A 56,142-nucleotide genomic window follows, 5' to 3' on the forward strand; every position below is an offset into this window, starting at 1 on the left:
GTGACCGCGAGGGCGTAATCCTCATCGCCGCCACCAACCGCCCGGACATCCTGGATCCGGCGCTGCTGCGCCCGGGCCGCTTCGACCGCCAGATTCCGGTCACCAACCCGGACTTGGCCGGCCGCGAGCAGATCCTGCGCGTGCATGCAAAGAATAAGCCGCTGGCAGAGGAGGTTGACGTAGCGCAGCTGGCCAAGCGCACCGCCGGTATGTCCGGCGCGGACCTGGCCAATGTGCTCAACGAGGCCGCTTTGCTGACCGCCCGCATCGGCGGCAACGTCATCACCTATGACGCCTTGGAAGAGGCCACCGACCGCGTCGTGGGCGGCCCGCGCCGCCAGGGCAAGATCATCTCCGAGCACGAGAAGAAGGTCACCGCTTACCACGAGGGCGGACACACGCTTTCTGCGTGGGCACTCAAGGATATTGAGCGCGTGTACAAGGTCACCATCCTGGCCCGCGGCCGCACCGGCGGCCACGCCATGACCTCCCAGGAAGACGACAAGGGCATGTACACCCGCGACGAGCTCTTCTCCCGTTTGGTCTTTGCCATGGGTGGCCGCGCGGCCGAGGAGCTGGTCTTCGGTGCGCCGACCACCGGTGCGTCTTCCGATATTGAAAACGCCACCAAGATCGCTCGTTCCATGCTCACCGAGTACGGCTTCTCGCCGGACCTGGGCACCGTGAAGTACGGCAAGGAACAGGGCGATCCCTTCAGCCAGATGGGTGGCGGCGGCTCCATCGATTACTCCGATGAAGTTGCCTCCAAGATTGATGAGCAGATGCGCTACCTGCTCGAGCGCGCGCACGAGCAGGCCTATGACATCTTGCGCAATAACCGTTACTACCTGGATAAGCTGGCCGAGGCCCTGCTGGAGAAGGAAACCCTGCGCCGCCCTGACCTGGAGCGCATTTTCGACGGCATCGAGCCGCGCGAGGCCTTCGACGTCTTCCCAGGCGAGGACGACCGCTTCCCGCGCCAGATTGGCTACGCCCCAGTGAAGACCCCGGTTGAGCTGGCGAAAGAGCGCGGCGAGGAGCTGCCTAAGCGCATGACGCTTCTCGATGCCTCCCGGGCCGCCCGCGAGCGCCGCCTTGCCGGCGAAGAGCCGAAGGGCGAGGTGGGCTTCAACTTTGGTCAGCACGCCGGCGATTACGTCGATCCGGACACCGCCCGCGAGTTGGGCAGCGGCCCCGCTAAGGAATCCGCGAACTCTACGCCGACCCAGCAGTCCCGCGACGGCCAGTCTGCTGAGTCTTCCGAGCCTGCGGCCCGTCCGGCCGCACGCCCCGCTACCGGTGGTGGAAAGCACCACAAGCCGGATGCCGGCGCGGATGCTGAGGCTGAGACCAGCCAGTGGTTTACCCCCGGCTGGGACGAGAAGGATCGCCGCAAGAACCCCTATGCGCGCGAGGACGACAAGCAAGAAGATAACTAATGCCTGAAAATCACATTCCCGCTCGCGCCGCCTTTGACCAAGACCGAGCGGAGGCAGCGGTGCGTGAGCTGCTCCTTGCGGTTGGGGAGGACCCTGACCGCGAGGGCTTGCGCGAAACCCCTGCCCGCGTGGCCCGCGCTTACCGCGAGGTCTTTGCCGGACTGCACGAGGACCCGACCGAGGTCCTGCACAAGACCTTCGCTGAGGACCACCAAGAATTGGTTCTGGTGCGCGATATCCCCATTTATTCCACCTGCGAGCACCACCTAGTGCCGTTTTACGGCGTGGCGCATATCGGCTACATCCCGGGCAAAGACGGCCACGTCACCGGTTTGAGCAAGCTTGCTCGCCTGGCGGATATGTACGCTAAGCGCCCCCAAGTCCAAGAGCGCCTTACCCAGCAGGTAGCGGACGCCTTGGTGGAGGTCCTCGGTGCGCAGTCCGTCATCGTGGTCATTGAGTGCGAGCACTTGTGCATGGCCATGCGCGGCATTCGCAAGCCGGGGGCGACGACGACTACCTCCGCGGTGCGCGGCGGCTTCAAAAATAATGCCGCCTCCCGCGCCGAGGTGCTCAGCCTGATTCGCAGCTAAACCCCCGGTTCACCACGAAAGCGAGAAGGAGCACGCCATGCAGCAGGCAACCTCGGTCTCAGATCTGACCATCGCCAACCGCACGCTGGTGATGGGCATCGTCAACGTCACGGAGGATTCCTTCTCCGATGGCGGTAAGTGGTTGGACGTCGATGCCGCCATCAACCACGCCCGCGAACTCGTGGCGCAGGGCGCGGACATGATTGACGTCGGCGGTGAGTCCACCCGGCCGGGCGCGGTGCGGGTAGAAGCGGACGTCGAAAAGCGCCGCGTGGTTCCCGTCATTAAGGCGCTGAGCGAGCTGGGCATCCGCACCTCCGTGGATACGATGCGCGCCTCGGTGGCCCGTGCGGCCGCAGCGGCCGGCGTGGACATGATTAATGACGTCTCCGGTGGCCTAGCTGATCCGGAGATGTATCGCGCGATGGCCGAGGCCGGTGTGCCCGTCTGTTTGATGCACTGGCGCACGCTGCAGGAAGGCGCCTTTGGATCCGCAGCCGGTAGCGCCGACCACGGCGGCGATGTGGTGCGCGATGTGCATGAGACCCTCGAGCGCCTGGCAAATAACGCGCTGGAGGCCGGCGTGCGCCGCGATAATATCGTGCTCGATCCGGGCTTAGGCTTCGCCAAAACCCCGCAGGATAATTGGGCGCTGCTCAAGGCCCTGCCGGAGTTCCTCGACGCCGAATTCCCCATGCTGGTGGGCGCTTCCCGCAAGCGCTTCCTCGCCGCCATCCGGGAGGACCGTGGCGTGGAGTCCAGCCCACTGCTGGCCGATCCCGCGACTGCGGCCGTGACCGCCATTTCCGCCCAGATGGGCGCGTGGGGTGTGCGCGTGCACGAGGTCGCCGTCTCGCGCGACGCCGTCGATGTGGCAGCTGCTTGGAACGCCGGCACCGGCTACGCGGGCGGCGCCAGGGCGACCGGCAGCTATAGCAATGGCGCCGATGGTAATGGCACCATGAAATCCACCGCCCTACCGCGCAACCCAAAGGAGTAAAACATGGCAGACCGCATCGAGCTCACCGGCCTAGAATGCTTTGGCTACCACGGCGTTTTTGAGGAAGAAAAGCGCACCGGCCAGCCCTTCATCGTGGATATCACCTGCTGGTCCGAGTTCGCCGAGGCCGCCGCCACCGATGATCTGACCAAGACCATCAATTACGCCGAGCTTGCCGACGTCGCCGCCAAAATCATCGAAGGCCCCGCTCGCGACCTCATCGAGACCGTCGCCAGCGAGGTGGCCGATACCATCATGGAGACCTTCGAGGGCCTGCATGCCGTGGAGGTCACCCTGCACAAGCCGAAGGCGCCGATTCCGCGCACTTTTGCCGACGTCGCCGTGGTCGCCCGCCGCTCCCGCAAGCACGCGAGGACCCTCTAATGCGTGCGGTGCTGTCTATCGGCTCCAATATGGATGACCGCGTGGAGCTTTTGCGCACGGTATTCGACGAGTTCGCCGGCGAGATCGTCGCCGCCTCGCCCGTCTATGCCACCCCTCCGTGGGGCGTGACGGACCAAGACGAATTCCTCAACGCGGTGCTCATCGTGGATGTCGAGGAGACTCCGAAGGAACTGCTGCGCCGCGGGCAGAAACTCGAAGAGGCTGCCGAACGCGTCCGCGTGCGCCACTGGGGTCCGCGCACGCTGGATGTAGACATCATTGATATCGAGGGCTATACCTCCGATGACCCAGAGCTTTTCGTCCCGCATCCTTATGCCCACGAGCGCGCCTTCGTGCTGATTCCGTGGTTGGCGGCCGATGCTGGTGCTAGGTTGAGTGGGGAGGGCGTCGCCAAGCGGGTAGCAGCACTCGACCCGAAAGAGCGCGCCGAGATTCGCCGGCTGGGCATGATGGAGGAGCTATGACACGGACCTCGCTGGGTGCCCTCATCGGCACCGGGGTCTTTTTCGCCGCCGCGGCGGCCATCCTCACCACGCGCTTTTATGGTTCCATGCTGCAAATCCCGGTAACGGTGTCGGCCACGCTGTGGCTTATGGCCGTCATCTGTGTGGCGCTGACCTGGAAGGTGGACCAAGCCACCGAGGACGAGCATGGCATTGGCCTGGATAATTCGCAGCTCAACCCCATGACCATCACTCAGTTCATGCTGGTAGGCAAGGCCTCGGCATGGACGGGTTCCATCGTGGGTGGCATTTATGCCGGCATTGCCGTCTACGTCATTCCCAACACCGGAACGCTCACCGCGGCCTCCGATGACCTCGTGGGTGTCATTGCCTCCGCGCTTGGTGGCCTCGCGATGGCCGCCGCTGGCCTGCGGCTGGAGCGACACTGCGAGACCCCGCCCCCACCAGATGGGGTTCAAACGGTACATTAGTGAGCATGACTGAGCCGCGCTCTTCTTCTAGCAATACTTCCGCCAAGACGACCAAGCCGGACTTGGGCCAGATCGGCCTTATCGTCCTCGTGGTGCTGGCCGTGGTGGCCAGCATCGTCATGCTGATTTCCGGCTCTGCCGCCGCGCTCAAGATCGCCCTCATTGCAGCACTGTGGGCCGCCGTGCTTGGCTTCTTCCTGGTCATGCGCTACCGCCGCCAGGCCGAGGAATCCGTGACCAAGCTGGAGCTGCAGGAGCGCGCTCACCGCGCCGAGCTTAAGCAGGTCCGCGCAGCCGATGGCCAGCCGCTGCCAGACCAGGAGCTGCTGGATGAGATCCGCACCGAGCTGGCTGCCATCCGCAAGCAGATTGAGGATCTTTCCGGCCAGGACTTCACCTATGAACCGGCCGCCCTGCACGCCGAGGCGCGCCGCATCATGCAGCTCGAGGCCCAGACCGCGGCCGCTGCTCGCCCTGGCTCTGAGGAAGGCAATGTGGACTTCACCCAGTCCTCCTCCGGCGCCCCGTCCGCCGATGCCATCGCCGGCCGATTGGGCAATCAGCCGTCCGCGGCGCACACCGAGGCCAACCCGCTCAATGACATCATCAGCGAAAAGACCCGTGCGCAGCGCACCTCCGGTAAGACTTCTGGTGCCTCCACCTTCAATACTGGTGGCTTCCAGGCCGTGCGCTGGGATACCGGCGGCGATGATTCCCTGAAGAATGCCCGCACGTCCGCGGCCAGCGAGCACCACGGCAGCCACCGCAAGCCAGAGGCTGCCACCAAGGCCAATGATGAGACCCAGGACATTCCGCAGCAGGCGGCGCCGCAGCGCGACGAGCGCGCGGAGTATCCAGGCTCGGGTCAACATGTGGCTCCGGAATCGGCCGAACCAGTACGCCAGAAGGCAGCCCGCCCGCATCACCGTGCGGCTGAACCTCAGCCAGAGGAGCAGACACGCGGACGCCGTCGCAGCGACGATAAGCGCGAAGGCGCGGTATCCGTGGCCGAGCTGCTGGCCCAGGCGAAGAAGAAGGATAAATAAATGCGCCCGCCACGCATGCGGGTAGCCCTCTTCGGCCGGAGCCTGGCCGGCTTTACCTTGGCCAATGCCATGGAACGCGCCGGCCATGAGGTGCAGATGCTCTCGGACCCGGCCGAACTTGCCTCTTTTGAGGCCCTCATCATCGCCGTGGGCGATGCCCGCTTAGAAGCTACCGTGGAACTTCTTGAACCCCACGTCCACCACGGGCTTATCGTGTTCCACACCTGCCTCTCGCGCGGTGTCCAAGTGCTAGATCCGCTAGAAACCCGCGGGTGTGTTGTTGCGGCACTCGCCCCATTTGCACATATGCGCTGGGCCGTGACCACCCTAGACGAGCTGGGCGAGACTGTAGTGGAGCTCAATATCACCGAGTTCCGCGGCGAAGCCGTCGCGCTTTCCGATGCCGAACGTCCTTCCTTTGCCGCCCGTGCCTACTACGCCGAGATGCTGCGTCGCTTGCACATCTCTGCGGCGGTCGATGCTCGTTTCTTCCCCTCTGCAGAGGAAAAGCCCATGGTGGGTGAGGACATGGACACCGAAGAAATCATCGCCGCCTACCGCGGTGCCACCGACCCCGGCCTGCGCCGCAGCTACGTGGAGGTTGCCCGCCGCCTAGGTGAGGTAGACGGCCGCGAGGAGCTGGAAATGTGGGCCCTACAAGAGGAGAGCCGATGAGCCTAGAGCTGGGAAATGCCACCGTCATCAGTGAGATTGAGCGCATCCGCATGGTTGGCAGCGCCTTTCATAAGACTGGCCGTCCGGTGGCCTTCGTACCGCTGACCAACGGCGTGCACGCCGGCCATATCGCGCTGGTGCGCGCGGCCAAGCACATTCGCGGCGCGGTTACCGTCGTGGCCCTGCAGTCCCCGCACGAGGAGGATCTTGAGCTCCTGCGTGCCGAGGGCGTGGACATCGTGTGGGATTACTCGCCAGAGACCTTATGGCCGCATGGCCGCCGCATCGCCGTAGCTCCGGCCGACGCCGCGAGCGCCCTCGAGCCGGACCTCAGCGAAGATCTCTCGCTGTACCTTGCGCTCATTCTGGCGCTTTCGCCTACCGACGTCCTCCTCGGCGAAAAGGACTACGAGCTCCTCCTCGCCATCCACCACGCGGTTCAGGACTTCCACCTGGGTGTCCGCGTGCAGGGCGTGCCCGCCGTACGCATGCCCGATGGCGTGGTGATGAGCCTGCGCAATACTAATGTCCCGGCCGGATCCCGTGACCAAGCTGCGGCCCTTTCCGCCGCGCTGACCGCCGGCGCACATGCCGCCGAAGCCGGTGCGGAGAAGGTCCGCGAGGTTGCCACGGAAGTCCTGCGCGCAGCAGGCGTTGAACCCGATTACCTTGAGGTGCGCGGTCGCGACCTCGGCATGCCTCCCGAGGAGGGGGATGCCCGCTTGCTCGTTGCCGCGACAATCGGCGGCGTCCGCCTCATCGATAATGTGGGCCTGCCGCTGGGCATCGGCTTTAATAATATTGAAGAGCACGAAGCCAAGGCCGAGCTCGAGCGCGAGCAACAACGCGCGCAGGGTACCGCTTCCCAGCAGCCATCGGAGGACTAATGACCGATATCCAGATCCGCGACCTTGACCCGCGCGATGAGCCCAAGGCTATTTCTTTTGCCATCGAGGGCATGCACCTGCACTGGTTTGTCAAAAGCCGCCGCTTCGAGCGCGCCTATGGCCGCTACTTTTGGGACTTAGAGCGCGCCAAGGCCACCGATATCTTGGCTGCTTACGATGGCGACCGCTTCCTCGGCGTGCTGTTGGCCTCCATGAAGGGCAAGCCCGCGCTGCCGTATCCGTGGTGGCGCAAGGCGTTTGTCCGCGCGGTGGAAATCTTTAATAACCTGCGCCCGGGCGGCCACCGCGATGATTACGACGCCGCCAATCAGGACATGCTGCTCAAATACTTGGGCAAGCACCCCATTGATGGCGAAATCGGCTTCCTCGTCGCGGATCCCAATTCCGGCGTGAGCGGCGTGGGCACGGCGCTGCTCGAGGCCTTCGAAGCCCGGCACGAGGGAAAGAATCTCTACTTGTTTACCGATGACGGCTGCACCTACCAGTTCTATGACAGCCGCGGTTTCACTCAGGTGGGCGAGCGCACCATCACGGTCAACGAGGACCGCGACTTGGTGTGCATGCTCTATGTGCGCCGCCTTGGCACGCCGCAGTCTTAGCGTGCCGCAGGCTTAACGCGCCAACGCTCCCATCGGATCCCAGGCCGGCAGGGTGGTCACGGATTCGGACTGCAACGCCGCTTGGTATTGTTCCGGCAGGCGGGAGGGGTGCACGGCGATTTCGAAGACGAACTCGTCGAACCAGTCATCGGCCATGGTCCAAAAGCCCTTATCGGCCTTCTTCGGGCCCCAGGAATTCTCCACACGCCAGCGATTGACGGTGCCGTCGTCTGCGATATCGGCGCCGGTAAAGACCATCGCGTGGGTCATGAGGGACTCGTGCAAGCGCAAACGCTGCGCCTTGTCCAGATCCATCTCCACGCCGTAGAAGGCCTCATAATCGTGCAGGTGCTTGGCCCACACGCCGTGCTCATCATCGGATTGCTGGTCGGTATCGCAGCCGAACCAGACCGGCTGGCCGTCCTCGATGGAGGCACGCGCGGCATCGCGCAGCACCTCCACAGGCGCGTTCAAATAGGTCACGCGCTTTCCAGCCACGTTGCCCAGATACTCCACGGTGTAGAGCTCGCCGTAGGCATTGCGCGGGTCGTTGACCACGCACACGTACTCGCCTAGGTCCGCCGGCAGGAATTCCTGGGCAAACTCCTGTGGGGTATAGGTGCCCGCGCGGTGGAACTCATCGTCCTTATCGCGGTACTGCCACACAAACTCCTCGGGCGGCAGGCCAAGGTTGGCGGTGAGGATACGGTAGACGTCGGCAAGCGCCTGCTCATGCGCGCCCTCTTCGCCGCGGCGGATGCGGTGGGCGGCGCGGCGCAGCACGGTTTGCAGATTGTGGTTAAGCATCGCCGTGGCCTCGGAAGACGCGGTCTCCGGCATGGCGTATTGCGGCACCACGCCGTACTTTTCCACTAGGGCGACGAACATGGACCATTGGCCGCCGTCATCGATGGGATCATCCATGAGCTTGGTCACCGTGCGGTCCGTAATCTCGCGGTCCTTGAGCTCAGCCATGGCGGTGAGGAACCAATTGGCCTTTTCCAGCTTGTCAAAGAAGTAAATATAGGTCTGGGAGAGCTCAAAGTCCTTGAGCTTGGCCTTGTCCATGAGCCCGCCGCGCAGGGAATTGAGGCCGGCAAAAATCCAGCAGCGGCCCGATGCCTTCTGGTCGGCCACGCCCCAGGAATCTAGCTTATGGCTGGTTACCGGGGTAAGGGTGCGCAATTGCTCACGGTCGAGGCTGAGCTTGTCGACGCCCTCCTGGGCCACCCCATTGCGTACCAGGCGCAGCGTGGCATCGCTGGTGAGCTCGGCATTGGCGGCATGAACCTCGTTCGGGTTAATCTCTGTCATTTCTCGATTCTCCTTAGTTCATCCGGTCCCAGAGGGGAAGCTCAATCGGTTCGGTGGCAAGAGCCTGGGCCAGCTCGTCGCTCAGGTGCTCCTTGCGGACGGCGATGTGGAAGACGTTCTGGTCAAACCAGGCATCGGCCATCGTGGCAAAGCCCTTTCCGGGCACATCCTCGCCGTCGTCCTTGCGCGGCGGCTTAGAACCCCAGGAATTTTCCACGCGCCAGGCGCGGTCACCATCGACGCCGGTGAGCACCATCGCGTGGGTGGGCGCGGTCTCGCCGGAGGTAAAACGCTCCTCCTTGCTCATGGAGGAATCGATGCCGTAGAGGCCATCGGTATTCACCAATCCCTCGTCCCATACGCCGTTGAGGAAGGAGAACTGGCGGTTGACATCGCAGCTAAACCACACCGGCTCGCCGGCAGCCAGGCTGCGCTTGGCAGTTTCCTTCAGCTCGGCCGCGCTGACGTTGAGGTACTCCTGCGGTGCGCCGCCCAGCACATTGGTCTCCTCGGCGCTACTAAAGAGGCGATGCTTGGGGTTGGTGGAGCGGGGGTCATCGGCCAACACCACGTACTCGTCTAGGTGCGGTAGGTACTTATCCGCAAACTCTCGCGGGGTGGAGTGCAGGCGCACGAATTGCTCGTCCTTGGTGCGATACGCCCAGGTAAATTCCTGCGGCGGGGTGCCCAGGTGGATGGCCAGGATACGGTGGATATCCTTGCGCGCCTGGGCGAGGATTTCTTCGCGCGGTCCGTCCTGTGCGGCGGCGCGGCGCACCACCGTGGCGAGATCGCGGTTCATCTCCGCGGTATTGCCAGACGAGCGCACCTCTGGCATGACCTCGGCAGGAACGGCGCCGTACTTGGCTACGAGGTTGCTAAAGAAGCACCACCAGCCGCCATCGGCCCCCGCGTGGTCGAGCACCGCGGCGACGGTGCGCTCGTCCCAGCCGGCGTCCTTCTTATCCAGCAGCTGGTTGAGCACCAGGTTGGCGCGCTCCAGCTTGTCAAAGTACTGCAGGTAGGTGAAGGAGAACTCGAAGTCATCTACATTGAGCTCCTTGGCCGCGCGGTGACGGAAGACGTTCAGCGCCGCAAACATCCAGCAACGGCCCGAGCGCTTTTGGTCCGATACGCCCAAGCTATCCAGCTTGACCTCGGTGGTGGGGTAGAGGGAGGTAATGCGGTCGCGGTCTAGGGCCGCCTTGGCCGCCCCGACGTTGGTGATGGCGTTGCGCGCGATGCGCAGCCGGGAATCGGCCGCGGCCTCCTCGCGCAAGTGGGATAGGTATTCGTTGGTGAGCAAAGTCATAGTTTCGGTTTTAGCAGACCCGAGCCCACAGCGGCGCGGGCGGGTGGAGCTAGAGATAGGCCGCCAGCTTGCCGACGGCCTCTGGAGTCCCCACTTCCTCCGGCAACCACGGAACCTCGCGCACCGGGGTATCGGGCAGCTGGGCGCGTAGGAGTGCGAGTGCCTCATCCTCGGCGGCGCGCCGGGCGGCTAAGAACTCGCCTTGGTCGGCCGGGGTGCGCCGGTTAACCAGCATGGATCCCACCCGCACACCGTTGCTCGTGAGGTCCGCATGAAACTCGGCAGATTCCAGCACGGGCAGGCGCTCGGCGGTGAGCACGATATGGAACACGGTGCGCGGGGAGGCAAGCGCGGTGCGCAGCTGGGCAAAGCGCTCGCGGCGCTGGAAAAGCGTGGCGCGAATTTCCTGATTGCGCCGGTCCACCGGGTCATTATCCGCGCCGCTTCCTTGCGACATTCCGCGCACCAGCGAGCCGAATTTATCGGATTTCTCGCGCCGGGAGAGTAACCCATCGGTATAAGCGGCCATGATCTCCGGCAGGGCCATCAGCCGCGAAGTGTGCCCAGAGGGAGCGGTATCGAAGACGAGGTAATCAAAGTCGGATTCCTCCACTACGAGCGCCGCTATGCGCTCCAATAGCGCCGCCTCCTGCGTGCCGGGAGATTGCCGGGCTAGGTCGAGGTGCTTTTTCACCTCACCGTGCAGGTGTTCGGGCATAAAGCGGCGCATCGAGTTCCCTACCTGCGCTAGGTGTTGCTCGGTCGCGCGCGCCGGGTCGATCTCGATGGCGGACAGGGTAGGGGTGAGGCCTGAGGGGGCGTCGCCAAGCGAGGCGCCAAAAATATGCCCCAGGTTATGCGCCGGGTCCGTGGACACCAGGCAGACGCGGTGATTGCGGGACAGGCGCAGCGCGGTAGCGGTGGCCAGGGTGGTTTTGCCCACCCCGCCCTTGCCGCCAAAGAACATGATGGGTGCGGTTTCTAACAACATTGAATATTCTCCAGCGGGGATTTATCCATTCCCATGCGGGTATGCCAGGCGTGGAAATCCTCATAGACCAACGGCAAAAGCTCCAGGGTGTAGTAGCTGGCGGGGTTGGGGATGCCGAGCGCCTCCGAGGCAACCAGCATCAAGAAGAGATCGTCTTCCTGCTGCTGGGCCTTGGCAAAGCTGGCGCGATACGGGGCCTGGTAGTACTCATTGAGCCCGGCCGCAAGTGCCTTAAGCTTGTCGAGCATGCTCGGGCAGTGGGGCGTCAAGGTCATCATCGGACCACTCCAGCGGGGTCTCCTTGCGGGCGCGGGAAATGGCGCCAACGGCTTCCACAATGACCCAGATGGCGGCAACTACGATGATGACGTCCATGCAAAATAGCAGCCAGTTCTGGCTGGTAAATAGGGACTTCAGCTGGAGCAGTGCGGCCCACAGTGACATGGCGGTAACGAAGATGAGCGGGATGACCACCGGCCACGTTCGGCGGCGCAGGTGGGTAAGGATGACCACCACGATGGCCAAGGAAAGGCCCGCCATGAGCTGGTTGGTGGTGCCGAATAGTGGCCAGATGGTCATGCCGCCGGAGCCATCCGCGCCGGCAGAGAAGGTCAGGCCGAAGGCCAAGCCCACCGCGATGACGGTGGCGGCCAGGGCCTTGATACGCACACCCATGATCTCGCCAATTTCTTGCACCACTAGGCGCTGCAGGCGCACGCCCGAGTCCATGGTGGTGGCGGCGAAGAGGACGGCCATGGTGGCCAAGATGGTGCCGGAGAGGGACGTGGGAATCCCCATGCCCTCATTCATGAGTGCGCCGCCGCCTTGCACGAAGGCCTCCACGCCGCCGGCATTCCACTCGGAGTAGATTTCTTCCCACTGCTGCAGGGACTTAAAGCCCGCGGTGGTGGCGATGATGGTGCCCAGCGCGAGCAAGCCCTCGCCCACGGCGCCGAAGTACCCCACAAAGCGCACGTCAGTTTCCTTATCCACCTGCTTGGACGAGGTGCCGGAGGCCACGACACCGTGGAAGCCGGAGATAGCGCCGCAGGCGATGGTGACAAAGAGTAGCGGGAAGATGCCCGGGGTACCGTCCGGCACGTTGTCGCGCAGCGCCGGTGCGGCAAGCGAAGGGCGGGTAATAAGGAAGGAGCCGTACAAGATGGCCAGGCCCACAAAGAGCTGGAGGCCGTTGACGTAGTCGCGCGGCTGCAGCAACACCCATACCGGCAGCATCGAAGCGATGAAGGCGTAGATGAATAACAAGATGATCCACACGCCGTTGGCGGGAATGCCCAGGACCGTATCTGGTAGGACCACAGGCACGCGGTCACCGATGATCATCAACGCGTAGAGCGCGACAACGCCCACGATGGAGACCAGCGGCAGGTTCCAATTCAGGCGGTAGATGGCCTGGCCGATAAGCAACGCGACGACGATGGCGCCCCACGTGGGGATAACGGCCGTAGGCGTGGAGACCAGCAGGTTCGAAATGACCACGGCGAAGGCCGCATTCACCATCAACAGCAGCAGGAAGATGACGATGAGGAAGAGGTTGCGCCCGCGCTTGCCAATGTAGCGCCCGGACAAAGTGCCGATGGACTGGCCCTTGTGGCGCTGCGACGCCCACAGCGCACCCAAATCGTGTATGCCGGCAAAGAAGACGGTGCCGAGGGTGACCCAGAGAAACGCCGGAACCCAGCCCCAGATGACGGCTACGGCCGGACCAATGATGGGCGCGGCGCCCGCCACGGACGTGAAGTGGTGGCCCCACAGGACGTATTTATTGGTGGGCACAAAGTCCACGCCGTCTTCCATGGTGTGGGCCGGGGTGGAGTAGTTCGGGGATAGCCGGAAAATGCTCTTTCCTAGGACCTTGGAATAGAGCAGATAGCCGGCGCCCATCATCGCAATGCCGATGATGGCGAGGACAAGAGAGTTCATGGTGTGCGTCTCCTCATGGGCGGTCAGGTGGCGTGTCTCACACGTGCGGTTAGTATGCCATAACTCACATAGGTATTAGCCCGTGGGGGAGACCGGCGGGTGGATTTATATTTGGAAGGCGCAGGCGGCGCAGTACCTCATGCTGCCGGCAGGAAAACAACAGCGCGGCCCCAGTTCCAGTGGAGGAACGAGGGCCGCGCGGTGGGTGCTTAAACCAGGTGGTGCTTACTTCTTATCGACGCCGATGTTGCCGTCCTTCTTCCACACCACAACCACTGCAGGGCGAGGGGTGGACTTGCCGCCCTCTGGCCAGTGGGAGGTCTGCTTTTCGAAGGTGGCGTCATCGGTCTCGCCTGGGTGCTGGACGTTGACCATCACCCGCTCATCGGTGACGATGGGGCCGCAGGTCTCGGCGCCCGCCGGAACCGTCAGGAAGCACTTGAGCTCACCTCGGGTATCGCCCTCAGTGGTCACGGCGTAGAGGCCATCGTTGGACTCAAGGGCGTTGCCGTCGGTGGAGATCCACAGGTTGCCGTGGCTATCGAAGGCCAGGTTATCCGGGCAGGAAATTGGGGAGACCTTCTCCTTATCAAAGCCACCAAAGTAGGTATTTGCTTCCTTCGGGTCACCACAGACTAGGAAGAGGTTCCAGGTGAACTTCTCGCCAGCGTGGTCATCTTCAATCTCCATGACCAGGCCGTTCTTGTTCTCCTTGATAGGAGCCCACTCCATCGGCTCTTCCTTGTTCTTCTTGGCATTCTCGCCGGTAGCGCCGCGGTACTTATTGTTGGTCAGGGCCACGTAGACCTTCTCGGAGTCCGGGTGAACCTGCATATCCTCCGGGCGGTCCATCTTGGTGGCGCCCACCTTATCGGCAGCCTCACGGGTGTAGACGGCAACCTCTTCGGCAGACATGCCATCAACGTGAGACTCGAACTTGTTGTTCTCCGTATCGGAGGTCAGCAGCTTGATCCATTCGCCCTTGCCATCAAAGGCGCCATCCTCTGGCAGCACGCCGGAGCCGTCAATCTCGTCCTCTGGGGAGTTGCCCTCTACCTTGGCCACGTACAGGGTGCCGTGGTCCAGGATGGTGAGGTTGTGCTCGATGTCGCCTTCTTTGTACTTCTTGGTGGAGATGAACTTGTAGATGTACTCGAAGCGGGAGTCATCGCCGGAGTAGCACACGACGGTGCCGTCGGATGCGATGTGGATGTTGCCGGCCTCGTGCTTGAAGCGTCCCAGCGCGGTGTGCTTGATCGGGGTGGACTTCGGGTCCAGTGGGTTGATCTCTACGATCCAGCCAAAGCGGTTTGGCTCGTTCGGCTCCTTGGAGACGTCGAAGCGCTTATCAAAGCGCTCCCACTTGCGCTGGGATTCGCCATCTTCCATGCCGAAGCGCTCGAGGGATTCCTGCGCCTTCTTGTCATCCAGGTTGGCGTGAGCGAAGTACTGGTCAAAGTTCTCCTCGCCGGAGAGCATGGTGTTCCACGGGGTGATGCCGCCGGAGCAGTTATTCAGGGTGCCCTTGACCTTCTTGCCGGTCTTATCGGCGGAGGTCTTGACGTAGTCGGAGCCGGCAGCTGGGCCCACCAGGGTGAATTCGGTGGTGGCGGTGATGCGGCGGTTGAGCGGGCCGAACTCGCGCTTGAGTTCACCGGTATCGCCTACCTTGGACACCTCCACGATGGAGTGGCCGTGGCCAGCCCAGCCGATCTTGGCCTGCTCCTCGGTGGGGTTATCCGCATCGTAGTTGGGGAACATCTGCGGCTCGGTGGTGTACTCGTGGGAGCAGACGTAGATAAGGCGGTTGTCATCGTTCGGGTGCTCGATAAGGCCCGCAAAGTCATTGTTGAAGCCGAACTGCTTTTCTGCTGCCTCGGCGGTCTGGTTCTTGTCATCGAATTCCGGCGCGTCCTCAAACAGCGGGTCGCCCCAGGCAATGAGGACGGACTGCTCGTAGCCATCCGGGATGACCACTTCGTCCTTCTCGTTTGGCTGTACTGGGTCGAACTTCATGCCCTCTGCGGAGGTGAGCTCAACGTTCGCCTCAGAGGTTTTGCCGCCCTTGCCCTCGGAGGAAGAAGCCTCATTAGACGCATCATCCGGGTTGGAGCAGGCCGCCAAAGCAGCGCCGCCGCCAACGGTTACGACGGACAGGCTACCCGCACGCAGCGCGGTACGGCGGGAGAATTGGTCAGCAAAGTACGGGTTATTGGACTTGTTCTCGCACTCGCCAAAGCAAGCATTACCGCACTTGTAGGTGCAGGTCAGGCTGGAACGAGAGGAGGCAAAGAGACTAGAGAGAAGGTTGCGGCCTTTAAGCGCCATTATTACTGCTCCAAATGGGTTGAAAATATTGTTTAGACACGGGGACAGCCATATATATAAGGGGATCTCAGTAACTGTGCGTTGGCGCGGAGGTGACGGTTAAGTGAATTATGCGTAAATCTTTTCCGGGGTGAGGGTGGCGTGGGCTAAATCGCGTGCTGCGGTGGGGATCGACTACCCTAGGCTAACGTGAGCGAGCAGAAGAATAATGAAGTAAACGATGTCCCTGAGCAGCTGCGCATCCGCCGCGAGAAGCGCGATCGCCTGCTGGAATCCGGCGTAGAGGCCTACCCGGTCACCGTTGAGCGCACCATCTCTTTGAAGGATTTGCGCCACGATTTCCGCGTAGTGGCCGAGGGTGAAGAGCCGGGCACGGAAGAAGGCGTGACCTACCTGGCCCCAGGCGAGGAAACCGAGGTAACCCACGCCATTGCCGGCCGCCTTATCTTTATGCGCAATACCGGCAAGCTGTGCTTTGCCACCCTGCAGGATGGCGATGGCACCCAGGTGCAGGCCATGCTTTCCCTAGCGGAGGTGGGCAAGGAGCGCCTCGACGCGTGGAAGTCCGATGTTGACTTGGGCGATTTCATCTCCGTGCGCGGCCGCGTAATTTCCTCCCGCCGCGGCGAGCTGTCCATCATGGTCTCCGAGTGGACCATGGCCGCTAAGTCCCTGCGCCCGTTGCCGGTGTCCTTTGCCGATATGGCAGAAGATACCCGTGTGCGCCAGCGCTATAATGACCTCATTATCCGCGAAGAGGCCCGCAAGAACGCCATGATCCGCGTGAAGGTCATGCGCGCGCTGCGTAACTACCTGGAAAGCCAGGATTTCGTTGAAATCGAGACCCCGATGCTGCAGACCCTGCACGGTGGCGCGGCCGCTCGCCCGTTTATCACCCACTCCAATGCGCTGGATATTGACCTCTACCTGCGCATTGCGCCGGAGCTGTACTTGAAGCGTGCCGTCGTCGGTGGTATTGACCGCGTCTTCGAAATCAACCGTAACTTCCGCAATGAGGGCGTGGACCGCTCCCACTCGCCGGAGTTCGCCATGCTCGAGACCTACGCTGCATGGGGCGACTACGACGATTGCGCCCGCATGACGCGCGAGTCCATCCAGGCCGTAGCGCGCGACGTCTTTGGATCGACCACCGTCACCTTGGCAGATGGCACCGAGTTCGATTTCGGCGGCGAAGAGTGGCCCGAAATCGAGATGTACCCCTCCCTCAATGAGGCCCTACAGCGCAAGTTCCCAGGCCAGCCGGAGGTCACCATCGATACCGACGTCGAAACGCTCAAGGGCATTGCCGACGTCATCGGCCTTGACGTCCCCAAGGACGGCGGCTGGGGCCACGGCAAGTTGGTGGAGGAAATCTGGGAGGTCCTGTGTGAGGACCAGCTGGAAGGTCCCATCTTTGTCAAGAACTTCCCGGTTGAGACCTCCCCGCTGACCCGTCAGCACCGTTCCAAGCCGGGCGTGACCGAGAAGTGGGATCTCTACGTCCGCGGCTTCGAGCTGGCAACCGGCTACTCCGAGCTGGTGGACCCGGTTATCCAGCGCGAGCGTTTTGAGGATCAGGCCCGCCTGGCCGCCGGTGGCGATGACGAGGCCATGGTGCTGGACGAGGACTTCCTTGCTGCAATGGAGCAGGGCATGCCTCCTACGGCCGGCACCGGCATGGGCATGGACCGCCTGTTGATGGCCCTGACCGGCTTGGGGATCCGCGAAACTGTGCTTTTCCCGCTGGTTAAGCCGGAACAGAAGTAGCCGCCCAGCGGCCAATCGCTAGCCGTCAGCCCACGTGGCTGGCGGCTTTTGCCGTGCCTGGGCTAGTGCGAAAGTGGCCCTGCGGATTTATCGCCGCGCAGGCGCTTAATAATGTTTTCGGCCGAAATCAGACACATCGGCACGCCCACGCCCGGCACGGTGGTGGCTCCTGCGTAATAGAGTCCATCGACCTTGCGCGAGGCATTACGCCCGCGCAAAAACGCCGATTGCCGCAGCGTGTGCGCGGGCCCAATAGAACCGGCCGACCAAGCATGGTAGCGCTCGGCAAAATCGGCAGGGCCGAGCGTGCGCTTGACGACGACCCTGTCTACCAAATCCGGCACCCCAGCCGTGGCTGCAATGTGGTTAAGGGCGGCGTCGGCAATCGCGGCAACGCGCTCGGATTCCTCTGCGTGGTAGGCATTGCCGAACCCGGGCGCCTCCGCGGCCGGCACCGGCACCAGAATGAAGAGGTTTTCGTGGCCTGCGGGCGCTACGTTCGGGTCGGTGGCTGAGGTCTTGGACACGTAGATGGACTCCGAGGCCCCCAACGGCCGGGAAGGCTCCGGACCGGAATAGACGGCGCGGAAATCCGGATCCCAATCCTGGCTAAAAAGCAGCGTATGGTGTGCTAGTTCTGGCAGCTCGCCCTTCACCCCGGCCAAAACAAGCACGGTGCCCAGGCCCGGATTGCGCCGACCCCAATAGCGCTCTGGGTAGGTGCGCAGCTGTGGAGGCAATAACTGGGTCTCGGTATGGTGCACGTCCGCCGCCGAGACCACGATATCGGCGTGGATGGCGCCCTTATTCGTGCGCACGCCCGTGACCTGCCGGTTGGCAACCTTAATGGAGGTCACCTCCTCGCCCAAGCGGAAGGTGGCGCCAAACTTCCGTGCCTGCCGGTAGATGGCCTGGACCACGGCCGCGAAGCCACCCTGCGGGTAGCGCACGCCCTCCACCAGGTCGGTGTGGCTCATTAAGGAATACAGTGCCGGTGCGGCGGCCGGCTCGGAGGACAAAAAGACCGCCGGGTAACTTAAGATTTGGCGCAGGCGGGCATCAGAAAACGTTCGGCCCACGTACTGCTTTAGGTTTACCGTCAGCAGAGCCATGAGGCGCGAAATCCGGGTGCGGATATCGCGGTGCACCAGGTTCAGCGGCGCGGAGAAGGTGGTGTAAAGGAAGTGCTTAAGCGCCATCTCATAGGTATCGCTGGCCTGCGCCAAGTACGCGCGGACTTTCTCCCCCGCGCCGGGCTCGAGTGACTCGAAAAGCGCGGTGACTTCCTCGATGCCGGAGCGCACATCCACCGGCGCATCGCCATGAAAGACGCGGTAGGCGGGGGAGAGGTCGACCAAGTCCAGCTCCGCCTCGGTGGAGGTGCCGCACAGCGCAAAGAAGTGATCGAATGCCTCGGGCATGAGGTACCAGGACGGTCCGGTATCCCAGCGGAAGCCGGCCTCCGCAAAGCTGCCGGCGCGCCCTCCTACCTCATCCAGCGAGTCCACGACGGTGACCTCGTAGCCCTCGCGGCCGAGCAAAGCGGCGGTGGCGAGTCCGGCGATGCCGGCTCCAATGACGACGGCGTGCATGATGTTCTCCTTAGTTTTCGCCCGTAGCCGAGGTCTGGCTGCTGCAACCGCGACGGCGCACCGCGCGGGCCGCGAGCCAAGCCTTGGTGTGGTTCGGCACGGATACCCGTGTAGTGGCAAGCGCCGTAGCCGGAGTGGCGGCAAGGCGATTGGTGAGCTCAGTAAAGATATCCGCCGCCGCGCTCACCCCCACCCGTGCAGAGGCCGGCAGCAAGTTGATGGTGAGCGCAGCGGTGGCGAGCTCCCGGCGGATCTCTGCGATAAGCGCGGACTTGGTGGCCTCATCAATTCGTCCCGATGGGGCCTGCTGAAAATAGGTGCGACCTAAAGTTGAGCTGTCTTCGCCTAGGTCACGAAGGAAATTAATCTTCTGAAAGGCTGACCCTAGAGCGCGGGCACCGCGCTCCATCGCGGCGCGGTCGGCGGGGGAGACGTCCTCTTCGGCCAAGAAAATTTGCAGGCACAATAACCCAATGACTTCCGCTGAGCCGTAGATATAGTCTTGCAGTTCCGATGGGGAGTACTCGCGCTGGGTGAGATCCGCACGCATGGAGCTAAAGAAGGCAGCAAGGTACTCGCGGTGGAAGCCGCAGCGGCGAGCCGTGATGGCATAAGCGTGCACTATCGGGTCCGTGTGCAGTCGCTGTCGCGGTGCGGCCAAGATGGTCTGCTCGTAGGCATCCAGCGCGGCGGCGGGGTCAGTGTGGGCTTGGGTTGCGGTGCCGTCGACAAGCTCGTCTGCAATGCGCACCACCGCGTACAGGTGGCGGATATCGGCGCGCACCCGCCCGCGCAAAAGCCGCGTGGCCAGGGAGAAACTGGTGGAGTACTGCCCCATAACCTGCGCGGCCGCGCGGGAGGCCGCTTGGTCATAGCGAGTCAACATATCTGTCAACGTAGCACGTGCTGAGCGGAGGGCTTCTAGGGACGCTGGCTTCTTAGCACTCGAACTCTTGACTGTTCGAGTATCCAGGAGGCCGCTTCCGGGGAGATCCAGGAACAAACTTTGTGAAGTGCTGTTGATATGTTGTCCAATTCCTTCTCTTCCATGCCGCGGCAGTCCCTAATGATGGGTTCATGGTGGGCTGCCCTGTTTCGAAAGGTGTAAATGATTTGTACTTGAGCCTCGAAATCCTTTCGGGAAACCCGTGAGGAAAAGGTGGAGTGAAGGCATGGCCATATCGTCGTCTGATAAGTCGTGGTCAACAGGTATCGCCAGAAATCAAAATTTAATTCTGCGATTACCTTTCCTGTGTTCCGATTCTTATTGAAATTGGTGCGTCTCTGGGCTTTTGTTATTGCATTCTTGGATTGGGAAGTGAAAGGAATTTTTGGGGAGTCAAACCACTCGGGGCTGTACTTGGCCGAGAGTGCTGTGTCTATGTGGTTCCTCAGAAGTACCTCAGCGTGCTGAATATCTTCTAGGAATGCCTTCGAGACGCGGGTGTTCCATAGATAAAGAGCCGCCGGGTCAGGATGATCGAGAAACCTTTTCATTCTGGGAGCTGAAAACCATTCAATTAGCTGGCGTTGGGTAGCTGATTGAGGCGTCATGGCTCCCATGGTAGTGTCGCATTTGAAAGCCCCAGAGCGATCCCTGCAGGCCATCTGCACATCACTGGGGTTATTGTTTTAGCGGTTCGTGGCCCGTGGCTGCCCCTCGGCAAAGCCGGCGGCGGACTGCACGCCCACGGTGGCGCGTTCGCGGAAGGCGGCTAGGGAATCGGCACCGGCGTAGGTACACGAGGAACGCACGCCAGAGACAATCCGGTCCACCAGGTGCTCCACGCCGCCGTGCTCGGGGTCGAGGTAGATGCGAGAGGTAGAAATGCCCTCTTCGAACATCTCGCGGCGGGCGCGCTCAAAGGCCTCGGTATCGGAATTGCGGCCGCGCACCGCCCGGCGCGACGCCATACCGAAGGATTCTTTATAAAAGGCGCCGTCGGCATCCTTGTGCAGGTCACCTGGGGATTCAAAGGTGCCGGCGAACCAGGAGCCGATCATGACATTGGAGGCACCCGCGGCAAGTGCGAGGGCGACATCGCGCGGGTCGCGCACGCCGCCGTCGGCCCAAACATGGGCGCCAACCTCGCGGGCGGCTGCAGCACACTCTAGGACGGCCGAGAACTGCGGGCGGCCCACGCCAGTCTGCATGCGGGTGGTGCACATCGCGCCCGGACCCACACCGACCTTGATAATGTCCGCGCCGGCCGCGGCCAGCTCGCGCACACCCTCGCCCGTGACGATATTGCCGGCGGCAATGGGAAGTCCCAGATCCAGCGCCTTAACCTTGCTCAGCGCGGTGAGCATGCTTTCCTGATGTCCGTGTGCAGTATCGATGACGAGGACATCAGCACCGGCCTCCGCTAGGGCACGGGCGCGACCTTCCACGTCACCGTTGATGCCCACCGCAGCACCGATGTGTAAGCGGCCTTGCTTGTCGACGCCCGGCCTATACATCTTTGCCCTTACCGCACCCTTCCTCGTGAGGATTCCAGCCAAGGTGCCATCCGGGTTGACCACCGGGGCTAGCTTGCGGGAGGTCTTGCGCAGCTTGGTAAAGGCCTCCTGTGGGTCAATACCCACCGGCAGCGTGACCAAGTCGGTGGTCATCAATTGGCCAACGGCGGTGAAGTTATCCTGTCCGCGCAGGTCCTTCGGCGTGATGATGCCGATGGGCATGTCCCCCTCGACCACGATGGCGGCACCATGGGCGCGCTTGTGCAAAAGGTTGCTGGTATAGCCCACGGTGTGGTGCGGCTTGACGGTAATTGGGGTGTCATAGACCAAGTCCGCCGCCTTCACAGAGGCGATGGTTTCTGCGGCCGCGTCTAAGGAGAGGTCCTGTGGCAGGATGGTTAGCCCGCCGCGCCGGGCGATGGTCTCGGCCATGCGGCGCCCGGCCACGGCGGTCATATTGGCCACGATGAGCGGGATGGTATTTCCGGTGCCGTCCTCAGTGGTGAGGTCTACCGACTGGCGCGAGCCCACCTCGGAGTGGCTCGGGACCATAAATACGTCGGAGTAGGTCAATTCGTACGGCGGATGGGCATCGTTGAGAAAACGCACTGGGGTGTACCTCGCTTTAGGCTCGGGTGGCGCGGTCTCACCGCGCGGATGAAGACACTAAAATTATACTCCTCGACTTTCCCCGCACCCGCGGCCTCAGTATCCTGTCTGGGTGTCTCAGAAACCAGATCCCCACATTTCCGCAGAGGTAAAAATCAACCTCACCATCCTCGTCCTCGGCGCGATGGTGATGATCCTGAACGAGACCGCCCTGTCGGTGGCGCTGCCCACCATCATGGCGGACTTTGGCATCCCCGCGACCTCCGCCCAGTGGCTGCTTACCGGTTTCCTCCTCACCATGGGCGTGGTTATCCCAACCACCGGCTTTCTGATGGATAAGTTCACCACCCGGCAGATCTTCTTGGCCTCGTCGGGCGTTTTTCTTGCCGGTACGGTGTTGGCGGCGCTCGCCCCGGCCTTCGGCGTGCTGCTGGTGGGCCGCGTATTCCAGGCGGCCGGCACCGCCTTGATGATCCCCACCCTGATGACGGTGGCGATGACCCTCGTCCCGCCGCAGCGCCGCGGCAGTGTCATGGGCATTATCTCCGTGGTCATTTCCGTGGCCCCAGCACTCGGACCCACGGTAGGTGGCTTCGTGTTGGGCATGTCTAGCTGGCACGTCATCTTCTGGACCATGGTGCCGCTGCTTGGCCTCATCTGCGCCGCCGGCTATTTCCGACTGGTCAACGTGGGAGATAAGCGCGATACCCCGCTGGACTTCCCGTCTGTCGTCCTGTCCGTCATCGCCTTTGGCGGATTGGTCTACGCCGTATCGTCCCTGGAAAACATGCTGGAGGGCGATGGCCTCGTAGACATCGTCGTTCTCATCGTCGGCCTCGTGGCCCTGGCGCTTTTCACCCGCCGCCAGCTGCGCCTGGCCAAGGACAATCGCGCTCTTTTGGACATGCGCCCGTTTAAGGTTCCCAACTTCACCGTGGCGGTACTAGGCATGCTGCTCATGTTTGGGCTATTGCTCGGCGTGGTCAATATCCTGCCCATCTACCTGCAGACCTCCCTGGCGGTAAGCTCGCTGGTCACCGGGCTCGTCGTCATGCCTGGCGGCTTGCTCCAAGGCGGCATCTCGCCGATGGTCGGCCGCCTCTATGACATCCACGGGCCCCGCCCACTCATGATCCCCGGCGCCCTGCTCCTAGCCGCGGGCACGTGGCTGATGACCCTGCTCAACGAGGACAGTGCGGTATGGATGGTCATTGGCATGCATATCCTTTTTGCCCTGGGCATTGCGCTTATGATGACGCCGCTGATGACGACGTCCCTGGCCTCCCTGCCAGACGAGCTCTACTCGCACGGCTCCGCCATCCTCAATACCCTGCAGCAGCTGGCGGGCGCGGCTGGCACTGCCTTCCTGATGACCTTCCTGACCCGTGGCACCAAGTCCGGTGCGGCCCAAGGTATGAACGAGGCCGCCGCCACGGCTCACGGCGCGCACTGGGCCTTCCTTTTTGCCGGCGTGCTTTCGCTGGTGGTCGTTGTGCTGGCCCCGTTCCTCAAGCGCGTACCCTCCGGGGAATAGGCACGAGGACAAAATAAAGGCCCGCACCAGCGGGCCTTAAACTTTAGGGCGCGAGCTAAGAGGCGCACAGCGGCAGGTTCAGCCGCTCCTCTTCAGCCTTATCGCCCCACACCAGGAATGCGGACTGGGTGCCTTCCACGGCCATTACGTAGGTCGGAACATCCGCGGTGGTCTCAAAGCTTTGGATGGTGCATTGGTCATTGGAAAGCTCGACCGGTTCGGCGTCGGGAAGCATGGCATCGCGCTCCTCCACGCTGGGGTAGTAGGTCACGATGTAGTTGAACCCATCGCCCACGCAGGAAATCTTGGCCTCCTGGCCAGGCTCCGGCTCGCGCGAGGAGCACTTAGCCCCATCGAAGCCGTCCTGGCCGCTGCGGGAGCCCACCAAGTCCGGATACGCATCCGCGAGGTTCTGCTCCTTATCATTCCAGCTGGGGTAGGACAGGAAGAACCACAGCGCGGCCGCAGCAGCAATCGCGGCCACCGCCAGCACCGTGATGAGCGCAATGAGCCCGCCCTTGCCCTTCTTTTTCGGGGCGGGTGCCAGCGGTTGCTGCGGCTGCGCCATGGGCTGGCCCATCGGTTGCGGCTGTTGCGGCGGGGCAAACTGCTGCTGCGGGCGCGGCTCAGGCTCCTGCACGCGCGGAATCTGCGCGGTATCGAAATCGCGCTGCGGGCGCAGGTGCTCCACCACATCCTTGGCGCTCTCTGCCGTGCCAGTGGGCTTATACTCCGGGCACTTGCGGGCCACAAGCTCTTCAAACGCCGCTACCGCATCGCCGTGCTCTTCGCCGGACGGACCGGCCGCAGCCAGCACCGAAACCTGGCGTTGCTTATCGACGCCCACCCGGGCCTCTCTTAGCCCATGCACCGCAAAGTCTGCCCGGCCGCGGGAAATTAGGAAGTCCACCGCACCCGCCAGCGGACCAAAGACGTCGGCGGCCTCTTCGCGGCTGAGATTATTGGGCAGCTCAGAAAGCTGGGTTCCGGAAGTCCCTTCGCGCACGATGAATTCCTGCCCGTCCGCGGTGGTGCCCGTGCCCACCAGCGGCGCGATGGCTGGGTGGCGCAACCCATGCAGTGCCGTGGACTTGTCCACCACTCCGGTAATTTCCGGCGCGAAGATTTCCACGCTCAGCTGCTGGTGCGTGCTTCCATCTTCGACCACAAAGAGGGTAGACGATGGCGCCTCATCCAACACGGCCAATTCGTGCAGGTTGTGCTGGGTGGCAAAGAACTCAGGAAGCTGGGGCACGGTCGCGACGTCCTTAAATAGTGGGGAGGGGCAGGGAACAAAAACGATTCTAGATTACATGCCCATGCCCCTGTTCGCTACCGGCGTACACCCGTGTGAGCTGCGAATATGGTGGATTCTGGCGGTATTGCGGGCATCTGGGAACAAAACCGGAAATTATCGGCGGACTGCCGCGTTAGAGTGGGTATCACATTAGAAGCGAAAGTATAGGGGAATCATGTTCGAGAGGTTTACCGATCGTGCTCGCCGCGTCATCGTTTTGGCGCAGGAAGAGGCACGCATGCTTAACCACAATTACATCGGCACCGAGCACATCCTGCTCGGCCTTATCCATGAGGGCGAAGGCGTGGCCGCCAAGGCGCTGGAATCCATGGGTATCTCCCTGGAGGATGTCCGCCGCGAGGTCGAGGAAATCATTGGCCAGGGTAGCCAGCCACACACCGGCCACATCCCCTTTACCCCACGCGCCAAGAAGGTCTTGGAGCTTTCCCTGCGCGAAGGCCTGCAGATGGGACACAAGTACATCGGTACTGAGTTCTTGCTATTGGGTCTCATTCGCGAGGGCGACGGCGTTGCCGCCCAGGTGCTGACCAAGCTCGGCGCCGACCTGCCGCGCGTGCGCCAGCAGGTTATCCAGCTGCTGTCCGGTTATGAGGGCGGCCAGCAGGAGGGCGGTTCCTCCAACGGCCAGGGCTCCGGTCCGGTCGGCGCAGGCGCAGGTGCCGGCGCGGGCGGCCGTGGTGGCTCCGGCGGTTCCGGCGAGCGTTCCAATTCCCTGGTGCTCGACCAGTTCGGCCGCAACCTCACCCAGGCCGCGAAGGACGGTAAGCTCGATCCGGTCGTTGGCCGTGAGTCCGAGGTAGAGCGCATCATGCAGGTGCTGTCTCGCCGTACGAAGAATAACCCGGTCCTTATCGGTGAGCCGGGTGTTGGTAAGACCGCCGTCGTTGAGGGCCTGGCGCTCGACATCGTCAACGGCAAGGTTCCGGAGACCCTCAAGGATAAGCAGCTTTACTCGCTCGACTTGGGCTCCCTGGTTGCCGGCTCCCGTTACCGCGGTGACTTTGAGGAACGCCTGAAGAAGGTGCTCAAGGAGATTAACCAGCGCGGCGACATCATCTTGTTCATCGATGAGATCCACACCCTGGTTGGTGCTGGTGCTGCTGAAGGCGCCATCGATGCTGCCTCGCTGCTCAAGCCGAAGCTGGCTCGTGGCGAGCTGCAGACCATCGGTGCTACGACCCTTGAGGAATACCGCAAGCACATCGAAAAGGATGCCGCGCTGGAGCGCCGCTTCCAGCCGGTCAAGGTGGATGAGCCTTCCCTGGATGACACCTTCTTGATCCTGAAGGGCCTGCGCGATAAGTACGAGGCGCACCACCGCGTGTCCTACACCGATGAGGCGTTGCATGCTGCAGCTTCCCTCTCAGATCGCTACATCAATGATCGTTTCTTGCCGGATAAGGCCGTTGACCTCCTCGATGAGGCTGGCGCCCGCATGCGTATCAAGCGCATGACCGCGCCGAAGGGCCTGCGCGAGGTCGATGACCGTATCGCTGAGGTACGCAAGGAAAAGGAAGCGGCCATCGATGCCCAGGACTTTGAGAAGGCAGCCGGCCTGCGCGATAAGGAGCGCAAGCTGGGCGAGGAGCGCGCGGAGAAGGAAAAGCAGTGGCGCTCCGGTGACCTGGAGGAAATCGCCGAGGTGGGCGAGGACCAGATCGCCGAGGTTCTGGCGCACTGGACCGGCATCCCTGTACTGAAGCTGACGGAGAAGGAATCCAACCGCCTGCTCAACATGGAAGAGGAGCTGCACAAGCGCATCATTGGCCAGGACGAGGCGGTCAAGTCCGTCTCCCGCGCCATCCGCCGCACCCGTGCAGGCCTCAAGGATCCGCGCCGTCCGTCCGGTTCCTTCATCTTCGCCGGCCCGTCCGGTGTGGGTAAGACCGAGCTGTCGAAGTCCCTGGCTAACTTCCTCTTCGGTTCGGATGATGACCTCATCCAGATCGACATGGGTGAGTTCCACGATCGCTTCACCGCCTCCCGTCTCTTCGGTGCACCTCCGGGATATGTCGGCTACGAAGAGGGTGGCCAGCTGACCGAGAAGGTTCGCCGTAAGCCGTTCTCCGTTGTGCTTTTCGATGAGATCGAGAAGGCCCACAAGGAGATTTACAACACCCTCCTGCAGGTGCTGGAAGATGGCCGCCTTACTGACGGCCAGGGTCGCGTCGTCGACTTCAAGAACACCGTTCTCATCTTCACCTCGAACCTGGGCACCCAGGACATCTCGAAGCCGGTGGGCTTGGGCTTTACCGGCTCCTCCGAGAACGATGCGGATGCTCAGTACGACCGGATGAAGCAGAAGGTCAACGACGAGCTGAAGAAACACTTCCGCCCAGAGTTCTTGAACCGTATCGATGACATCGTCGTCTTCCACCAGCTCACCCAGGAGCAGATTGTGGAGATGGTCGAGCTGCTCATTGGCCGCGTGGCCAAGCAGCTGGATGAGCGCGATATGGGCATTGAGCTCACGCAGAAGGCCAAGGACCTGCTGGCTAAGCGCGGCTTCGACCCAGTATTGGGTGCTCGTCCGCTGCGCCGCACCATTCAGCGCGAGATCGAGGATCAGCTCTCTGAGAAGATCCTCTTCGGCGAAATCGGCGCCGGCGAAATCATCACCGTCGACGTCGAGGGCTGGGACGGCGAGTCCAAGGACAACACGGGTGCGAAGTTCACCTTCAGCCCGCGCCCGAAGCCTCTGCCGGAGGATACCGAGGAGCCGCAGCTTGACGACGCCGAGGTGCGCGAGAATGACGCCGACTCCACCGATGCCGGCGAGCCCGACACCATCACTCCGGACGTTCCGGGCGATGGCGGCTCCACCGCCGCCGGAACCGACCTAGAGTCCGGCTCTGGTTCCGACTCCGATGACGACGGCCACAACCCGCCGCCAGCAGGCGCCGGCCAGCCGATGTAATTCGGTCCAACGATTAAAGCCACCCAACACTTCGCTTTCTGCGAGATTGGGTGGCTTTTTGTGTGCAGTTCCGAGGGGTCGGATGCCATTTAGCCAGCACAATTAGATGGTGCCGGTTTTCCGTTGAAACGGTCAAAGAGGTATTTCAAACCCACCGGGATATTGACGTAGAGCGGCAGCGCGTGGTCGGCGCCAGCGCCCGGGATAGTCGCGGTGCCGGGTGCGGCCATGAATTCTACGGTTCCGCCCATCTGGCAATAGGCTCCTGCGACGGCGCGGACCTGCTCGTGCGGGATGAGGTCATCGTGCGGCGAGCTGGCGATCATTGCCGGGCCCTTGAGCGGGTGCTTGCCCTGATTCTGCCGTAGCAAGGTTTCCTTGATGATGGGCTTGCGTTCTACGAGCTCGGATAGTGATTCCCCGGTGCGGGAGAGTTGGCGGGTGTTGGTAAAGCCCCACATGAGGATGGAGTCACCCGCGCAGCTGGTGGCCGCGGAGTGCAGAAAGTCGATGCCGCGGGGATTTAATTCTTCAAGGACCGCTTCGCGGAATTTGGGGTCACGCTCAGCAAAGCCGTTGATGGCGTAGCCCAGCACGTGGACGATGGAAGAGCCGTCGATGGCCTTCATGACCTTGGGCAGGTCAGCCGGCGGGGCGCCGGAGTAGGTTCCGGCCACGTTCAATTCGGGTGCATAGGAGTCGGCGAATTCCGCAGCGGCCAGCGAAGCGCCGCCGCCCTGCGAGTAGCCCGCAAACCCAATAGGGGAGTCCTGCGGAGCGCGCGCCAGTTCCAAACCGGAGCGGGCGGCATCAAGCATGGCGTGTGCTTCTTCAATGTGATTGACGTAGGTGTGGTGCCCTGGCATACCGAGTCCGATAAGGTCCGCGACGATGACGCGAGCGCCATGCTGGAGTGCGCCCATATAGAAGCCGTATTCGTAGTTCGCATTGATGGTAGGGGAGCCGACCTTGCTTAGTCCCACTGAGCCCAGTCCCATGCCGGCGCGCGATGGTGCACACTGGTCTCCTGCTCCCCGAGTGCCGGGCGCAAAGATGATGGTAGGCCGCTCGCCCTTGCCGCGCCACGGCGCATTCGGCTCGTACAAGGTGGCTGAGGCCTGAACTGGCTGACCGCCATCCGTGGTGGTGTCGTAGGTGAACGCCTGGCCGCGGCCGACGCCATCGAGTACGTGCGGCGAAGGCCGAGTTGAGGTTACCGCCGCATTTGCGGCCGGCGGCAGCAGGAGGGAGCCGAGGATTAGTGAACAAACTGTGAGGAGTCTCATACAAATCTTTTCCATGCCCACAACCTACTGCGCAGTAGGAACGGTGGAAGTGAAATTGCTAAAATAAATGCTCATGGGACTTCAGTATCGTTCAAGGAAAAAGACCGGCAAGAATAGCTGGATCAACGTCTCCGGATCCGGCGCGTCGATGTCTACCAAGGTAGGGCCGGTCACCTTCAATTCCCGCGGCGGCATGTGGGTAAACCTGCCGGGTGGGTTCAATTTCCGCGGCCGCTGGCGTTAACCAGATCACACGCCCCGGATCGCGACCTGCGATTATAGCCGGCCATTATTAACGCCCTAAATAGGGAGGTGGAACAGGCCGGCGTCGTTTTGCTCGGCGAGGCCGTCGGCAAGCAGCGAAGCCAACGCCCGGGAGCGCTGTGCCGCATCGGGCCAGACCACATCAATCTCGGACTGCGGCACCGGCCGCTCCGCCGCACGCAGCACGTCCAAAATCTTGCCGCGCACCTGTCGGTCCGTGCCGACGAATTTTTGCACGCGCTTTTTCGCCCGCGCCTGCTCCTCTGCACTGGGCTGCGGCCGACCAGCGAGCTGCCATGCACAGCTCGCGCGCAGCGGGCACTGCTCGCAGGAAGGATTCTTCGCTGTGCACACCAGCGCGCCCAATTCCATGAGCGCGGCCGAAAAACGCGGCCCATTCTCGGCCGGCAACAGCTCCGCCACGGCCGCTAACTCCCGCTTCGACGGCTGCGGCGCCAAGAACCTGCCCTCCTCCGCGCGCGCATACACCCGGCGCACATTGGTATCGACCACCGGCACGTTGACCCCATAGTGGAAGCAGGCCACGGCGCGCGCGGTGTAGTCACCGATGCCCGGCAAGCGCAGCAGCTTATCGACGTCCGCCGGTACCTCGCCCTCGCCAATGGCCGCCGCGCACTCCCACAGGCGCAGCGCGCGCCGCGGATAGCCCAGCTTGCCCCAGGCGCGCAGCACCTCCGCCCGGGTGGCCTGGGCAAAGTCCGCCGGGGTGGGCCAGCGCCGCATCCATTCCTCCCACACCGGAGCCACGCGCGCGACCGGCGTCTGCTGGCTCATGACCTCGCTGAGCAGCACGCCCCACGCGCTCGTGCCAGGCCGGCGCCACGGCAGGTCGCGTTCATTGGCATCGAACCAGGAAAGAAGAGCTTGCGAATCCATCGTGGGAGATAGTCTAGGGCATTAGAATGTGGCCTATGCCTTTACGTAATGTTGCCCACGAACCGCAGGCCGTATGGGAGGCCCTTAAGGCGGGAAATCAGCGCGTGCTGGACGGCGAGACCGTCGACGTGCGCGAGATTTATAACCGCGAGGGCCTAACTCACGGCCAGGATCCCCGCGTGGTGGTCATTTCCTGTTCCGATTCCCGCGCCCCTATTGAGCACGTTTTCAACATCGGCTTCGGCGATGCCTTTGTCATCCGCACCGCGGGCCACATTCTTGACGACGCCGTCCTGGCCTCCCTCGACTACGCCCTCGCCGCCCTCAAGCCCAACCTGCTGGTGGTCCTCGGCCATCAATCTTGTGGCGCGGTCGGCGCGGCTACCGGTTTCGTGGCCGGCGGCGAACTGCCCACCGGCCTGCAGCGACCCATTATCGAGAAGGTCGCCGCCTCCGCGCTGGTGGCGGGACCGAATGCCACGACTGACGACGTCGAGCGGGAACACACCCGCCAGACCGTCGCCCAGCTGGTGGCCAGCGTGCCCAACGTGCGTCGCCTATTAGACGAGCGCGTTTTGGGCGTTATCGGCGCGCGCTACCTGCTGGAAGACTCCAGCGTGGAAACCCTGCAGACCTTCGGGGTGGAATAACCCAACCTGACACGCGGCGCGGGCTTAGCGCACCGGCCCGCACCCACCGCTTAAAATTGACAGCGTGACGCAGAAAAAGCCCCTACCTGAAGAGATCTACAAGCGCCGCCGCGTGGCGGCGCTCATCATCGTGCTCGTGCTGGCCGTGGTGCTGATCTGGGCGGCCGTGGCCGCCTTCGGGGGGAGCAGCGATGAGCCGGCCGATACCGCCGCCCCTGCGCCCACGCCGGAGCAGACCTCGTCTTCTGCCGCCCCGGAGACCTCTGAAGCTGCCTCGGAGACGGCTGCGGAGGCTTCGGCCGAGGGGGCGTCGGAAAGCAAGGCGGCCGAAAGCGAGCCGTCGAGCGCGGCGCCTGCAAGCTCCGAAGCAGCAAAGAAGACCTGCGACCTCGCGGACCTCGATGTCCGCACCTCCATGCTGAACTACTCCGTTCCGGAAGGCGAGCTGCCGAAGTTCTTCATGACGGTCACCAATCCCACGGCCGCGGACTGCAAGATCGACCTGGACAAGAACCTGCTGCGCTTCGAGGTCTACAAGATGGCCGATAACCAGCGCGTGTGGTCCGATACGGATTGCTACGCCTCCGTGCAGACCGGCTCGCAAACCTTCCCGGCCGGCAAGGACGTGAAATTCGAGGCCGAATGGTCCCGCCAGGCCTCCAAGCCGGGCGAGTGCACCGATCGCCCCGCGGCCGAACCTGGGGCCTACTTCGCCCACACCGTCATCGGCGATAACTCCTCCCCGCCGCAGGACTTCACGCTGCGCTAGGCGCTATCCCGACACTGCGGCGATGGCCTGCCCCAGCGTCCCGGCCTGGTGCACGCGCATGCCCTCTACCGGCTCGATATCTCCGCGCGGGACAATCGCGTGCTTGTAGCCCAGCCGTGCGGCCTCCATCAAGCGCCGCTCCACATTGGGCACCGGCCGCAACTCGCCGGCCAGGCCCACCTCGCCGATGACCACCGTCTTGGCCGGCAGCGGCTGCTCGTGCAGCGAGGACCACGTTGCCAGCGCCACCGCTAAATCCGTGGCGGTTTCTGTAATCCGCATGCCACCCACCGTGGCGACATAAGCATCCTTATCGTTGGTGCGTTGGCCGGCGCGCGCCTGTAGAACCGCAAGCACCATCGGCACGCGGTTGGAATCTAGCCCGGTCACTACGCGCCGCGGGTTCTTCGCTACTGGGTCCACCGTCAGCGCCTGCACCTCCGCGAGGATCGGCCGCACGCCGTCCATCGCGACCGTCACGGCCGAGCCATCCGGCGTCGTGCCGCGGTGCGAGAGAAACAGCCCGGAAGGGTCTGCGACTTCCCGAATGCCGTCGGCCGTCTGCTCAAAACACCCCACCTCATCGGTGGCGCCAAAGCGATTCTTGATGCCGCGCAGCATACGCAGGCTGGATTGGCGGTCGCCCTCGAAGTTTAAGACGACGTCGACAAGATGCTCCAACACGCGCGGGCCGGCCACGTTGCCGTCTTTGGTCACGTGGCCCACCAGGAGCACCGGAATGCCGGTGGACTTCGCCAGTGAGGTCAGCGCGGCCGTCACCGCGCGCGATTGTGCCACGCCGCCCGATACGCCCTCCACGCCCACGGCGTGCATTGTCTGCACCGAATCGACGATGATAAGGCTCGGCTTGAGCTTATCCACGTGCCCAAAGACCGCGTCCAGGTTGGACTCGGCCGCCAAGTACAGCGATTCCTGCAGCGCCCCGGTGCGTTCGGCGCGGGAGCGGACCTGGCCGGCGGATTCCTCGGCCGTCGCATAGAGCACGGTGCGGCCGAGCTGGGCCCACCGCGAGGCTACTTCCAGCAGCAGCGTGGATTTGCCCACGCCGGGCTCGCCGGCCATGAGCACCACTGAGCCGGGCACAATGCCGGTTCCTAGCACGCGGTCGAGCTCGCCGATGCCGGTGCGCACCGTCTTAGTCGCCTGCGCCCCAATCTTGGTTATCGGCTGCGCCGGGCTCGACGGCGCTACGCCCTTGCTTGCCGACGCCCCCGCAGCCCCCGGCCCTGCCACCACCGGCGCCCGTTCCTCCAACGTGCCCCAGGACCCGCAGTCTGGGCAGCGCCCGAGCCACTTCGGCGAGACATAGCCGCATTCGGAACAGGTATGGATGGGGCGAGATTTCTTGGCCATGGCCTCTAGCCTAAAACACGCAACCGCCCCCGGCCCGAAACGGGCTGGAGGCGGGGCTTTTGGGGCGGCGCGGCTTAGTTCTTTGGAGCCTCGGAGGAGTAGCCCTCGGGGGACTCGACGTCGCGGTCGAACTCGCCGGATTGCATCTGGGTGGCGGCAATGGTGGCGTCCACGTCGATGGAACCATTGGAGAATTCGAAGGTAACCGGGCGGCTGCCGGCGTAGCCGAAGTCATCGTTCTTCAGGGAGGTGGCGATGTACTGGACAGTCTCGGAATCCTGCTGGGTGGTCGCGTCCAGGTTCTTCTGGGAATCCGCGATGATGGACTGGTCGCGGTGCAGTGGCTGAGCCTTGTCCATCTCGACGCGCTGGCCGTCGACCTTGACGGACTCCAGGGAGATGACATCGGTGTCGTAGCCCTGGTTTACGGCGGTGAACTTCAGGGCAGCGGAGCCGTCCGGTTCTACCAGGATGGTGACATCGCGAACCGCAACCTTGTTGTCTTCCGTGCTTGCAGAAGCGCCATCGACCGCAGCCACCTTTTCGGCGGTCTGGGCGACCTGGCCCGCCGAGCAAGAAGCCAGCGCCAGAGCGGAGACGGCGGTTACGGAAATAATGGCACCGCGGCGGGCGGCGGACTTCAGGGACTGCACGTTGAGCATCCTCCATCAATTGCGATCACAGGGCTTGTCAACGCTTTAGCCTAGTCCCTTTGGCAATAAAGTACACAGTTAGTCCCAAACCGGGCGGGTAGACCGTGGGGGTATACGGGGGTATCCGCAGGCGGGGCGGCCGTGCGTGATAAAATAGCGGCCTTAGTCAACCGGGATAAATCGGGAACACAAGGAGTGGCAATGGAGTATAAGGTCGGCGAGGTCGTCGTCTACCCGCACCACGGTGCGGCCGTCATCGAGGATATCGAGACCCGCGAGATGGGCGGCGAGACGCTGGAATACCTGGTGCTGCACATCAACCAGTCCGACCTAGTCGTCCGCGTGCCCATCAAGAACGCCGATAACGTCGGCGTGCGCGACGTTGTGGGCAAGGAAGGCCTGGAAAAGGTCTTTTCCGTGCTGCGTGACGAGGACGTTGAAGAGGCCGGCAACTGGTCCCGCCGTTATAAGGCCAACCAGGAGCGCCTCGCTTCCGGCGATATCAATAAGGTCGCCGAGGTCGTTCGCGACCTGTGGCGTCGCGACCAGGACCGTGGCCTTTCGGCCGGCGAGAAGCGCATGCTGGGCAAGGCCCGCACCATCCTGGTGGGCGAGCTCGCGCTGGCCAAGCCGGTTGATGAGAAGAAGGCCGACACCATGATGGAAGAGATCGATGCCACCATCGAGCGCCACCGCGCGGCCGGATTGGTAGACGATAAGTCCATCACCACCGATATCGACAACGACATCGATCTCGATGACCTCTCCTTCGACGACGAAGACTAAACCGCGCGTCATCGCGCTCATCGCGGCCGCCGGCCGGGGCACCCGCCTCGGTGCTGAGGTGCCGAAGGCTTATGTCGAGCTGCGCGGGCGCACCCTCCTGGAGCGCTCCGTGCGCGCGCTGCTGGCCTCCGGCGTGGTCGATGAGGTCATTGTGCTGGTCAGCCCAGACATGGAGCCTGAGGCCGCCCGCATCATCGGCCGCATCGGCATCGCAGGCGCTCAAGACACCACCAACGCCGCGCCCATCCGCCTCGTGCATGGCGGCAGCGAGCGTGCCGATTCCGTGTGGGCCGGCCTGCAAGCAATTCCCGACGATGACGCCGTGGTGCTCATCCACGATGCGGCCCGGGCGCTGACTCCGGCGGCGATGGTGCGGGGCGTCGCCAAGCGTGTGCTCGAAGGCGCCCCCGCGGCCGTGCCGGTTGTTCCCGTGGCCGATACCATCAAGGAGGTCGCGGCCGACGCCGTGGTGAGCACTCCCGATCGCTCCCGCCTGCGCGCCGTGCAAACCCCGCAGGCATTTCGCCTTTCTGCGCTGCGCCAAGCCAACCTCGATTATTGGGCTGAGCAGCCCGAATTCACCGCCACGGATGACGCCAGCCTCATGGAATGGCACGGCGAGCGCGTGGCAACCGTGCCGGGCGATACCCTGGCGTTCAAAATCACCACGCCTATCGATCTCACCCTGGCCCACGCCCTGACCGAGGAGACCCATGACTAACCCGATTATCCCGCGCGTTGGCATCGCCACCGATGCTCACCAGATCGAGGCCGGCAAGGACTGCTGGATCGCCGGCCTGCTCTTCGAGGGCGATGCTGGCTGCGAGGGCCATTCCGACGGGGACGTGGTAGCGCACGCGCTTGTCGACGCCCTCTTATCCGCCTCCCACCTCGGCGACCTCGGCTCCTTCGTGGGCGTCGGCCGGCCCGAATACGACGGCGTATCCGGAGCGAAACTGCTGCGCGAATGCCGCGAACTCCTCGAATCCGAAGGCTTTATCATCGGCAACGCCGCGGCCCAGCTCATCGGCCAGACCCCCAAGATGGGCCCGCGCCGCGAAGAGGCCGAAGCGGTACTGAGCGAAATCCTTGGTGCCCCCGTGTCCGTCTCTGCCACCACGACGGACCACTTAGGCTTCACCGGCCGGAAGGAGGGCCGCGCAGCGGTTGCCACGGCCGTCGTCTGGCGCGCCTAGCCCACCACACTAACCCCGCGCACGCGTCAATTAGACTGGGTGGCGTGAGTACTTTGCGCATTTATGACACAGCCACCCGCAGCCAACGCGATTTCGAGCCGATTCGCCCCGGCCACGCCTCGATTTATCTGTGCGGCGCCACCCCGCAGGCGCAGCCGCACATTGGGCATCTGCGCTCCGGCGTCGCCTTCGACATCCTGCGCCGCTGGCTGCTCGCCCAAGGCTATGACGTAGCCCTGGTGCGCAACGTCACCGATATCGATGACAAGATCCTCACCAAGGCGGCCGAGAATAATCGCCCCTGGTGGGAGTGGGTGTCGACGTATGAGCGCGAGTTCACTAAGGCCTATAACACCCTGGGCGTCATCCCGCCTTCGGTAGAGCCGCGCGCGACCGGCTTTGTCACCCAGATGGTCGACTATATGCAGCGGCTTATCGACGCCGGCTTTGCCTACCCCGCCGACGGCTCCGTCTACTTCGACGTCGCCGCCTGGACCAAGGCCGAAGGCTCCGATTATGGTTCGCTGTCCGGCAACAAGGTAGAGGAAATGGAGCAGGGCGAAGGCGAGGATTCCGCCAAGCGCGGCGCACAGGACTTTGCCCTGTGGAAGGCCGCGAAGCCGGGCGAGCCCAGCTGGCCTACCCCGTGGGGCGACGGCCGCCCTGGCTGGCACCTGGAGTGCTCGGCCATGTCCACCTATTACCTGGGCTCTAATTTCGATATCCACTGCGGCGGCCTGGACCTGCAGTTCCCGCACCACGAGAACGAAATCGCGCAGTCGCACGCGGCCGGCGATAAGTTCGCTAATTACTGGATGCACAACCACTGGGTGACGATGTCGGGTGAGAAGATGTCGAAGTCGTTGGGCAACGTGCTGTCTATCCCGAATATGCTGGAGCTGGTGCGCCCGGTGGAGCTGCGCTACTACCTGGGCTCGGCACACTACCGCTCCGTGCTGGAGTATTCCGAAGCCGCGCTGACCGAGGCCGCCGCCGGCTACCGCCGCATCGAGGACTTCCTCGGCCACTTCGACGATCTGGAGCTTGGCGAGTGGACGCAGGGCTTTGAAGACGCGATGAATGATGACATCGCGGTGCCCAAGGCTCTGGCGGAAATCCACACCACCGTTCGCGCTGGTAATAAGGCGCTCGCGGCCGGCGATGAGGCCGAGGCGCGCAGGCTGGCTGGCCAGGTCCGCGCGATGGCGCACGTACTTGGCTTTGATCCGCTGGAGTGGGAAGATGGAGCGCAAGCTAGCGGGGCGGATGCCGCGCTGGATGCGCTGGTACAAGCTGAGCTGGAGCGGCGCACCCAGGCGCGCGCGGACAAGGACTTCGCTACTGCCGACGCCGTCCGTGACCGCCTTGCGGCCGCCGGCATCACCATCACCGATACCCCAGACGGCCCGACCTGGTCGCTGGCGCAGCGTTAAGCACTCCGAAAGGACATAAATTATGGCACGTACCCACGGCCGCGGTGGCGCGGGAATCCGCAAGACCAATAAAAAGGGCGCAACCAAGGGCTCCGGCGGCCAGCGCCGCAAGGGCCTAGCCGGCAAGGGCCCGACGCCCAAGGCAGAGGACCGCATCTACCACGCCAAGCACAAGGCCAAGCTGGAACGCGAGCGCCGCAACTCCGGCCGCCACCAGAAGGAGACCGCCGAGATGGTCGTGGGCCGCAACCCGGTCATCGAGTGCCTGCACGCCAAGGTGCCGGCCACCACGCTCTACATTGTGGCCGGTACCCGCAATGACAAGCGCCTGTCCGAGGCCGTGGCCATGTGCAATACCCGCAATATCCCCATCATCGAGGTGCAGCGTCACGAGATGGACCGCATGACCGGTAACGGCATGCACCAGGGCATCGGGCTGCAGATCCCGCCGTATAAGTACGCCGACGTCGACGAGCTCATCGCCCGTGCGGCCGAGAACGCACGCCCAGGTATGTTCGTCATCCTGGATAACATCACCGACCCGCGCAACCTCGGCGCGGTCATCCGCTCCGTGGCGGCCTTCGGCGGCGACGGCGTCATCATCCCTGAGCGCCGTTCTGCGTCCGTAACCGCCGTGGCGTGGCGTACCTCGGCCGGCACGGCGGCGCGCCTGCCGGTCGCCCGCGCGACGAATATCACCCGCACCGTGCAGCAATTCCAAAAGAGCGGTTACCAGGTCGTCGGCCTGGACGCCGGCGGCGAACACACGCTGGATACCTATAACGGCGCGACGGATCCCGTGGTCATCGTCATCGGCTCCGAGGGCAAGGGTATCTCCCGCCTCGTACGCGAGAACTGCGACGTCATCATGTCCATCCCGATGACGGACTGGGTCGAGTCCCTCAATGCTTCCGTCGCGGCCGGTTCCGTGCTTTCCGAATTCGCACGCCAACGCCGCGCGGCCCAGTAACCCCCAGCGAGGTTTCTAGCCGCTTTCCGCCCAGGGTGGCAGCCACTTAATGGTTCCATTCACCCTGGCCAGGCGGCCGCGCAGCGGCGGGGCGTTGGGGTCATCGTCGTTGACGCCGTTGTGATACGGGCAGGCGATGGTGAGATTTTCGGGGTTCGTTTCACCGCCGTGGCGCCACGCGGTGAGGTGGTGGACTTGGCATTCATCGGCGGGGTAATTGCACTGCGGCCACGGGCAGGTGGGGTTTTCCGCAGCGGCCATGGTCCGCTGCTTGGGGGAGGCGAGCCGCTCGGTGCGGTAGAGATTTACCGGGCCTTTAACGGGGTGGATCAGAGTCACATAGCCGTGCGCGGTAAATGCGCGGCGCACTAGGTCCGCGCCGGTCATCCGGGCACCATTGGTGAGCTGCAGGGTGATGTCATCGCCCGCGGTGTCGACGACGCGGTCGAGTTCGTCCAAGCGCAGCACCACAGTGGTGGTCACGGTCGCGGGGGAGGCCGCGGCGGAGCCTTGAAAAATCTTGCGCACCGAATCGAGTGGGGCGTCCTTATCGAGCGCGGCGTGCATATCCGCGATGTCCGCAGACTTGCCGGTAATGGTCATGGTCCACGGCCCATCGGCGCGGCGGTAGAGCTTGACACCGGGCTTGCGCTGCGGCGGGCCTTTAATCTCGCGCACGCGCTTGCGCCCCTGCTTATCGACGTCCGACGCATCCCCCTTCATCCCACACAGCTCCCGCCGCAGCGCCCAGGCCTGGCGCTTATTCTTCAGCTTGGTGGCGTGGCGCTCGATGGCCAACAGCGCGGTGAGGCTGTGCTCGTTGGTGCGCGCCGCTGCGATGGATTCGCGCTGGAGCCGGCTAAACGCGGTGGGGCCGAAATAGGTATCGGCGAGGGTGAGAAGGCGGGCGGCGGTGGTGTCGGGGCAGCCGGCGTCGATAAGCGCGCACTTAGTAAGGCCATGGCAGTCGGCGATGATGTCCATGCCGGCGGCCAGGCCTGCCAAGAATTTCTGTAGCGCGTTCACGGCTCCACACGTTAAGTGCGGGTGCACGCCGGCGCGTGGTGCGTGGCACGCAGCTGTGGATAACTAAGCCTGGGCGTCGTCGAGGCCGAAGAACTCGCGGACCTTATCCACAGCGCGGAAGGAATCCGTATTTGGGCCTATGCGTGGGTCGGTTTTCATGCTAGAGGGAATCACGTGGCCGAGGCCTTTCATGGTCCACAGCTCGACGGGGAAATCGCCGTCGTATGCGGTGGCGGTGACATCCGTGGTGGGGTGGTAGTCGCGGGGCGGCTGGCAGCCATTGGCCAGCGCGAAGTGCTCGGCGGTGGCCGGCGCGGAAAGCACATGGCCGCGGGTGCGCTCGGCATCCAGCCCGGCGACCCCGCCCTCATACGGTGCGTATGGATCGGCGGTGCCGTGGAAAAATAGCAGTGGCGTGGGCCTGTAACCGGCCGGGTTGCTGGGCGCGTGGTTGTCGCCCTCGCCCAGGGTGGAAGCGAAAATGCAGGCGCGGGTGAGGCTAAAGGGGGCGTCGAAAAGCAGGCGGAGCACCATCTGCCCGCCGTTGGAGTAGCCGCAGGCAAAGGTGCGGTCGGTGCCGAATTCGCGCCGCATCTCTTCGACGAGGAAGGCAGTAAAGGCAACGTCGTCCACGCTCTCCGCGCGGGCGGTGACGGGCAGGATGCTGCGGCAATCGTTGAAATGGCGGTCGACGCCGTCGGGGTAGACGAGGACGGTATTGGTGGCGTCGGCAAGCTCGTCGAAGGTGCCGTTGGTAAAGCGGCGCATCACGCTGCCGGACTGCAGCGAGCCGTGGAAGAAGAGCAAGAGGTCCGGGCGCGGGCCGGGGTTATCCGGCGCGATGACGAGGAAACGGCGGGTGCGGCCATCCACATCCGCGGTGCGGCGGTGTACGTGCATAGCCGCCCAGTCTAGTCGGCGTGGTGCTCTTCGGCGGTGCTGTGGCAGTCGGCGTGGAAGCGCTGCGCGGCGACCTCGTCACGCACCGCCTTTTTATTGCGCTGCCAGCCAATGAGGCGGCACACCAAGTAAATGACAAAAGAAATGGTGGTAACAAAAACCGAGACCGGAAGGCCGGGCGCGAGCGACAAGACAAAGCCGCCCACGGCCGAGACCTCGGCGAAAATGGTGGCCCACATGACCGCGCGCAGAGGCGAGGAGGTAATCTGCACGGCCGCCGCGCCGGGGGTGATGAGCAGCGCCATGACGAGCAGCGAGCCGACGATTTGCACCGACTGCGCGGCCGCCAAGCCTACGAGTACGGCGAAGGCGACGGAAATGAAGCGGGTGGGTACGCCGGCCGCCTGGGCCATGACCGGGTCGGCCGAGGCGAAGAGCATGGGCCGCCATAGGATGGCCACGGCGGCGAGGATGATCACGGTGGTCGCGGCCAAAAGCCATACCGAGGCCGAAGACACACCGACGATCTGGCCGGTCAGCAACGTCATCGCGGTATTTGCATTGCCGGGGTAGAGGTGTAAAAACAGCACCGAGAGGCCGAGGCCAAAGCTCATGACCACGCCGATGGCGCTATCTTGTTGGCCCTTAAAGCCCAGCACGGCGAGGATGATGGCGGCGACGATGGCGCCGGCCACCGCGCCGAAGCCCAGGTTGAGGCCGAAGAGCAGCGCAGCCGAGGCACCCATGAGCGCAAGCTCGGAGGTGGCGTGGACGGAAAAGGACATCTGGCGCAGCACGATGAGCGAGGTCATCACGCCGGACAGGATGCCCAGCAGCGCGGAGGCGATGAGCGAGGACTGCACAAAGTCCACGCTGAGCAGGTACTGGGTGTCTTCTACAAAGCTAGACAACGATAAGCCTCCCATCGACGTTTAAGACGTTGACCTTGGAACCGTAGAGCTCGGAAAGGACATCGGAGCGCATGACCTCATCCACGGTGCCGAAGGTATGGCCGCCAGGGGCGAGGTAGAGCACCTTATCGGTCACGCCGAGCACCGGATTGATTCCGTGGGTGACGAACATGATGGAGGTACCGCGCTCGCGGCGCAGCGCATCCAGCTTGTCCACGGTGGCCTGCTGGCGCGCCGGGTCGAGCGAAAGCAGCGGCTCATCGGCGAGGATGAGCTCGGGGTCATTGGCCAGCGCTTGGGCTTGGCGGATGAGCTGCTGCTGGCCGCCGGAAAGCTGGCCGACGCGGCGGTCGCGCAGGCCGGTGGCACCGACCTCGGCGAGGAGCTCGTCGACGCGATGGCGGGGTGGGCGGCGGCGTCGGAAAGCGCCGTGTGCCAGGGAGAGCGAGACTAAGTCGCGGGCGCGCAGGGGCAGGTCGGCCGGGAACATGCGTTGCTGCGGGATGAAGCCGACGCGGCAGTTAACGTCGACGCTGCCGGCCGTGAGCTTGCGGGTTCCCAAGATGGTGCCGAGCAGGGTGGATTTGCCCACGCCATTGGGGCCCAAAACGGCGATAAACTCGCCGCGGTCAACGGCGAGGTTAAGGCTGGACCACAGCGGGGCAACCGCTGCGTCATGAAACTGGATGAGCACTAGAGCTTCCCCAGGGAATCGGTGACCTCGTCATAGTAGGTCCAGAATTCTTTGCCATCCGGTGGGGTCTCGCCGATTTCGACGATAGAGACGTCCGCATCCTCCGCGGCGGACTTGATGCGGCCGGCGGTATCGGTTTCGGTCTGTGGGTTAAAGATAAGCAGGTCTACCTTGTCCTCCTTGATCGCCTTGGTGAAGGCAGCGAGGTCGGCCGCGGTGGGCTCGCCCTCAGAAATGGTGGCCTTGCGGTAGCCCTCTGGGGTGACATCCTTGCCGGAGGTGTACTTCATGATGTAGTCCGCAATCGGCTCGGTCTGCGCGTAGGAGAGGTCGCCCGGCAGTTCCTTGAGCTTGTCGCGCAGGCGGTCGACGTGGGAGTCCACGCGCTCGGTGCTGGCATTGGCATCGGTATTGAGTTCGTTGATCTGGTCAGCGATATTTCCTGCGACCTCGTCGAGCGCGGCCGGGTCGTACCAAATGTGCTCGTTGCCCTCGATGTTGGTGACCTTCTCCGGGTCCTTCTTGGCGGTGGCCTTGGCGGCGTCGATGGTCATGACATTGGGGTCATCGGCCAGCTTGCCGTGATCGGTAAGCGGCAGGGCGGAGATGATGTTGTCCTGGTCGGAGACGGCCTGGTAAATCCAGGAATCGTAGCCGCCACCGTTGACCACGAGCAGGTCCGCGTCCTCGGCCTTGGCGATATCGGCCGCGGAAGGCTCGAAGTGGTGCGGGTCGACGCCGTTGCCCTCGACGATGGGCTTGACCTCGATGTCCACGCCGGAGGCGGTATCGGCCACGGCTTGGGCGACGTCGGCCCAGATGGAGGTGGACGCAACGATGGAGATCTTCTTCTGGGCGCCCGGCTCGGCGGCCGAGTCCTCGGTGTCGGAGGAGCAGGCGGTGGCGGTCAGCAGGAGGCCGCCGGCCGCGAGGAGGGCTGCGGATGCGCGAAGTGAGGTATGCATAGTTTCCAGTGTGCGTTTGATGGGAACCATTGTCAATTGAATATGTATTGAAAACACGGCCGCGGGGTATGCTTGCGGCCATGGTGAAACGCAGCCCCACCCGCAAGACACTAGCCTCGCTGGCCGCCGAACTGGGTGTTTCGCGCACGACGGTATCCAATGCTTATAGTCGGCCGGACCAGCTTTCGGCCGCAACGCGCGAGCGCATCCTGGCGGCGGCGAAGGCGCGGGGGTATCCCGGTCCGGACCCTACAGCCCGCAGCTTGCGTACTCGCCGCGCGGGCTCGGTGGGCGTGCTGCTGACCGAGCACCTGTCCTATGCCTTTGAGGACATGGCCTCGGTGGATTTCCTGGCTGGCATGGCAGAAGCCTCGGCCGGCGCGCAGACTACGCTCACCCTCATCCCGGCCGGCCCGGAGGGCGAGGCGGAGGCCGCCAGCTTGGTGGGCGCGGCCGCGGTGGATGGCTTTGTGGTCTACTCCGTGGCGGCCGGGGATGCCTACTTGGAGGCGGCGCGCGGCCGCGGGCTGCCGGTGGTGGTCTGCGATCAGCCGACGGATTCGGGCCTGCCGTTCGTGGGCATCGATGATCGCGCGGCGATTGCCCCGGCTGCCCGCGCGCTGGTGGAGGCCGGCCACCGCAAGATCGGCGTGCTGGCGATTCGCCTCAAGCGCGAGCGCCACGATGGCCCCATTTCGTGGGGTGAGCTGCAGGGCGCCGATATGCACGTGCAGCGCGCCCGGGTCATGGGTGCCATGGACGTCTTTGCGCAGGCGGGCATCGCGCCCGAGACCGTGCCCGTGGTTACTCAACACATCAACGATGCGCACACCACGCGGGCGGCCGCGCAGTTGCTTCTCGACGCCCACCCCGACCTCACCGCCGTCCTGTGCACAACCGACTCGATGGCGCTGGGCGTGATGACCTATGCGCGCGAGCGGGGCATCGACGTCCCCGGTGAGTTATCCGTTACCGGCTTCGACGGCATTGATGCGGCGCAGCGCCTTGGCTTGACGACGATCGTCCAACCCAATAAGGCCAAGGGCGCGGCCGCCGGCCACATGCTTGCCAAGCTCATCGCGGGCACAGAGGAATCGGGCGCAGGCGAAACTGCGGTGCTACGGCGCGTGCTGCAGACCAGCTTCGCTGCCGGGCGGACGGTGGCGCCGCCGCGCTAGGCAGCGCCGCCGTTGTTGGGGCGGCTGACATGGGCCGCGCGGGCGGCGGCGAGTTCGGTGAGGAAGTGGGCGACGGCGTCGACGTCGGCAAGCTGCACTACGGCCGCGGTCTCGCCCTCGCCGACCTTGACGCCAACGTCTGGCGGCTGGTGCAGGGCGCGGAAACCGTCCTCATCGGTGACGTCATCGCCCAAGAAGACCACGGCGGTGGCTCCGGTGCGCTCGCGCAAGTTCTCAATCCACGTGCCCTTGGTGGCCTGGGTGGCGGAGAACTCCACCACGGACTTGCCGACCGTGCGCGGGAAGTCGCCCGGATCGAGTGCGAGGGCGGCTTCATAGGCTTGGGCGGCAGCTTCTGGGTCGGAATCCTCGAGCGCGCGCAGGTGCAACACGCGCTGGAAGGGCTTGACCTCGATTTCCGCGCCGGGGAAGCGCTCCATGATCGCGCGGATCTCAGCTTCCTTGGTGGCGAGGTGCTCGCGCATCGCGGGGGTCAGTTCCGTGTCCTCCCACGAGGATTCGGCGCCATGGGAGCCGCCGAAGAGCACGGGCTCGCGCAGCGGGCACACGCGCTTGAGACCTTCGAGGTGGCGGCCGGAGAGCACGGCCGCGGTGGTGTGCGGCAGGTGGGCCAGTTTATCCAGGGCGCGCAGTGACTCCTGGTTCATCTCGACCTCATAGATAGCCGTGGCGAAGGGGGAGAGCGTGCCGTCGAAATCCGACACCACCGCGAGGTGCTCGGCGGCGGCAAGGGCCTTGATGGCAGTTGAAAGCGTCATGGCCTCCAGCCTACGCAACTATCCGCCCAGGGAAACCAACTTGATAGACGGCGAGTCCACTTCATCGGTGACCAGTTCCAAGACCAGCTGGTTATTGGAATTGACGGTGTAGTGGAAATCGTGGTCCGCGGAAATCAGGTTGCGCAGCAGGTTATCGGCCCAGACGGACGCGCCGTGGCAATCCTCGGCGGTCTCGTCAAACTCCACCTCGTCAAAGTGGAGGCGGTTGCCCTCGCGGATGTTTTGGCGCTCATCATCGGCGGAATAGGTCACCTTGCCCACCATTTGGGCGCACCCGGTGGTGCCCACCATCGTGGATTGACCAAAGCTCAACGTGGGTGCCTGCGGGATGGATTCCGGGATGGTGGAGGCGGCATCCGGGGTGGTGTTGATGGAGACTACCTGCCACTGCTTATCCAAGATCTGCTCATCGCCAGGGGCTTGGGGTTCCTCGTCGCCGGAACCACAGCCGGCCAGTAATGCGGCGGCACAGGTCGCGGCAATAGGCGCTGCGGCCAGGCGGGTAAGGCGAGACATCATGCGCCCGCCTCCTGTTCTTCGACCTGGCGCAGGCAGCCCAGGAAGGACTGGGACCATAGCTGCACGTCGTGCTCAGTGACCTGCTGGTGCATGGTGAGCATGCGCTGGGTCATTGCCGAGGGGGCGTCGTCAAGCGCCTTGAGCGCATTGAGCAAGGCGGCCTTGACGGACTCGATATCGAAGGGATTGCACAGGTAGGCCTGGCTGAGCTCATCGGCCGCGCCGGCGAACTCGGAAAGTACCAGCGCGCCCGAGCCATCGTCGTGGCAGGCGACGTATTCCTTGGCCACCAGGTTCATGCCGTCCTTGAAGGGGGTGACCAGCATGACATCGGCCATGCGGTAGTAGCAGCGCAGGAGGCTCTTGGCCACGCCGCGGTGCTGGTAGTGCACCACCGGGTGGCCCACACGGGAAAAGCGGCCGTTAATGCGGCCGACGGCTTCTTCTACCTTGGAGCGGGTGGCCTTGTAATGGTCGAGACGCTCGCGCGACGGCGTGGCTAGCTGCACCAGCGTTACCTCTTCCGGGTCGAGCACGCCGGTATCCAGTAACTCCTCAAAGGCGGTCAGCCGCTGCAGGATGCCTTTGGTGTAATCGAGGCGATCCACGCCCAAGATGATTCGCTTGGGTGAGCCCAGTTCTTCGCGCAGCTTGGCGACGTCCCTTTCATCCTCCGCGGTGAACGCGGCAAAGTCCTTTGCAGCGATAGAAATGGGGAAGGCGCCTACGCCGATGGTGCGCCCCTGCGGCAGGCGAATATGCGCGGTGACCTCGCGGGTGCTGGCCTCGCCTTCCACGTTGAGGCCCTGGCGGCGGGCAAGCTCCAAGAAGTTTCGGGCATTGGCCTCCAAGTGGAAGCCGATGAGATCCGCGCCAAGTAGCCCGCGCACGAGCTCCTCGCGCCAGGGCAGCTGGCGGAAGAGATCGGCAGAAGGGAAAGGGATGTGCAGGAAGAATCCGATGGTGAGATCCGGGCGCTTCTGGCGCAGGATGCCAGGCAAAAGCTGCAGCTGGTAGTCCTGTACCCATACGGTGGCGCCCTCGGCGGCAACCTCGTCTACCTCGTCTGCAAAACGCAGGTTGACCTCGCGATAGGCGTGCCACCAATCGCGGTCATAGGTAGGGGTGACGATGAGATCGTGGTAGAGCGGCCACAGGGTGGCATTAGAAAAACCTTCGTAAAAGCCCTCGAAATCGGACTCGGTGAGCTTGACTGGGTGCAGCAGCACGCCGGTATCGGTGCGGAAGGGCTCTGGTGCGGCATCGGCCACACCGGGCCAGCCCACCCAGCAGCCCTGGTGCGATTCGAGGACTGGAGACAAAGCGGTGACCAGACCGCCCGGTGAGGGAGTCCAGGTATGGCTGCCATCGGGCTGGGTTTCCAGATCTACCGGCAGGCGGTTGGCCACCACCACGAAGTCATTGCCATGCTCACTCATGGTGCAAGAATAACTTAAGACTTCTTCGTGGACTTCTTCGTTGCCTTCTTGGAGGCCTTCTTCGTCGCCTTTTTGGTGGCCTTCTTTGTAGCCTTCTTGGTCGACTTCTTCGTCGATTTCTTGGTGGACTTCTTAGTCGACTTCTTCGTGGACTTTTTGCTGGATTTCTTGGTCGACTTCTTCGGAGCGGCATCGGCCTGCTCCGCCAGCACCTTCTTGTGCACCAGGCCCTTTGGCTCCACGCCCAGCATGGACATCAGGGTCACTCCGTCGAGGAAGTCCTGCGCATAGGTGGCCACGATGCGGCGGGCTGCGCGGGAGGTCTCCTCCTCAAGGGCGTGATTCTGGTCAGCCTGTGGGTGGGTGTCTTGGACCTTGGGTGGCACGACGTGTCCTCCTGAACGTTGTGGAAACTACTTAAGCGCTTGCAAGAAAAGCTATCAGAGCAAATATTGTACGCTACCGGCGGCGTTTAAGGCCTCTCGGGTCCGGATTTGGTGCCTGGCTGCTCCGGTTTCTGGGATTGAAACGTTTCGGTTCCGGGCACGGTATAGGTGGTCTTCTCGCGCTGCTGCGGCTGCGCCGGCCACTGGGAATCCTCCGGCCACAGGTCCGCGGCCGAGCGGGTGTGCGGCGCATGGCTTTGGGCCTCGTGGCGCGGGTGCTGCTGCGGTGGTTTCGGCCCGAGCTTTGGTGGTAGCTCCGGGCGATTGACTCGCGGGGCAAACGGGGACATCGGCACGCGCGGGATGCGCGGGGCCTTGCGGGCCAAGTGCGTGGCCTTATGGAAGGAGAAGCGGCCGATGCGCTTAAAGGCGGAGTAAGGGCGGAAATACTGCGGGCGACGCAGGCGGCGGGCCACGCGTTCACCCAATACCACGCCGGCGGCCAGTGCACCGGAGATGGCCAGCGCCGTTGCGATATTGGTAAAGCCGGTAATCATCTGCTCATTGAGCGAGGCGTACATGCCGCGGTAGAGCATGAGGCCGGGCAGCATCGGCGTATAGCCCACGATCATGGTGATAAGCGGCGGGATTCCCCAGCGGCGCGACATCAAACCGCCGGCCAGGCCGACGACCACGGCGGAAAGACCAGAGGCAATCACCGGGCCGACGCCGAAGGGCACCACCACGAAGTAATAGAAAATCATGCCGGCCGCGGCCGTAAGACCAGACATGGTGACCTCAATCCAGGCCGCGCCGCAGGCCAGCGCAAAGGCAGCAGAACCGGTACCGCCAAGCAGCACTAGCAGTGGAATTTCGTGGTAGACCGGCGGGGCCAGCGTGGCCAGCGGCGGCAGGTTAAAGCCCAGCGAATCGGCCAGCTGGATGCCCACACCGACGCCAGCGATGATGGCGCCGGTAGATAGTAGCGCCTCAAAGAAGCGGGCGGAGGAGGTAACGGGGGCGCGCGTGATGCCGTCGACAAGCGATTGCACCAACGTCAGCCCCGCCACCAGCACGATGATGCCGGAGGCAATGATCTGCGCGGGCGAGAAATTAATGCCGAAGGAGGCCGCGACATTGTACAAAATGGCGGCCGGGAAGACGGCGAAAAAGCCGCCGACCACATTCTGATAGAAGGGCGGCAGGCGGTATTTAGCCAACCAGGCGTTCAGGCCCATGATGAACGCGGAGACCACAAACGCCACCACGCCGACGAGCAGGTCGCCACCAAGCATCATGGAAATCAGGCCACCCATCGCGCCCCAGCCGAGCATGACCGTGGACGGCTTATAGGGCGCTGGCATGCGGTCGATCTCGTCTAGGCGTTGCTCCGCCATGGCCGGCGGCATCTGGCCGGAGTGGATGGAGCGAATGAGCTTATCGACGGCCGCGAGCTTGGAAAAATCCACGCCAATGCTCGGCACTACGCGGAAGACGTGCAGGTTCTGGCGCCGCTCACCGGTGCCGATGGTGGTGTGGATGGTGATGGTATTCATCAAGATGTCCACGTGGCAGTAGTGCAAGCCATACGACGACGCTGCTAGGTGCACCTGGGCGCGCGCATCCGAGTTGGCGGTGCCGGCTCCGATCAGGATTTCACCAATGCGAGCGGCGATCTCCATAACGCCGGTGACTTGGGCGGCGTCGGTGAGATCGACCGGGGCGAGTGGTGATGGCGGCGGTGCGGCTTTAGCCGCGTCGATGATGGCTACCTGGCCCGAGGAAGCGCGCAAGCGCTCCCGCATAGCGGACAAAAATGACACGGAAATAACCCTCAAAAAAGCGCTGGGAATGTGGGAAAGTTTCTGCCTGAACTTTAGTCCCTGCACCCTGTCAATGCATAGATGGGGGACCGCTTTCCCCTCGGCGCTGGTGCTCGGGTACTATGCAACGAGCGGGATTTCTCCCGCGGTGCTGGAGTGGCGCAATTGGTAGCGCAACGCACTTGTAATGCGTAGGTTGCGAGTTCAAGTCTCGTCTCCAGCTCAAAAGGGGGCTGGGCCCCGGTGTGGGCCTAGCCTTCGGTGGTTTTTGAGGGGGCGTCGATAAGCCGAAAAAGCCGGTCGACCATGCGCTGGCGATTGGCGGGGGAGAGCTTGCGCTGGTTGAGGTGATCGTGCACCCACAGGCCGGTACTCAGCAGCATGACCAGCAGATCATCCTCGTCCGTCTCGGCGGCGGAAGGATCGACCATCCAGCGCGCATCCACCTCGGCCCACTGGGCGGAAAAATCCGGATGGGTCTGGGAATGTACGCACATCAAGAGTTGGATGAGAGGGTCGTTCTTGCCCATCGACAATACGAGCGCTCGGGAGCGCTCGGCCCAGCTGAGCTCGCTTGCCGGGTGGCCGCCGGCCAGGCGCTCGAGTTCTGTTTCCCAGCGTGCGGCGCAAAACCGATGGCAGTCTACGAGCAAGTCGTGGCGGGTAGGGAAGTGATAAATGAGACCAGACTTGGACATGCCGGTCGCTTGCGCCAGGGAGTCGTAGGTAAGGCCAGAGACGTCCTCGGCGGCGATGATATCGAGCGCAGCTTCAAGGGCTGTGGTCTTTTTGTTGAGTCGCGGCATAGGGAACTCCTGATTTGGGGTTATCGCGGAAACACCAGGCGGTTATCGCGGCTAGGAGCAAGGCGAAGCAAGCTAGGCCGCCGATGGTGGAAAGATATCCGGCATTGTAGGCGCTAGCGGCGGCCGCGTGGGAAGCGGGGCGATGCAGCGCGTCGGTACCCAGTTCCGCGAGGTGTGGCGGCAGTTCACGGGCCATGAGCAGCGGCACGAGGGTGCCGGTCAGTGCAATGGAGATTAGGGTGCCGAATTCATAGGAGACCGCTTCTACACCCGAGGCCATGCCCGTGCGATGAAGAGGCGCGGCATTGATGATGGCGGTGGAGGACACGGACATGGCCAGGCCCGCGCCTAGGCCGGTGAGCACTAAGGCGGAGACGAGTAGGGGAAGCGTCTCACCCCGGCTCACCACCACCAGGGCCATGCCGGCGGCCATGAGCAAGAATCCGCCGCTAATGAGGGGGAGGAACCCCACGCGATGCAAGGTGGCACCGCCCAGAATGGAGGTAGGGATGGCAGAGAACGCCATGGCGGAGATGATGAGGCCGGCGTGGAGGGGTGAGAGGGCGTCGACAAGCTGCAGCTTTTGGGTACTCAGCAGCTCCAGGCCGGCGAGACCGAACATGGCGCCGCCGGCCGTTAGGGCCCCGCCGCTAAAGATGCGGGAGCCAAAGATATCGAAGGTCAGCAGGGGATCTGACAAGCGAGCCTGGCGGCGGCCAAAGGCGAGCGCGCCGCAGATGAAGACGATGCCTGCGGCGGCACTTACCGGCCAATGGTGTGCCAGGGATTTAATGGCCAGCACCAGGCTGGCGAGAGTGATAAGGGAATACAGGGACGAAGGGAAGTCCCAGTGTTTTAGGGGGTTCGGAGCGTTTGGTGGGGCAAGGAACAAGGTCAGCACAATGGTCACGACCACAACCGGGACATTGAGCAAAAAGACCGAGCCCCACCAGAAATGCTCCAAAAAGAAGCCGCCCACGGTGGGGCCAGCCGCCGCGCCGATGACGGCGACAGAACCCCAGATGCCAATGGCCGTGTTGCGCTCCACCTCATCGGGAAAGGTCAGACGGATGAGCGCCAGGCTCGACGGCATCATAATGGCGGCGCCGCAGCCCAAGAAGGCGCGGCCTAAAACCAGCGTCCAAGCGCTGGGGGAATAAGCGGCGAGCAGGGAAGCGCCGCCGAAGACGGCCAAGCCGATGAGGAACATCCGCCGGTGGCCGGTGCGATCGCCCAGTGTGCCGGCGCCAAGAAGGAGGCCGGAGAGCACCAACGCGTAGGCGTTGATAATCCAGAGCTGCTGGGTATCGGTCGTGTGCAATTGCTGCGACAGCTGCGGCAATGCGGTGTAGAGGATGGAATTATCCAGCCCAACCATGAGTAACCCCAGAGAGATGACGGCGCAGAAAGACCACCGCTGGGCGGCCGTGGAGGCCGCAGCGGTGTGGTCTTGTGCGCGGGGCGGGTGGATACTCATAGCGCAGTAAACAGTACCGAACGGTCGTTACAGTTTGCAGCCGAAGATAGGTTAGTATTGCCTTCCTCACAGCTGGGCGCAGTGTGTGAGTGTATAGGAGATGAGTGGACTTTCCTGCGGTCTAAGTAGCACAGTGGTATTAACACCAATTAAGAGTTAAGGATGATTTTTAATGGCACGTAATTATGCAGAACAGCTAGTTGACACCCTGGAAAAGCAGGGTGTCGAGCGCATTTATGGCCTCGTCGGTGACTCCCTGAACCCGATCGTTGATGCCGTTCGTCGCTCCTCCATCGAGTGGATTCACGTCCGCAACGAGGAAGCAGCAGCCTTCGCTGCTGAGGCAGATTCCCTGACCACCGGCAAGCTGGCCGTATGTGCCGCATCCTGCGGCCCGGGCAACACCCACCTGATCCAGGGCCTGTACGACGCCCACCGCAACGGCGCCAAGGTGCTGGCACTGGCTTCCCACATCCCATCCCGCCAGATCGGCTCCAAGTTCTTCCAGGAGACCCACCCAGAGGCAATCTTCCAGGAGTGCTCTGGCTACTGCGAGATGGTCAACTCCGCTGAGCAGGGCGGCGTTGTCCTGCACCACGCCATCCAGTCCACCATGGCCGGCAATGGCGTTTCCGTCCTCGTTATCCCGGGTGACGTCTCCATGCAGGACGCCGAGGATGACTCCTTCGTCGAGTCCAAGATCTCTACTGGCCGCCCGGTCGTCTTCCCGGATCCCGCCGAGGCCGCTGCCCTGACCCAGGCCATCAACGAGGCTAAGTCCGTCACCCTCTTCGTTGGTGCCGGCGTCAAGGACGCCCGTGAGCAGGTGCTCAAGCTGGCGGAGAAGATCAAGGCTCCCATCGGCCACGCCCTGGGCGGCAAGATGTACATCCAGTACGAGAACCCGTTTGACGTAGGCATGAACGGCCTGCTGGGCTACGGTGCGGCACACGAGGCCACCCACGAGGCTGACCTGCTCATCCTGTTGGGTACCGACTTCCCGTACAACGACTTCCTGCCAGATGCCAACGTGGCGCAGGTAGACATCAACGGCTCCCACATCGGCCGCCGCACCAAGATTTCCTACCCGGTCACCGGTGACGTAGCCGCCACCATCGAGAACATCTTGCCGCACGTGGATGAGAAGAAGGACCGCTCCTTCCTGGACAAGATGCTCAAGAAGCACTACGGCAAGCTGGAGCACGTCGTTGAGGCTTATACCTCCAACGTGGACAAGCACACCCCGATCCACCCGGAGTACGTTGCTGACCTCATTGACAAGAACGCCGATGAGGATGCCATCTTCACCGTTGATACCGGCATGTGCAACGTGTGGGGCGCTCGCTACATCACCGCTAACGGCAAGCGCGAGCAGATCGGCTCCTTCCGCCACGGCACCATGGCCAACGCCCTGCCACAGGCACTGGGTGCACAGGCCGCTAACCCGGGCCGCCAGGTCATCACCTTCTCCGGTGATGGCGGACTGTCCATGCTGATGGGTGAGCTGCTCACCGTGAAGCTGCACAACCTGCCTATCAAGATGTTCGTGTTCAACAACTCTTCTTTGGGCATGGTCAAGCTGGAGATGCTGGTGCAGGGTCTGCCGGAGCACGAGACCGACCACGAGTCCGTCAACTTTGCCAAGATTGCAGAAGCTTCCGGCATCAAGCACTTCCGCATCGAGGATCCGAAGGACGCACCGGAGCAGATCAAGAAGGCGCTGGCTTATAACGGCCCGGCTCTTATCGACGTCGTTACTGACCCCAACGCCCTCTCCCTGCCACCGACGCTGACCATCGAGCAGCTCATGGGCTTCTCCAAGGCTGCCACCCGCACCGTTCTGGACGGTGGCGTTGGCCAGATGATCACCATGGCAAAGTCCAACCTGCGCAACATCCCGCGCCCGCAGGACTTCTAAATAGCGCGCTGCGCTAGCTACCACGCCCTTCCTCACCTGGGGAAGGGCGTGGTTTTCTTTTGCACCGGCCAGGCCGAGCATCCACGTTCACAGGATTCAGGCAGAAACTCTTCAGTAGGCTGGGAAGCAAACGTGCCATGATGACGTGTTAGAAAATCACAACCTTTAAGGGGATCTGAGGAGAACATGGAAGACACTAAACTCGCCAAGGTTCTTGTCGTCGATGACGAACCCAATATTGTGGAGCTACTCACCGTATCGCTGAAGTTCCAGAACTTCGAGGTGTACAGCGCCAATTCCGGCAACGAGGCGCTGCGCATTGCCCGCGAAGTAAACCCTGATGCCTACATCCTGGACGTCATGATGCCGGGCATGGATGGCTTCGAGCTGCTGGGCAAGCTGCGCCAAGAAGGCTTGGACGGCCCGGTGCTCTACCTCACCGCTAAGGACGGTGTGGACCAGCGCATCCACGGCCTGACCATCGGCGCGGATGATTACGTGACGAAGCCATTCAGCCTGGAAGAAGTGATCACCCGCCTGCGCGTCATCATGCGCCGTGGCGGCGCGGCGGAAGAATCCACCAACGATGCCACCATGAGCTATGCGGATCTGACGCTCAATGATGACACCCATGAGGTCACCAAGGCCGGCGAGCTCATCGAACTTTCTCCCACCGAGTTCAACCTCCTGCGCTACCTCATGCAAAACAAGGAAGTGGTGCTGTCCAAGTCCAAGATTTTGGACAATGTGTGGCACTACGATTTCGGCGGCGATGGCAACGTGGTCGAGTCCTATATCTCTTACCTGCGCCGCAAGATCGATACCGGCGAGACGCAGTTGATCCACACCGTGCGCGGCGTGGGTTATGTACTGCGCACCCCGCGCTCCTAAAGTGCTTAAGTGATGGAAGATTCACAGGAGACCCAGGACCAGGCGCCTGCGGCGGCGGCGCGCCCGCAGTCCATGTGGCATGAGGGCCTGGGGCAAGGCGAAGGGGAAGGAAAGTCCTCCAAGCGGCGGATGTTTTCCCAGATCCCACAGGCCATGCCGCTGCGGACGTGGCTGGTCATCCTCCTCGTCGTGGTCTCCGGGCTCGGCATTACGGGCTCGTCCTTTGCGGTGAATTCCATCATGCGCAACGTGCTGTTCAATAACGTCGATGATGAGCTGCGCTCCGCGTCGACCACATGGGCGCGCGATATCAGCAATGACTTTTTCATCGGCGATCACACCAAGCGCCCGCCTACCGAATACGTGGTGTTGAACTACCTGCCCGATGGCACCATCCGCTACTCGGGGCCATCGTCGACTACCCCGAATGCGGAGAATATCCCGCTCGGCGGCTACCCCACCACCGTGGGTTCCATCGAGAACAACACCAAGTGGCGCGCGCTCGCTTTTGCGGATTCCAATGGCGTCATCACGGTCATCGCCAAGGATATGACTCACGAGAAGGAAATCCTGCACGGCCTAGCCATGGTCCAAGTGACCATTGCCGCCATCGCCCTGGCCGCCATTGCGGCCGTGGGTTTCTGGTTTATCCGCAGGGCGTTGCGGCCGCTGCGGGTGGTGGAAAAGACGGCGTCGGAAATCGCGGCAGGTGACCTAGATAAGCGTGTTCCCAAATGGCCGTTGCACACCGAAGTGGGCCAGTTGGCCGCCGCACTCAATATCATGCTGGGGCAGCTGCAGCGCTCCGTCGTGCGCGCGCAGGAGAAAGAGGAACAGATGCGTCGCTTCGTCGGCGATGCCTCACATGAGCTGCGCACGCCGCTGACCAGCCTGCGCGGCTATACCGAGCTCTATCGCTCGGGCGCCACCAAGGACGTGGATTTGGTCTTTTCCAAGATCGATGATGAGTCCAAGCGCATGTCCCTGCTGGTGGAGGACCTGTTGGCTCTTACCCGTGCCGAAGGTACGCGCCTAGACCTGCACCCCGTAGACCTGCTGGAGCTGGCCTTGTCCGTGGGCTCTTCCGCGCGTGCGGCCTTCCCCGGCCGTGAGATTAAGGTGGCCAATGATGCCAAGTCCATCCCGGTGGTCAATGGCGATGCCAGCCGCCTGCATCAGGTGCTGCTCAACCTGGTGACCAACGGCATCCGCCACGGCGGCGAGGATGCCACGGTGACGCTGCGCCTGCGCCGCGAGGCTGATGATGTGCTGGTCGATGTCAGCGATGACGGCAAGGGCATGTCCCAGGAAGATGCGGCGCACATCTTCGAGCGCTTTTACCGTGCCGATACCTCGCGCACCCGCGATACCGGCGGCTCCGGCCTGGGCCTGGCCATCGTCCACTCCCTGGTGGAGCAGCACGATGGCAGCATTAGCGTCGACTCCGAGCTCGGCCGCGGCACCACCTTTACGGTGCGCCTGCCCGCGCTTGCCGACGCCCCCTCTAAGCCCTAGTCCTCCCTGAAGCCTTCCTCGTTGGTACCCAGGTGCTGACGGATGCGGGCGGCCGCCTCATCCATCGCGGCATCGTCTGTGTTATCGGCGTCGAAGGCCTTGGCAAAGTCATACTCTTCCATCTTCTCGGTGGGGAAGAGGTGAATATGGGTGTGCGGGACATCGAATCCGGCGATGATGTAGCCGGTGCGCGGGGTATCAAACGCGGTCTTGATAGCGTCGCCGATTTCCAGGGCGACCTCGTTGAGGTGTGCCCAGGTCTGTGGATCCAGGTCGGTCCACTTATCTACTTCCTCGATGGGCACGACCAAGGTGTGGCCGTAGCGCAGCGGCTCGATGGAGAGGAAAGCCACGCAGGTCTCATCGCGGTAGACAAAGCGAGCGGGTAGTTCACCATTAATGATCTTTGTAAATACAGAAGCCATGTGTGCCAGGCTACCCGCTGGTTATGATGGTGGGCATGCGCATTCTCGTAATTGGTTCGGGCGGCCGTGAACACGCCCTTGTCAAGGGCCTGTCCGCCGACCCCAAGAGCACCGAAATCCACGCCGCGCCGGGCAGCGCGGCCATGTCCGCCCTCGCTACCGTCCACCCGGATTACTCCCAGGTAGATGACGCTGATCGCATGGTGGAGCTCGCCCAGAGCATCGCCGCGGACCTCGTTGTCATCGGCCCTGAGGTTCCCCTCGTCGCCGGCGTGGCCGATGCCCTGCGCGCGGCCGGCATCGCTGTCTTCGGCCCCAGCAAAGACGCAGCCCAGATCGAGGGATCCAAGGCATTTGCCAAGGACGTCATGGAGTCCGCCGGCGTCAAGACCGCCCGCGCGGAACAGCTGCGTCCGGGCTCCACCGAGGACGACATTGAAGCCGCCCTCGACCGCTTTGGCCCGCAGTTCGTGGTCAAAGACGATGGCCTGGCCGGCGGCAAGGGT

General features: G+C 63.3%; 54 protein-coding genes and 1 tRNA gene (2 of these 55 running past the window's edge). 27 read left to right on the top strand and 28 right to left on the bottom strand.

From position 1 onward, the window contains the following. The 10 genes in view from ftsH to QKD99_RS02430 are tightly spaced (at most 37 nt apart) and all read left to right on the top strand, a layout consistent with a single transcriptional unit that may run on beyond the window. A protein-coding gene (gene ftsH, locus QKD99_RS02385) for an ATP-dependent zinc metalloprotease FtsH (protein WP_250412909.1) crosses the window boundary here: on the top strand, positions 1 to 1,439 show its 3' portion. The gene continues 901 nt to the left of window position 1, outside the view; the window shows 1,439 of its 2,340 coding nt (coding positions 902-2,340); the start codon falls outside the window, past its left edge; the stop codon is at positions 1,437 to 1,439. Beyond that, a complete protein-coding gene (gene folE, locus QKD99_RS02390) occupies positions 1,439 to 2,032 on the top strand; it encodes a GTP cyclohydrolase I FolE (RefSeq protein ID WP_250410816.1) in 594 nt (197 codons plus the stop codon). Before ftsH ends, folE begins: the two co-directional genes overlap by 1 nt. A gap of 37 nt (positions 2,033 to 2,069) precedes the next feature. Next, positions 2,070 to 3,032 (top strand): dihydropteroate synthase, encoded by a 963-nt coding sequence (folP, locus tag QKD99_RS02395; protein WP_347950614.1) that lies wholly within the window; start codon positions 2,070 to 2,072, stop codon positions 3,030 to 3,032. Positions 3,033 to 3,035: 3 nt separating this feature from the next. Further along, positions 3,036 to 3,416, top strand: a complete 381-nt coding sequence (gene folB / locus QKD99_RS02400) for a dihydroneopterin aldolase (RefSeq protein ID WP_198492081.1) — start codon at positions 3,036 to 3,038, stop codon at positions 3,414 to 3,416. Continuing rightward, a complete protein-coding gene (folK, locus tag QKD99_RS02405) occupies positions 3,416 to 3,901 on the top strand; it encodes a 2-amino-4-hydroxy-6-hydroxymethyldihydropteridine diphosphokinase (RefSeq protein ID WP_284787290.1) in 486 nt (161 codons plus the stop codon). Before folB ends, folK begins: the two co-directional genes overlap by 1 nt. Beyond that, complete coding sequence (locus QKD99_RS02410) at positions 3,898 to 4,371, top strand: DUF3180 domain-containing protein (protein ID WP_347950615.1); 474 nt, start codon at positions 3,898 to 3,900, stop codon at positions 4,369 to 4,371. The genes folK and QKD99_RS02410 overlap by 4 nt, the downstream gene beginning before the upstream one ends. A gap of 5 nt (positions 4,372 to 4,376) precedes the next feature. After that, entirely contained in the window at positions 4,377 to 5,417 is a 1,041-nt protein-coding gene (locus tag QKD99_RS02415) for a DUF6779 domain-containing protein (protein WP_239278243.1), read from the top strand. Next, positions 5,418 to 6,092 carry a hypothetical protein gene (locus QKD99_RS02420; RefSeq protein WP_284814453.1) on the top strand — a complete coding sequence of 225 codons (675 nt, stop codon included), beginning with the start codon at positions 5,418 to 5,420 and terminating at the stop codon, positions 6,090 to 6,092. Further along, on the top strand, positions 6,089 to 6,979 hold the full coding sequence (locus QKD99_RS02425) for a pantoate--beta-alanine ligase (RefSeq protein ID WP_347950616.1): 891 nt from the start codon (positions 6,089 to 6,091) through the stop codon (positions 6,977 to 6,979). The genes QKD99_RS02420 and QKD99_RS02425 overlap by 4 nt, the downstream gene beginning before the upstream one ends. Then, the gene (locus tag QKD99_RS02430) at positions 6,979 to 7,599 is read left to right on the top strand and encodes a GNAT family N-acetyltransferase (RefSeq protein WP_347950617.1); all 621 of its coding nucleotides are present in this window, start codon (positions 6,979 to 6,981) and stop codon (positions 7,597 to 7,599) included. The genes QKD99_RS02425 and QKD99_RS02430 overlap by 1 nt, the downstream gene beginning before the upstream one ends. A 12-nt stretch (positions 7,600 to 7,611) precedes the next feature. Here QKD99_RS02430 and QKD99_RS02435 read toward each other — a convergent pair whose 3' ends face one another. The 6 genes from QKD99_RS02435 to QKD99_RS02460 form a co-directional block, all read right to left on the bottom strand. Then, a complete protein-coding gene (locus QKD99_RS02435) occupies positions 7,612 to 8,913 on the bottom strand; it encodes a C1 family peptidase (RefSeq protein WP_347950618.1) in 1,302 nt (433 codons plus the stop codon). Between the two features lie 13 nt (positions 8,914 to 8,926). Continuing rightward, complete coding sequence (locus QKD99_RS02440) at positions 8,927 to 10,225, bottom strand: C1 family peptidase (protein WP_347950619.1); 1,299 nt, start codon at positions 10,223 to 10,225, stop codon at positions 8,927 to 8,929. A gap of 49 nt (positions 10,226 to 10,274) precedes the next feature. Continuing rightward, positions 10,275 to 11,216: an ArsA family ATPase gene (locus QKD99_RS02445; RefSeq protein ID WP_347950620.1), complete on the bottom strand. Its 942-nt coding sequence runs from the start codon at positions 11,214 to 11,216 to the stop codon at positions 10,275 to 10,277. After that, on the bottom strand, positions 11,207 to 11,464 hold the full coding sequence (locus QKD99_RS02450; RefSeq protein WP_198492073.1) for a cory-CC-star protein: 258 nt from the start codon (positions 11,462 to 11,464) through the stop codon (positions 11,207 to 11,209). Before QKD99_RS02450 ends, QKD99_RS02445 begins: the two co-directional genes overlap by 10 nt. Further along, a complete protein-coding gene (locus tag QKD99_RS02455) occupies positions 11,448 to 13,160 on the bottom strand; it encodes a carbon starvation protein A (protein ID WP_347950621.1) in 1,713 nt (570 codons plus the stop codon). The genes QKD99_RS02450 and QKD99_RS02455 overlap by 17 nt, the downstream gene beginning before the upstream one ends. 225 nt (positions 13,161 to 13,385) lie before the next feature. Continuing rightward, a complete protein-coding gene (locus tag QKD99_RS02460; protein WP_347950622.1) occupies positions 13,386 to 15,488 on the bottom strand; it encodes a PhoX family phosphatase in 2,103 nt (700 codons plus the stop codon). 189 nt (positions 15,489 to 15,677) lie between these two features. Here QKD99_RS02460 and lysS point away from each other — a divergent pair, with 189 nt between their 5' ends. After that, positions 15,678 to 17,255, top strand: coding sequence for a lysine--tRNA ligase (lysS, locus tag QKD99_RS02465; protein WP_005325682.1), 1,578 nt, complete (start codon positions 15,678 to 15,680; stop codon positions 17,253 to 17,255). 62 nt (positions 17,256 to 17,317) lie between these two features. On the opposite strand, the gene crtI is transcribed toward lysS, so the two are convergent. The 4 genes from crtI to QKD99_RS02485 form a co-directional block, all read right to left on the bottom strand. Next, the gene (gene crtI, locus QKD99_RS02470; protein ID WP_347950623.1) at positions 17,318 to 18,847 is read right to left on the bottom strand and encodes a phytoene desaturase family protein; all 1,530 of its coding nucleotides are present in this window, start codon (positions 18,845 to 18,847) and stop codon (positions 17,318 to 17,320) included. Between the two features lie 10 nt (positions 18,848 to 18,857). Continuing rightward, positions 18,858 to 19,733, bottom strand: a complete 876-nt coding sequence (locus QKD99_RS02475) for a squalene/phytoene synthase family protein (protein ID WP_347950624.1) — start codon at positions 19,731 to 19,733, stop codon at positions 18,858 to 18,860. Positions 19,734 to 19,768: 35 nt separating this feature from the next. Continuing rightward, positions 19,769 to 20,401 (bottom strand): Abi family protein, encoded by a 633-nt coding sequence (locus QKD99_RS02480; protein WP_347950625.1) that lies wholly within the window; start codon positions 20,399 to 20,401, stop codon positions 19,769 to 19,771. A 78-nt stretch (positions 20,402 to 20,479) separates the two neighbouring features. Next, positions 20,480 to 21,916: a GuaB1 family IMP dehydrogenase-related protein gene (locus tag QKD99_RS02485; RefSeq protein WP_347950626.1), complete on the bottom strand. Its 1,437-nt coding sequence runs from the start codon at positions 21,914 to 21,916 to the stop codon at positions 20,480 to 20,482. A gap of 112 nt (positions 21,917 to 22,028) precedes the next feature. Here QKD99_RS02485 and QKD99_RS02490 point away from each other — a divergent pair, with 112 nt between their 5' ends. Further along, a complete protein-coding gene (locus tag QKD99_RS02490) occupies positions 22,029 to 23,450 on the top strand; it encodes an MDR family MFS transporter (RefSeq protein WP_347950627.1) in 1,422 nt (473 codons plus the stop codon). A gap of 55 nt (positions 23,451 to 23,505) precedes the next feature. Here the strand turns inward: QKD99_RS02490 and QKD99_RS02495 are convergent, their stop codons facing one another. Then, positions 23,506 to 24,705: a serine/threonine protein kinase gene (locus tag QKD99_RS02495; RefSeq protein ID WP_347950628.1), complete on the bottom strand. Its 1,200-nt coding sequence runs from the start codon at positions 24,703 to 24,705 to the stop codon at positions 23,506 to 23,508. 217 nt (positions 24,706 to 24,922) lie between these two features. On the opposite strand from QKD99_RS02495, the gene QKD99_RS02500 reads away from it, so the two are divergent. Beyond that, on the top strand, positions 24,923 to 27,685 hold the full coding sequence (locus tag QKD99_RS02500) for an ATP-dependent Clp protease ATP-binding subunit (protein WP_239278229.1): 2,763 nt from the start codon (positions 24,923 to 24,925) through the stop codon (positions 27,683 to 27,685). 89 nt (positions 27,686 to 27,774) lie between these two features. Here the strand turns inward: QKD99_RS02500 and QKD99_RS02505 are convergent, their stop codons facing one another. Continuing rightward, positions 27,775 to 28,971 (bottom strand): lipase family protein, encoded by a 1,197-nt coding sequence (locus QKD99_RS02505; protein WP_347950629.1) that lies wholly within the window; start codon positions 28,969 to 28,971, stop codon positions 27,775 to 27,777. A gap of 73 nt (positions 28,972 to 29,044) precedes the next feature. Between QKD99_RS02505 and QKD99_RS02510 the strand changes: the two genes are divergently transcribed. Further along, positions 29,045 to 29,215 carry a DUF4236 domain-containing protein gene (locus tag QKD99_RS02510; protein ID WP_080970400.1) on the top strand — a complete coding sequence of 57 codons (171 nt, stop codon included), beginning with the start codon at positions 29,045 to 29,047 and terminating at the stop codon, positions 29,213 to 29,215. Positions 29,216 to 29,271: 56 nt separating this feature from the next. Here the strand turns inward: QKD99_RS02510 and QKD99_RS02515 are convergent, their stop codons facing one another. Beyond that, positions 29,272 to 30,132, bottom strand: coding sequence for an A/G-specific adenine glycosylase (locus tag QKD99_RS02515; RefSeq protein WP_347950630.1), 861 nt, complete (start codon positions 30,130 to 30,132; stop codon positions 29,272 to 29,274). A 35-nt stretch (positions 30,133 to 30,167) separates the two neighbouring features. Between QKD99_RS02515 and QKD99_RS02520 the strand changes: the two genes are divergently transcribed. Both QKD99_RS02520 and QKD99_RS02525 read left to right on the top strand, forming a co-directional pair. After that, a complete protein-coding gene (locus QKD99_RS02520) occupies positions 30,168 to 30,782 on the top strand; it encodes a carbonic anhydrase (protein WP_347950631.1) in 615 nt (204 codons plus the stop codon). Positions 30,783 to 30,846: 64 nt separating this feature from the next. Further along, positions 30,847 to 31,551, top strand: a complete 705-nt coding sequence (locus QKD99_RS02525) for a hypothetical protein (protein ID WP_239278224.1) — start codon at positions 30,847 to 30,849, stop codon at positions 31,549 to 31,551. Between the two features lie 3 nt (positions 31,552 to 31,554). On the opposite strand, the gene radA is transcribed toward QKD99_RS02525, so the two are convergent. Both radA and QKD99_RS02535 read right to left on the bottom strand, forming a co-directional pair. Continuing rightward, on the bottom strand, positions 31,555 to 32,925 hold the full coding sequence (radA, locus tag QKD99_RS02530; RefSeq protein ID WP_347950632.1) for a DNA repair protein RadA: 1,371 nt from the start codon (positions 32,923 to 32,925) through the stop codon (positions 31,555 to 31,557). Between the two features lie 74 nt (positions 32,926 to 32,999). Then, complete coding sequence (locus QKD99_RS02535) at positions 33,000 to 33,587, bottom strand: hypothetical protein (RefSeq protein ID WP_347950633.1); 588 nt, start codon at positions 33,585 to 33,587, stop codon at positions 33,000 to 33,002. 192 nt (positions 33,588 to 33,779) lie between these two features. On the opposite strand from QKD99_RS02535, the gene QKD99_RS02540 reads away from it, so the two are divergent. The 5 genes from QKD99_RS02540 to rlmB are packed head-to-tail and all read left to right on the top strand — an operon-like array spanning position 33,780 to position 37,963. After that, on the top strand, positions 33,780 to 34,364 hold the full coding sequence (locus QKD99_RS02540) for a CarD family transcriptional regulator (protein WP_005325718.1): 585 nt from the start codon (positions 33,780 to 33,782) through the stop codon (positions 34,362 to 34,364). Beyond that, positions 34,336 to 35,085: a 2-C-methyl-D-erythritol 4-phosphate cytidylyltransferase gene (gene ispD / locus QKD99_RS02545; protein WP_347950634.1), complete on the top strand. Its 750-nt coding sequence runs from the start codon at positions 34,336 to 34,338 to the stop codon at positions 35,083 to 35,085. Before QKD99_RS02540 ends, ispD begins: the two co-directional genes overlap by 29 nt. Next, complete coding sequence (gene ispF, locus QKD99_RS02550) at positions 35,078 to 35,560, top strand: 2-C-methyl-D-erythritol 2,4-cyclodiphosphate synthase (protein WP_284787337.1); 483 nt, start codon at positions 35,078 to 35,080, stop codon at positions 35,558 to 35,560. Before ispD ends, ispF begins: the two co-directional genes overlap by 8 nt. Positions 35,561 to 35,604: 44 nt before the next feature. Beyond that, the gene (gene cysS, locus QKD99_RS02555; RefSeq protein WP_284814418.1) at positions 35,605 to 36,993 is read left to right on the top strand and encodes a cysteine--tRNA ligase; all 1,389 of its coding nucleotides are present in this window, start codon (positions 35,605 to 35,607) and stop codon (positions 36,991 to 36,993) included. Between the two features lie 22 nt (positions 36,994 to 37,015). Further along, the gene (gene rlmB, locus QKD99_RS02560; RefSeq protein WP_049377351.1) at positions 37,016 to 37,963 is read left to right on the top strand and encodes a 23S rRNA (guanosine(2251)-2'-O)-methyltransferase RlmB; all 948 of its coding nucleotides are present in this window, start codon (positions 37,016 to 37,018) and stop codon (positions 37,961 to 37,963) included. A gap of 15 nt (positions 37,964 to 37,978) precedes the next feature. On the opposite strand, the gene QKD99_RS02565 is transcribed toward rlmB, so the two are convergent. From QKD99_RS02565 to QKD99_RS02585, 5 genes are all read right to left on the bottom strand, one after another. After that, positions 37,979 to 38,989, bottom strand: coding sequence for an HNH endonuclease signature motif containing protein (locus tag QKD99_RS02565; protein ID WP_347950635.1), 1,011 nt, complete (start codon positions 38,987 to 38,989; stop codon positions 37,979 to 37,981). Positions 38,990 to 39,052: 63 nt separating this feature from the next. Next, positions 39,053 to 39,889, bottom strand: coding sequence for a hypothetical protein (locus QKD99_RS02570; RefSeq protein ID WP_347950636.1), 837 nt, complete (start codon positions 39,887 to 39,889; stop codon positions 39,053 to 39,055). 11 nt (positions 39,890 to 39,900) lie between these two features. Further along, positions 39,901 to 40,815 carry a metal ABC transporter permease gene (locus QKD99_RS02575; protein WP_284844430.1) on the bottom strand — a complete coding sequence of 305 codons (915 nt, stop codon included), beginning with the start codon at positions 40,813 to 40,815 and terminating at the stop codon, positions 39,901 to 39,903. Continuing rightward, a complete protein-coding gene (locus tag QKD99_RS02580) occupies positions 40,793 to 41,494 on the bottom strand; it encodes a metal ABC transporter ATP-binding protein (protein ID WP_284868271.1) in 702 nt (233 codons plus the stop codon). Before QKD99_RS02580 ends, QKD99_RS02575 begins: the two co-directional genes overlap by 23 nt. Further along, on the bottom strand, positions 41,494 to 42,459 hold the full coding sequence (locus tag QKD99_RS02585; RefSeq protein ID WP_225746432.1) for a zinc ABC transporter substrate-binding protein: 966 nt from the start codon (positions 42,457 to 42,459) through the stop codon (positions 41,494 to 41,496). The genes QKD99_RS02580 and QKD99_RS02585 overlap by 1 nt, the downstream gene beginning before the upstream one ends. Before the next feature lie 80 nt (positions 42,460 to 42,539). On the opposite strand from QKD99_RS02585, the gene QKD99_RS02590 reads away from it, so the two are divergent. After that, positions 42,540 to 43,637 (top strand): LacI family DNA-binding transcriptional regulator, encoded by a 1,098-nt coding sequence (locus tag QKD99_RS02590; RefSeq protein ID WP_239278214.1) that lies wholly within the window; start codon positions 42,540 to 42,542, stop codon positions 43,635 to 43,637. On the opposite strand, the gene otsB is transcribed toward QKD99_RS02590, so the two are convergent. The 5 genes from otsB to QKD99_RS02615 form a co-directional block, all read right to left on the bottom strand. Then, on the bottom strand, positions 43,634 to 44,416 hold the full coding sequence (gene otsB / locus QKD99_RS02595; RefSeq protein WP_347950637.1) for a trehalose-phosphatase: 783 nt from the start codon (positions 44,414 to 44,416) through the stop codon (positions 43,634 to 43,636). The two genes, QKD99_RS02590 and otsB, sit on opposite strands and share 4 nt — an antisense overlap. 18 nt (positions 44,417 to 44,434) lie before the next feature. Beyond that, positions 44,435 to 44,956 carry a hypothetical protein gene (locus QKD99_RS02600; protein ID WP_347950638.1) on the bottom strand — a complete coding sequence of 174 codons (522 nt, stop codon included), beginning with the start codon at positions 44,954 to 44,956 and terminating at the stop codon, positions 44,435 to 44,437. Next, positions 44,953 to 46,395: a trehalose-6-phosphate synthase gene (locus QKD99_RS02605; RefSeq protein WP_347950639.1), complete on the bottom strand. Its 1,443-nt coding sequence runs from the start codon at positions 46,393 to 46,395 to the stop codon at positions 44,953 to 44,955. The genes QKD99_RS02600 and QKD99_RS02605 overlap by 4 nt, the downstream gene beginning before the upstream one ends. A 14-nt stretch (positions 46,396 to 46,409) precedes the next feature. After that, entirely contained in the window at positions 46,410 to 46,781 is a 372-nt protein-coding gene (locus QKD99_RS02610) for a hypothetical protein (RefSeq protein WP_005325749.1), read from the bottom strand. An 86-nt stretch (positions 46,782 to 46,867) separates the two neighbouring features. Beyond that, positions 46,868 to 48,604: a threonine/serine exporter family protein gene (locus QKD99_RS02615; RefSeq protein WP_284787356.1), complete on the bottom strand. Its 1,737-nt coding sequence runs from the start codon at positions 48,602 to 48,604 to the stop codon at positions 46,868 to 46,870. 150 nt (positions 48,605 to 48,754) lie between these two features. On the opposite strand from QKD99_RS02615, the gene QKD99_RS02620 reads away from it, so the two are divergent. Further along, positions 48,755 to 48,827 (top strand) — tRNA-Thr (locus tag QKD99_RS02620). 28 nt (positions 48,828 to 48,855) lie between these two features. Here QKD99_RS02620 and QKD99_RS02625 read toward each other — a convergent pair. After that, positions 48,856 to 49,410 (bottom strand): TetR/AcrR family transcriptional regulator, encoded by a 555-nt coding sequence (locus QKD99_RS02625; protein WP_225746437.1) that lies wholly within the window; start codon positions 49,408 to 49,410, stop codon positions 48,856 to 48,858. After that, positions 49,376 to 50,887: an MFS transporter gene (locus QKD99_RS02630; protein WP_347950640.1), complete on the bottom strand. Its 1,512-nt coding sequence runs from the start codon at positions 50,885 to 50,887 to the stop codon at positions 49,376 to 49,378. Before QKD99_RS02630 ends, QKD99_RS02625 begins: the two co-directional genes overlap by 35 nt. Before the next feature lie 172 nt (positions 50,888 to 51,059). Here QKD99_RS02630 and QKD99_RS02635 point away from each other — a divergent pair, with 172 nt between their 5' ends. The 3 genes from QKD99_RS02635 to QKD99_RS02645 all read left to right on the top strand — a co-directional run bounded on the left by QKD99_RS02635 (position 51,060) and on the right by QKD99_RS02645 (position 55,211). Further along, positions 51,060 to 52,805 carry a pyruvate dehydrogenase gene (locus QKD99_RS02635; RefSeq protein WP_239278208.1) on the top strand — a complete coding sequence of 582 codons (1,746 nt, stop codon included), beginning with the start codon at positions 51,060 to 51,062 and terminating at the stop codon, positions 52,803 to 52,805. Between the two features lie 186 nt (positions 52,806 to 52,991). After that, on the top strand, positions 52,992 to 53,696 hold the full coding sequence (locus QKD99_RS02640) for a response regulator (protein ID WP_005325775.1): 705 nt from the start codon (positions 52,992 to 52,994) through the stop codon (positions 53,694 to 53,696). Positions 53,697 to 53,708: 12 nt separating this feature from the next. Further along, a complete protein-coding gene (locus QKD99_RS02645) occupies positions 53,709 to 55,211 on the top strand; it encodes a HAMP domain-containing sensor histidine kinase (protein WP_347950657.1) in 1,503 nt (500 codons plus the stop codon). Here QKD99_RS02645 and QKD99_RS02650 read toward each other — a convergent pair. After that, entirely contained in the window at positions 55,208 to 55,636 is a 429-nt protein-coding gene (locus QKD99_RS02650) for an HIT family protein (protein ID WP_347950641.1), read from the bottom strand. The genes QKD99_RS02645 and QKD99_RS02650 overlap by 4 nt on opposite strands. A gap of 35 nt (positions 55,637 to 55,671) precedes the next feature. On the opposite strand from QKD99_RS02650, the gene purD reads away from it, so the two are divergent. Continuing rightward, positions 55,672 to 56,142, top strand: the beginning of a protein-coding gene (gene purD / locus QKD99_RS02655) for a phosphoribosylamine--glycine ligase (protein WP_347950642.1). 804 nt of this gene lie beyond the right edge of the window; only the first 471 of its 1,275 coding nucleotides appear in the window; it begins with the start codon at positions 55,672 to 55,674; its stop codon lies off the right edge, out of view.

This window comes from Corynebacterium sp. c3Ub_189, from assembly GCF_039907195.1.
GTDB lineage: Bacteria > Actinomycetota > Actinomycetes > Mycobacteriales > Mycobacteriaceae > Corynebacterium.

Bases quoted from the DNA above. Each gene is read 5' to 3' on its own strand.
- QKD99_RS02505 (WP_347950629.1), bottom strand. From the start codon at position 28,971: ATGAGACTCCTCACAGTTTGTTCACTAATCCTCGGCTCCCTCCTGCTG.
- folP (WP_347950614.1), top strand. From the start codon at position 2,070: ATGCAGCAGGCAACCTCGGTCTCAGATCTGACCATCGCCAACCGCACG.
- QKD99_RS02600 (WP_347950638.1), bottom strand. From the start codon at position 44,956: ATGATGTCTCGCCTTACCCGCCTGGCCGCAGCGCCTATTGCCGCGACC.
- QKD99_RS02535 (WP_347950633.1), bottom strand. From the start codon at position 33,587: ATGCTCAACGTGCAGTCCCTGAAGTCCGCCGCCCGCCGCGGTGCCATT.
- QKD99_RS02450 (WP_198492073.1), bottom strand. From the start codon at position 11,464: ATGCTCGACAAGCTTAAGGCACTTGCGGCCGGGCTCAATGAGTACTAC.
- folK (WP_284787290.1), top strand. From the start codon at position 3,416: ATGCGTGCGGTGCTGTCTATCGGCTCCAATATGGATGACCGCGTGGAG.
- QKD99_RS02480 (WP_347950625.1), bottom strand. From the start codon at position 20,401: ATGACGCCTCAATCAGCTACCCAACGCCAGCTAATTGAATGGTTTTCA.
- QKD99_RS02585 (WP_225746432.1), bottom strand. From the start codon at position 42,459: ATGCATACCTCACTTCGCGCATCCGCAGCCCTCCTCGCGGCCGGCGGC.
- QKD99_RS02645 (WP_347950657.1), top strand. From the start codon at position 53,709: ATGGAAGATTCACAGGAGACCCAGGACCAGGCGCCTGCGGCGGCGGCG.
- QKD99_RS02415 (WP_239278243.1), top strand. From the start codon at position 4,377: ATGACTGAGCCGCGCTCTTCTTCTAGCAATACTTCCGCCAAGACGACC.
- QKD99_RS02520 (WP_347950631.1), top strand. From the start codon at position 30,168: ATGCCTTTACGTAATGTTGCCCACGAACCGCAGGCCGTATGGGAGGCC.
- QKD99_RS02515 (WP_347950630.1), bottom strand. From the start codon at position 30,132: ATGGATTCGCAAGCTCTTCTTTCCTGGTTCGATGCCAATGAACGCGAC.
- radA (WP_347950632.1), bottom strand. From the start codon at position 32,925: ATGGCCAAGAAATCTCGCCCCATCCATACCTGTTCCGAATGCGGCTAT.
- QKD99_RS02570 (WP_347950636.1), bottom strand. From the start codon at position 39,889: ATGCACGTACACCGCCGCACCGCGGATGTGGATGGCCGCACCCGCCGT.
- ispD (WP_347950634.1), top strand. From the start codon at position 34,336: ATGACCTCTCCTTCGACGACGAAGACTAAACCGCGCGTCATCGCGCTC.
- QKD99_RS02640 (WP_005325775.1), top strand. From the start codon at position 52,992: ATGGAAGACACTAAACTCGCCAAGGTTCTTGTCGTCGATGACGAACCC.
- crtI (WP_347950623.1), bottom strand. From the start codon at position 18,847: ATGCACGCCGTCGTCATTGGAGCCGGCATCGCCGGACTCGCCACCGCC.
- QKD99_RS02510 (WP_080970400.1), top strand. From the start codon at position 29,045: ATGGGACTTCAGTATCGTTCAAGGAAAAAGACCGGCAAGAATAGCTGG.
- QKD99_RS02430 (WP_347950617.1), top strand. From the start codon at position 6,979: ATGACCGATATCCAGATCCGCGACCTTGACCCGCGCGATGAGCCCAAG.
- QKD99_RS02635 (WP_239278208.1), top strand. From the start codon at position 51,060: ATGGCACGTAATTATGCAGAACAGCTAGTTGACACCCTGGAAAAGCAG.
- QKD99_RS02410 (WP_347950615.1), top strand. From the start codon at position 3,898: ATGACACGGACCTCGCTGGGTGCCCTCATCGGCACCGGGGTCTTTTTC.
- QKD99_RS02590 (WP_239278214.1), top strand. From the start codon at position 42,540: ATGGTGAAACGCAGCCCCACCCGCAAGACACTAGCCTCGCTGGCCGCC.
- QKD99_RS02475 (WP_347950624.1), bottom strand. From the start codon at position 19,733: ATGTTGACTCGCTATGACCAAGCGGCCTCCCGCGCGGCCGCGCAGGTT.
- QKD99_RS02500 (WP_239278229.1), top strand. From the start codon at position 24,923: ATGTTCGAGAGGTTTACCGATCGTGCTCGCCGCGTCATCGTTTTGGCG.
- rlmB (WP_049377351.1), top strand. From the start codon at position 37,016: ATGGCACGTACCCACGGCCGCGGTGGCGCGGGAATCCGCAAGACCAAT.
- QKD99_RS02650 (WP_347950641.1), bottom strand. From the start codon at position 55,636: ATGGCTTCTGTATTTACAAAGATCATTAATGGTGAACTACCCGCTCGC.
- QKD99_RS02625 (WP_225746437.1), bottom strand. From the start codon at position 49,410: ATGCCGCGACTCAACAAAAAGACCACAGCCCTTGAAGCTGCGCTCGAT.
- ispF (WP_284787337.1), top strand. From the start codon at position 35,078: ATGACTAACCCGATTATCCCGCGCGTTGGCATCGCCACCGATGCTCAC.
- folB (WP_198492081.1), top strand. From the start codon at position 3,036: ATGGCAGACCGCATCGAGCTCACCGGCCTAGAATGCTTTGGCTACCAC.
- folE (WP_250410816.1), top strand. From the start codon at position 1,439: ATGCCTGAAAATCACATTCCCGCTCGCGCCGCCTTTGACCAAGACCGA.
- otsB (WP_347950637.1), bottom strand. From the start codon at position 44,416: ATGACGCTTTCAACTGCCATCAAGGCCCTTGCCGCCGCCGAGCACCTC.
- QKD99_RS02435 (WP_347950618.1), bottom strand. From the start codon at position 8,913: ATGACAGAGATTAACCCGAACGAGGTTCATGCCGCCAATGCCGAGCTC.
- QKD99_RS02630 (WP_347950640.1), bottom strand. From the start codon at position 50,887: ATGAGTATCCACCCGCCCCGCGCACAAGACCACACCGCTGCGGCCTCC.
- QKD99_RS02425 (WP_347950616.1), top strand. From the start codon at position 6,089: ATGAGCCTAGAGCTGGGAAATGCCACCGTCATCAGTGAGATTGAGCGC.
- QKD99_RS02455 (WP_347950621.1), bottom strand. From the start codon at position 13,160: ATGAACTCTCTTGTCCTCGCCATCATCGGCATTGCGATGATGGGCGCC.
- QKD99_RS02540 (WP_005325718.1), top strand. From the start codon at position 33,780: ATGGAGTATAAGGTCGGCGAGGTCGTCGTCTACCCGCACCACGGTGCG.
- QKD99_RS02440 (WP_347950619.1), bottom strand. From the start codon at position 10,225: ATGACTTTGCTCACCAACGAATACCTATCCCACTTGCGCGAGGAGGCC.
- QKD99_RS02575 (WP_284844430.1), bottom strand. From the start codon at position 40,815: ATGGGAGGCTTATCGTTGTCTAGCTTTGTAGAAGACACCCAGTACCTG.
- QKD99_RS02605 (WP_347950639.1), bottom strand. From the start codon at position 46,395: ATGAGTGAGCATGGCAATGACTTCGTGGTGGTGGCCAACCGCCTGCCG.
- QKD99_RS02460 (WP_347950622.1), bottom strand. From the start codon at position 15,488: ATGGCGCTTAAAGGCCGCAACCTTCTCTCTAGTCTCTTTGCCTCCTCT.
- QKD99_RS02420 (WP_284814453.1), top strand. From the start codon at position 5,418: ATGCGCCCGCCACGCATGCGGGTAGCCCTCTTCGGCCGGAGCCTGGCC.
- QKD99_RS02445 (WP_347950620.1), bottom strand. From the start codon at position 11,216: ATGTTGTTAGAAACCGCACCCATCATGTTCTTTGGCGGCAAGGGCGGG.